The organism is Bartonella sp. ML70XJBT (genome assembly GCF_028618425.1).
Lineage (GTDB): Bacteria > Pseudomonadota > Alphaproteobacteria > Rhizobiales > Rhizobiaceae > Bartonella.
Window position 1 is genome coordinate 1 of record NZ_JAQISX010000002.1, and the last position, 57,671, is coordinate 57,671.

Consider the following 57,671-nt stretch of genomic DNA (forward strand, 5'->3'; position numbering starts at 1 on the left):
AATCAAAACCTATCAAATAAATCAAAACGTTTGCTAGCTTTATCAATCCAATCAAAAGCAAATGTGTATTAAGTGAAATGTCTATAACAAAACCCGTTTTTACATTTATGCGCGTTGGTTTTTAAAAGTAGCATTTCATAAGACAAATAAACAAACGCTTTTATAGAATGTAAGACTTTTAAGATTTTCTCTGCTGTGAAATCTAGATCTTTGTTTTTTCGTAAATGAAACAATGAAACGTTCTTAAGAAGAAATGATAACTAAGTTATAACTGTTATAAAAAAGGTTTTAAACGTTTCTTATAATCATCTCATTTTATGTTTCAAACGTTTATACATTCATTTAAAGAGGTTTTTATAAGCGTATTTTTACTTTTCTTTAAAACCTAATTTCTTTAAAAATTAGCCGGCTCAAATTTGAGCTGGTTATCTTTAAAATAGAGCATTCTTTAAACAGCATTATTTTACTAAAAATTTAGTAAAACCCTATGCGTCTAGATTTTACAATGGTTTTGAATTTTGCTTGCTTATCTTAAAGAGCTGCCCCCAAATTTGGGGGGCACTAAAATTACTCAATCCAAATTTGGATTGCCCCCATTTGGCTTCATATTTTTAAACGATAACTTTTAAAACGTTTGTTGCTCGCTTGCTTGCATATAACATAAAAAGGCTTTTGATTATCATAAGATATAACGTTTTGAATTTCATATCTGTTGTGATGATAGTATCTATAATTTCCTGCCTATCGTTTACTAACTTTTTAATAAGCGCTTTAAAAACGATATTGAAATCCTTTATGCACCTTTAATGAATTAAAACCTATAAGCTTATAAAAGTTTCAAACGATTACCCTCTTATAGGTAATAAAATATTGCTATAGCATTTTTAGATTTTACGCTTCTCAATTTTGAGAATTGTAATTTTATGTTTTTATCATGCGATTACCAATCCAATTGTTAAAACAAGCTGTGATCTTTAAAGATATGTTATCGATAATTTCAAATGACTAAATTTTAAACAATGCGATTTTTGAGTGATAAAAACGTATCATAAAATTTATGAACTGTTATAAATGATAGCTGCTTTTCATTTCATTTGAATACACAGATGCGTTATAATATTCACATCATGATTTGCTTTTTATGCTCTATTCATACGTGCCAATCTTTTATAGAAAATGGTCAAATGAATCATACATAAAAGTGTGGATTCTTAAGTGGATTCATATAAAATAATTGAACGCAACATATTGACTTTATTATGTTTTTTATGTATACTGTCGTTTCCTCGTTGTAGTGCACATCTTGTTTCCCTATGACAATGACGGGTTAAATATTGATGCGCACAGCCGTGGTAGCATGACAGCAGGCAAAAAGGGGATGCTTGATTTTGAAAAACGTGGTATTCACGGCATAGCAGGTAACACGAGTATCAACCTTTTTGCTCCTGCTTATAATGCTCAATCGATGGCGAATACGCTTGATTATTTAAGTGATGGCAAGCAAACCTCTGTTGGCTTGGAAAACCACGCAGATGACTTTGTTGGTATTGTGTTTGGCAAAAATCCCGCTACTTTTGATAAGATCCCTTCTGGCAGCGGTCCCTGGAACGAGGCATGGAGAATATTTACGACTTATCCTACTGTTCATGCTTGTTATGGTCATGGAAGTGATGTGTGTATTTCGTTCTATGGTTCATCTCACCGTATACAAATTGATTCAATTAAACCAAGGAGCAAGAAATGAAGTACATCTTAAAATTATTAAGTGTGATAGTCTTGTTTATTATAGCTGGGTGTAATTTTTTTAAGCCTTCTCCAGGGTATATGTACGTCCGGAGCAGATTTTACTGAAGTAGGAAAAGCCCTTTTAGAATGTGGCATGCCAACTCCTTATGATGAGGATTCAGAAAATAGAAAGGTAAGCATTAATGCAAAAGCAACAATTTATGCTTGCATGGTTCAATCAGGTTTTCGCTATAAATTTGCTATAAACATGAGGAACTTTCGAGAGCAGGAGGATGATGTTATCCTTTTAAAGAAGAAAACCTTCCGATTTGTCGTCCTGACGCTATCATTCCACAGGAAGTGTCAAGAGGCGCTTAAACAGCCCGTTTTGTAAAAAGCATCTAGAACAATATGAATGCTATCCTTAAATTTTACTGTTGATGGAAACAATCTCCACAGCCATGTGTTCTCATACTCATGTAGGGTTGTTTCCTCTAATCACTTTAATGCTGTTTATCCATGAGGTATACAAATGTAGGACAACATTTATAAAAATATCTATTTCAATTGTAATCAAAATATTGAAAATAATATTTAAATATAACGTTATAGGATATGATTTTAGTAGTAATTTTGCTGTATTTTTGATACAATGCCATTTAGAATAATCATTGGAAAAGATAAGCGATAATAAAAAGTGATAATGTACGTCATTATTTTGAAAATGAAAAAACAGCATGTGAAATAATTTAGAGATTGTTTTTGTATATTAAATTTATTCAAGGATAGGAAAGTGAAGCAAATTTTAAAATTATTAAGCGGGATAGCCTTATTTGTTATGGCTGGGTGTTACCCAGAACAGCCTTCTCAAACGGCTGTAGATACATGGGGAAAGGCTGGTGCAGATCAACTTGAGATCAAAAAAGCTCTGTTGGAGTGCGGAATGCAGCATCTGGATGGTCGTCTTGATACAGAAGTAAGTACCGATGAGAAATTCAATACAGAGGAGTCTGTGAATGCATGCATGATACAAGCAGGTTTTCAGGATAAATTGGGAAGGGTTAAGTGGTGTGAAAAATATGAAAATCTTCCCATTTGTCAGTCTAATGCTGTTATTCCTCAGCGAAGTGTAGAGAGGCGTTTGAATAGTCCTCATTGTGAAGAGAACAAAGAACAACCCGAATGTCAGCCTTAAGTTGAGGTTGCTGTAATCAATAATCCTCATATTTTTTTATTCTCGCAGGAGGGAGTGCGGTTGCTTTTTCAATGTATGGTCTATATGCTCTTCAGAGTTGTCCTGCGTACGAGAAAAATATTGGCAGACTTATCAGCCTTTTTATTGTAAATATTAAAGGAGGGGGAATTGAAAAAAATATTAAAATTATTAAGTGCTGTAGTTTTATTAAACTCTGCTGGATGTGTTAACAAACCTCCCTCATCGACGCTAGAATTATGGGAAAAGCCCAGGCGTCAATAAGTCTATGGTCCAACAAGCGCTATCAAAATGTGGCTGGAAACCAATCTATGCTTCTTCTGAAAATATGGATTCACGTGCAAGTGAGTTTGCAGCAATTTATGAGTGCATGACTAAAGCAGGTTATCGCTACAAATTGCAAGATTCAAAAGGAATCTATTTTTCACCAGCGCCACGAAGTGATTCATTTTTAGTCAATTTAATGATAGCAGGGTATCAGCAGGTTATGGATAATGATACTTTTGGTGTAACTAATTCGACAAAGCAAGAGCGAGACTTGATGTTACGACTTGAGAATGATAAAAAGAAACAGCAAATAAAAAAGCTTTGAAAAAGTGAAATATTTATCTTTAAAGCAATAATTGAATAAAAATATTATAGGGGAAAAGGGGAGAAATACAGTTCTTTTTCACCTCCAATTCATCAAATCTGAGATTTGCAATAGTGTTATTATCAGATGATAATATTGGGGAACATTTAGAAATTTATTTGATATAAAAAATGGTAAAAAATAGCTTTGTTAATACAGCTACTTTAACGATAATGACCAGATTGCTTTCATAAAGCTAATTTTGATGTTTTTCAACTTTAGGAGAACAAATGTTTTACTGCATTTTAGTTCTTAGCTGGTGATCTAAAATGTTATGCAAGTGATTTTGATGTAAATAGCTTTTTATTTTATGATCTTTTTTAAATCATATCTTCTAAAGTGTTTTATTAATTCATTCAACTCATTGGTAATACGGCATTAAGAAAACCTTTGTTTGTTAATTTAATTTTTTTGCTAGATATCTGCAATTTTAATGTAGAAATTGTGTACATTCGCTTGCATTTCAGGGAAAGTTTTCTTGGTTTTTTGTTGTGGTTGAAGAAATCATGCGATTATAAATTTTACTGTATCTCATTGTGTGATATTTTTATTTTTAGAAATAAGATAAATTGAATATTATATTTCTTTAAAATTCGTATTTCTTTGCGTTTTTTTTGAGATCAATTTCCTGGTGCTTTGTATTTTAGCTTTCAGCATTTGTGGTATGGGTCTTTAAAAAGACTTTCATCTTCAATGATATTTTTAATTTTTTTGTTCTTTCTTTACATAAAATACAAAACATACTATTAGACTCTGTCTTTTGTCAGAAAGACAATAAAATAACTTTTCTTATTTTATTCTTATTGTATTTAATTTTTACAGTTTATTTTTTGCCAGCATTTTTTGTTTTTGTTGAAAAAAGAAAGTTTTGAAAAGCAATGATAATCAAAGTATCTAATAATCGCTTGTATTCGTGTGTTTTTACGACAGTTATTTTTTCTTTTTTTTTAAATATAAATATTGAGGCACATTCTCGTCCATTTATATCACTGTTATGTGACGAAAACAAATTACCTTATGAATGCAGTGATGGTGTAAAGCATACAATTAGTGATAAAATATATAAGTTTACGGCAGCTGTTAAACAAAAAAATGCGGAGGGAAGCTCTTTCGCTTTTCCTGCCGCTATAGGAGTACAGGAGCCAAATACAGTTATTCAGGCAATGCGTATAGAGATTGAAGGTACTGCAGGTATAGAAGATATTTATGGTGCTGTTGTATCAAGAGGAGGAAAAATTGTCTTGAGCGATTCAGCTTTTAAAAATGTGTCAGTAGGTCTTAAAGCTGATCATGGAATAATTGAAGTTAATCGTGGAATAATTGAAGCTTCTCAGGTCGCTGCTTATGCAGAGAAAGTAGGGGCATCTGTTACGTTAATGAATACAAAAATTAAAGTGGAAGGTCAGGGTATTGGTCAAGAGAGCGCTCTTTTCATTAGTACTAATGCAGGTATTCAGATGAAAGGTGGATTTATTGATGTAAATGATGCCGCTGCGCTTTATGTCGAGAGAGGTGGGCGTGCAACTTTAGATAGTGTTACCATTACTTCAAAACGTCAAAAAACAAAACATAGAGAAAATACAAATGAAAGAGTTACGTATACAGCTTTGAATGTAAAACAGCAGGGTTCTGTTTATTTAAAAAATACGAATATTGTTTCTACGAATATGCATGTTTTAACAGTTGGACAAGATTTTAACACACAATCTGCTGTCGGTGGGGAAGAAAATATTTTAATTTCGCGGATTAATATTGAAGATTCAACTATTGAGGCAATAGGGAACAATCATGGTATGCATTTTGAAATGGGAGGGGAGAATCATGCGTATGAACAGGGACTCGTTTTTTTGAAAAAGACGGTTTTTGAAACTCCAGCTGGAACAGCGATTTATAATAATAATAGTCGGAGTTATATTGCTGTAACAGAAGATACTAAAATTTCTGGTGATTTATTATTAACAGTTGAAAAAGGAGGGACTGTCGCGATTTTAGCTGATTCTTCTTCATTGATGGGAAGCACTCGTGTTACCGATGATTCTATTGCTGAGCTTTATTTAACAAGAGGATCAAAATGGTTTTTGACAAGAAGAAGAGAGATAGATTCGCAAGTTTCAAACCTTACCAGTTCATTTATTTCATTTGTAAAACTTTCGGATAGTTTCATCGCTTTTGAAACACCAATGTTTCACGAATATCAGACACTTCATATTGGGAAGGGAGAGAAAGAAGTTTATAGTGCGCAAGATAGTGCGGATATTTATCTTAATACCTATCTCAGGCGTGATGGGTTGCTTGATAATAAAAAGACTGATCGCCTTTTAATACATGGTGATGTTTCTGGAAAAACGACAGTTTATGTGCAATTTATTGCAGAAAATCAGGGGGAAATAGCGACCGGTGAAAATGTTCATAGTGTTTCACTTATTCAGGTTTCTGGAAAAGCAGCTGAAGATTCTTTTCAGTTAAATCGTGCTTATATCGCATTAGAGGGGTTGCCTTATCAATATTATCTTAATGGCTATGGTCCAGCTTCTTCTTTTGGACAAGCACAAGCTTCTCAAAGATTGGTTGAAGGAAAGGGTGACTTTTGGGATTTTCGCCTTGAAAGTAAATATATTCAGCCTGCTTTAGGGATGTCTGTTATCCCTCATTCTGAGTTAAAGATCAGAGAAGTGGTTCCACAAGTTCCAACCTATCTTCTGTTACAAAATGCTTTGTTTCATGTGGGGATGATGGGTATTAGTAATCAACAAAAGCAGTTGCAAGCTATGCGGTCTATTTCTGGTAAGTTATTAAAAGTTAAAGATAATTTTTCTTTATCTGTTCATGCTTATGGGGGGAGTTATCGTTATGTCTCAGATTTGTCTCTCATTGAATATGGGTACGATGGAAATGTTGATTATAACGCTATAGAAACAGATATTTTACTCAAAACAATAGAGAGGGCATATAGTACGATATCTTTTGGGATTATGGGGGCTTATGGAAAGCTTTCCTTACAACCTCGTAACGTGGAACAAAGTCAAAAGAGTCCGTTTAATAAATGGACATTTACGGCATACGGTAGTATGAAACACAATACGGGTTTTTATGGAGATGGTCTTTTATCTTATGGTTTGTTTAAGGGTGATGTACTTACTCATTCATGGGGTAAGACGGCGACATTAAAAGCAAATTCTCTGAGCGTTTCGTTGTCTGCTGGTAAAGTGTTTATGATAGGACAGGAAGGTCTTTTTTTTGATCCGCAGATTCAGCTTGTTTATCAATATCTTCAATTTGATAAGTTTTGTGATATTGATGGGATTGATGTTGAGATGAAAAAAGCAGATCAATGGTTGATGCGTATTGGAGGGTATTTAAGTAAAACATTTACGGCATATGAAAAAGATCGTATTATTTCTTTAAATGGCAATATTCATCTTACCCATCGTTTTGGTGAAAAACAATTTGTTCATCTAAAAGATGTTTTCCAGTTAGGGGCTTTTGGTTCTTCTTTAGAAACAGGTTTGGGGATTAATGCACAATTTTCTTCTAAAGTTACACTTTACAGTGATTTTAGCTATCAGCATAAGCTAACCAAGGCTGGTTTTTCTGGCGTTCGTTTTTCTGGTGGATTGCGTTATCATTTTTAATAAATCTTTTTTCAAAATAATCCATGTATTTTGATAAATATAAAAGGATCACTTTGATTTTATTTTTTTATCTGTTTGTGCTTTTTTTGGGTTACAAATATATGAGATCATTCGTCATCGGCTTTTTAAATAGCAGCACTGTTATCCTATTATGCTGTAAAACACCGTTGTTTGAGGAGGTGAATATCAAGTATAACATGAAGGAGGATATTGATTTTTAATTGGGAGCTTTTGCCGTTAAGCAAAGAAGGGTCATGCGTAAAATACACAACTTCATATTTCCACTTCGCTTTATAGACTGTAAGAAGCATTTTAAAAACATGTGAGTGTGTGTGTAAATACCTCTTTTAAAGATGGAGAGTGTGCAAAGTTATGGATCAATTATCACTATAAAATTCAACATCTTCTTTAAGGAGAAGGCTTTTGCAAAATTTTAGGAAAGTGCATTGTGATTTTGCCTGTATTGATAAGATTCATATCAACATTAAGAGTAAGTAGAAATATCTCTATCCAGGTTATTTAAATATCGGTTTTCCATATGATGTTTAAGGTGTCATCAAGCCATTTGTGGTAATCGCGTGCTTCTTGATCTGAGGCATGAACAGAGAAAATAAAACCAGGATATCCCCCAAATGCTGGTGGAGGTAGTGAAAAATGATCGGTTTCAAAGAAAATTATAGTTCTAGCGGTTTGAGGATGTTGTGCAACCTTATTTAGACCTGAAAATCCACAAAAGCGCCCATGACCACAAAGAGGAATAATATAATTTGCAGCAACTTTTTTAGCTGGGAATATATCGGGAAGGTTTGGATTTGGTTCAGCTAAAGCGGCATTCATACAGAGTTTTGCAAATGAAATTCCTGTACCTTGCTCTACAATAAAATGGGAGACACCAGATCCACCTATACGAGCACCGATCTCAATGATATAAGGCAAGTTATTGACATCTAGGCGTAGCTCTACATGGGCTGCCCCCATATTTATACCAAGAGCTTTTACTCCAGAGCATGCAACTTCACATAAAGCAAGAATTAGAGGTTCTTCTATATCACGGCGTTGACGATAAATTGTTTCTTCAAACCATGGTCCTTCAGGTTGTCCTTTGTCACCAACGGCTAGAACATGTACACCTGCTGTATCAACAAAGCATTCTACGACGAACTCTTTTCCTGGCAAATACTGTTCTACTACTAAGCCTAAAGGCTTCTTTGTATCGTTAAAACGTGCCATGTCTTTATGCTGAACATTCCATACTGCTTTGACGAGATCAGGAAGTTCGGCGGAATTTTTAGCTAACATTATGCCTGTACTAGCCCATCCAGAGACGGGTTTAATGACTAGCGGATACTCCAAGGAATGTGCTTGTGAAAGGTCTTCTGGATTATCTATATAAAAAAATTTTGGTGTTCTAAGCCCTGCTTTAGCAAAAGCTTGACGCATAAGATATTTGTTGCGGGTTAATGCTGCTACTTCTGGTTCAATACTTGGAGTATTGATTTTTTTTGCAGCCAAAGCTGTCCATAGGATGGCTTCTTCGCGAAGGGTTATGACCCCAGAAATATTGCGTTCTTTTACTTCGGCTGAAAAAGTGTCTAGAGCTGCTTCTGGATTATCAAAAACAGGAAGTTGCCAAGTTGAAGTAACTGCTGTAGGTCGTTGAGTAGGAGCACTTTCAGCGGTATCATAGATCATTACCAATTCGATATTAGCTGCTTTTGCAGCTTCAAATATAAATGGTAGTTTTGCATTGCGCTGGCAAACTAATGCGAGTTTTTTCACTTTGTTTCCTCATTAAATTTGGAATTTTGGGAACGGTGTTTTCGTTGCCATCCAGATACCTTTGATGCATCTATGAATAAGAGTGTCATCCCTATAACAGCCATCATCATAGCAATTATTTTGATAATATTGAAAGAAGTGCTCGAGCCTATTATCCATTCACATGTAACCACTGCAAAAGGAGATAATACGCCGATAGTGTTGGCGTATAATACGCCTCCCTCGGCTAAAACTTTTTGATACAATACGTAAACTGGTGCCGAACAAACAGTTCCTAAAATCAATATCTTAAATATATCTTCTAACTGAAGATATAAGAGTGGGGCAGGATCAAAAATGAATAATGGCATAAACGATGCTGCAGAAATTGTTGTGATCCAAGCCAGTGAGGTGAGCAAAGGTAAATTTTTAAGGTAACGTTTAGACAATAAGCCATAAGTAGAGTAAGAAAGCGCTGCTGTTAAAGCAAGAGTTATTCCTGTTAAACTGTAATATGCACCCTCTATACTGTTTATATTGAATGTTATAGCCGCTACACTGACAATGATCATGCCGATAAACTTGAACCACGAAAACATAAGGCTATTCGTCAGTGTACCCAATATATAGGTAATCCCTGGAATGGTTGCTAAAACCATGGTTAAATCACTGGCTTTGAGTGATTTTAATGCACCAAAGCTGCATACAAAATATAACGAGAATCCTAATACAGATAGAATAAAAAAAGAAGGTATCATGGAAAGCAATGATAGAGATCTGAAAACAGTTTTTTCACGAAAGACTGCAATCAACCATAAAGCGGTGGCAGTTGCACACAACCTCAGTCCAACCGCATGCATTACTGGTATATTGCTCACCAAATTCTTAGATAATAACCAACTTATGGAAAACAATGCGAGAATGGCAAAGGTAAATAAGAATAACCGTCCTTTTAAGAAATTCAACGATTTAATCCCCCAATAACGCGCTGTGCATAGTTTGATGTTGAAAAATTAAATCGTAACTGTGAGGTTTCCGGTTTTCCAAGATTATTTTGGATATAATTCTTAGCTCCTACCAAATAAGCGTCATCATCAAATGCTTCAAGCGCTTCTATATCTTCGATCATCAATGTTATTACTTCTTCAAGACGTTTCAAATCAAATTGAAGATAACCTTCATTGGTTTCAATCAATGCTTTGTTACGCATGAATATTTCAAAAAGCAAGATACCTGTACCAGCATCGAAAGTCATATGTTGATCAGAATCTTTTGGATAACGAAATATGCGTTCTAATAGGACAAACTCTGTTATTTCTTTCCAAAATTTTGGATGCTTTTGTAGCATAATATGCACTGTAATTAAATCAACTTTAGTTTCTTCTAGAAGGCCTGTGAACCAATTTAATTTTATATATAGATTCTTATCCAATGGACGCGGGCCGATATGATGTGCATAGTCATGATAATAGCCCCACAAACAGCGAATATCGTAAATGTCTTCTTTAGATAAGTTACGGCTATGTAATTGACCAAACAGGAATTTACTATCTTGACCGAGTAAACGTTCAGCTTCCACAATTGTCTGCTTATTGTAAATATCAAAGAATTTGCTGAAAAAAAACAAAGCAAATGCTTGCTTATCAATTTTCTTAGCAGTCGCTACAGATTCTGGGAATAAAACAATGCAATTGCCTTCTAAAAAACCCTTTGATGCTATTCCCATTTTTATACATTGAAAAGGTGATACATAATTATTTGTATATTTTGAGGCGTCTGCAAGATAGGCCGTTTCATGACGATATCCTGTAACTAATTCCAGCCGGAATCCTTCTGGAGCGGAGCCATTAGTTGCACGCATTGGAGCCAAGAAAAACAAAGGAGCATCTGGTAATGGTGCTTTAAAAGCAGCTAAAGTGTTATCAAATTTAGGAGGGATAGTTAAACCACTAAGCATCCACTGATGAAGATCATCAGAAGTGGTAGCTAAAAGTTCTGAAGATAATCCGTCAATAATATCTACATGGTGGTTCAGCAGAGTGATCAATTCATTGATCATATTAATATCTGCTGAAGTTGGTTTCTTAATGCTACCATCTAGTTTTTGGCGTATACGGAATTTGTCAACCAAGTTAACAATGGAAAGAAGTGCTTCAGATTGTTTCATGATTAGCTGACTTTAGCGAGTGGAGCAAAAAGGCCATTGGCACTTGTCAAAAATTTTCCACAATATTTAGCTTATAGCGGTTTGCCGCAACTGATGTTGTGATACAAGCATCTGCTTTTTCAGCTTTACAAAGAACGGCCGCATCAGCATTGCTGTTGGCAAATATTTTGTCGTATTGATTCGCTACCAAAGATTGAGGGGCAGGATGAGTAGCTACGGTTTTAATTTTATCAGAGTTATTGCGTTTAGCTAAAACCATAGAGTGGGTAGGCATAATAAAACTGTCAAATAATTGCATATCATCTAAACGCGTAAATATGAGTGTATGCAAATTGGGGTAAGCAGCACAGCTCAGGAGATATCCATCTTTTTTCTGAGAAAGTTCATTGAATGCCTCTTCAAGTGTTGCGTATAAGATAATACGGGATCTTAAGTCAGTGGATAAAATATTTTGATTGTGCTTATCAAGCCACCATTTTGCTGCAGCTGCACAGTTAGTATCTGCAGGGCCAAGTGTATATATAAAAATATTATTTTCAGATTGCACGATCTCTATTCTTTTAATTATGCGAATAAATTTAAACTAGTGCAATATGTAGAGTATATCAAGCACAATAAACTAATTAATTTAGTATTTTATAAAATATATGTATATGTGAAAGAAAATTTACGATACAATTTAGTCTTGTTATTATCCTATCATGCCATAAAACATGGTCGTTTAGGGTAGACATTGAACAGAAAAAATTCTACGCAGGGGGGTATTTATTGGATATGTTAGAGAATGATTAAAATGGTTAAGCGAAGGCGGATGATAGTAAACCGTACTGCTCTATCATTTTGGGGATGAGCAGCGTTTTTGAACTGTTCATATCAATAATGCTATTGTGGGTGGATAATGAGCATAGTGATAAAGCGTGAACATTTTTGCCATAAAATTCAATATATTTAGCTTTTTAATTAAGATAAATACTTTTAAAAATTGTTTTATAGTTGTGATTGTATTGAATATATGAAAGGCAATCATTATTGTCTTGTGTGTTCAATAAAGGATATATTTTAAAATCAGTTTGGATTAGTAAGATTTTTTTCTTGTAAGATAGAGAAAGAGATAAATTTAAATCTTAAATCAGATATATAGAGCTTTGAAAATAAGTCATTTTTTTGAAATGTCAGAGGTAAAACAATATGCGTGAAATTTTGAATCATTTTGATAGACCTTCGAATAAAAATAGTTCTGTCCAGAAGAGTCAAAATCTTTCATGCCAACCACATCCTAAACGATTTTATAGAGAAGTAAAGATTGCTTGTGAGGAGGGAGGATTTGCGATCTTATTAGATGAACGTCCCGTTAAAACGCCCGCAAAGCGTCATTTTCTTGTGCCAACGCAAGCGTTTGCTGAATTCATTGCTCAGGAATTTGAGAGCCAAAAGAACGTTGTTAATCCAGCAATAATGCCGATGACGCGTCTTGTTAACACTGTTATTGATGGTATCGCTGATGATATGCAGGCTGTTTTTGAAGATTTATTGCATTTTGTTGCTTGTGATATGATTTTTTATCGTGCACAAACCCCTAAAGAGTTGGTACAACGGCAATGTAAACAATGGGATCCTTTATTGGATTGGGCAGAAGAAAAACTAGGAGCACGCTTTTATTTGACAGAAGGGCTGATGCATGTGGAACAATCACCTGAAGCACTTCAAGCTGTGAGCCATTATTTACGTAGCGTTGAGTCTCCTTATATGCTTGCTGCACTCCATGTGATGACAACTTTAACGGGATCTGCTCTTATTGCTCTTGCGGTCGCTGTGGGAAAAATTGATGCGGATCATGCTTGGTCTATTGCTCATTTAGATGAAGATTGGATGATAGAACAGTGGGGAATGGATAAAGAGACAATGGTACGCCGTGCTCATAAAAAAATTGAATTTAATGCAGCTGTTACAATCGTTACAACTTGTTTATAAGGTTAAAGCCTTTATTTATTATTCTCTTCGATCATTGTATTTTTGTAATTTTTAGAGGATTGATTTTTACTTTTTCAAGTCCAGGAAACACTTCATCGATTATATTTACGATTGCTTCGTCATTACCTCGGATAAAATACCATTGGTTATTATGAAGTAGGGCAATAATTTCAGTTTGAATAGAACATTTTTTTCCAGCATTTGTTGTGGTTACAAGCTCTACGGGGATAACAAAATAAGGAATGCCATTATCAAGTTTACCTTCACGTTTTTGTTTTTGATCAATGTGGATACTTTCAATCTTATAATTTTCTGCCAACTGTTCGATTTGGCCTTTCATGATTTGTTGAAATTGCGATTGACTAAGATTTTTTTTAGCTGTTAAGCTGTTAATAATTTTGGGGGGAATAGCGTTTAAAATGGCATCTGCATCGGCATTTTTAAGTGCTTTACTATAAGCAGATGTTGCTTTTTCAAGTTCAAGGGTTATGAGTTTTTGGTTTCTAATTGTATGCGCTAGAGTTGTTGATGGGATAAGGACAATGCATAAAAGAATAGAAATGAGAAAACAAATTCGCGGCATTAGAAACCTTGTTAATTAATTTGAAGAGATTCAAAATGATTATAAAGGAAAAGTAGATAAGCAAAAAGTCTTTTGCACTCTTGCACAAGACGGATATCCACAAAAATGGAGGCTTTCGCCTCCATTTTAAAAATCAAGATAATGCGTATTTATTGTTTAAACAGAATAGTACATATCAAATTCAACAGGATGAGGCGTTGTTTCGTAACGTAAGACTTCTTGCATCTTTACTTGAATAAAGGAATCAATCTGATCATCATCAAAAACATCGCCAGCTTTAAGGAAGCTACGATCTTTGTCGAGCGCTTCAAGTGCTTCACGCAGACTTCCTGAAACGGTAGGGATTTCTTTGAGTTCTTTTAAGGGAAGATCATAAAGATCTTTATCCATAGCATGTCCAGGGTGAATTTTGTTTTTTATGCCATCAAGACCAGCCATTAAGAGGGCTGCAAATGCTAAATAGGGATTTGCTGTTGGGTCTGGAAAACGAACTTCTACGCGTTTTGAATTTGGCGAAGAACTCATTGGAATACGGCAAGATGCAGAACGATTACGTGCCGAATAGGCAAGAAGGACAGGAGCTTCATAACCAGGAACCAAACGCTTATAGGAGTTTGTGGATGGATTGGTAAAAGCATTAATTGCTTTTGCATGCTTAATAACACCACCGATAAAAAATAAACAGGTTTCTGAGAGTCCGGCATATTCATTTCCCGCAAAGATGGGTTTTCCATCTTTCCAAATGGACATATGGACATGCATTCCTGAGCCATTATCACCAAAAATGGGCTTTGGCATAAAAGTTGCTGTTTTTCCATAACTGTTTGCTATTTGATGCACAACATATTTAAAAATTTGCATCTTATCAGCCTCGCGAACAAGCGTATCAAAACGAATCCCCAATTCATGTTGACCCGCTGCGACTTCATGATGGTGTTTTTCAACCTGCACGCCCATATCTTTGAGTGCTGTGAGCATTTCAGAACGCATATCTTGGCAGGAATCAACCGGTGGAACAGGAAGATAGCCTCCCTTCATTCGTGGACGATGTCCTAGATTGCCTGTTTCATATTCTGTATCATCATTGGAAGGAAGTTCACTTGAATCGAGTTTAAATCCTGTGTTGTAAGGATCCGTTTTATAGCGCACATCATCAAAGATAAAAAACTCTGCTTCTGGTCCTATATTGATTGTATCTCCAATACCTAAAGATTTCATATAAACCTCAGCCCTTTTGGCGATAGAACGAGGATCTCTACGATAAAACTCACCAGAGACAGGGTCAAGGATATCACAAAATATGACCAAAGTGGATTGAGCAAAAAAAGGATCAATATGTGCTGTTTTGGGATCAGGCATTAAAACCATATCAGATTCATTAATTGTTTTCCAACCAGCAATTGAAGAACCATCAAACATAACACCATCACTAAAGGTATCTTCGCTGATCTCTGCGATATCCATTGTAATGTGATGCAATTTTCCTCGTGGATCAGTAAAACGTAAATCAACAAAACGGATTTCGTTGTCTGCAATCTGTTTGATAATATTTGATGCGGTTGTCATATTCAATTTCCTTAATATGGCGTTGAGGGTGATAAAAGGCGAATTTTTCGTTGTTTATTAAAGAGCATCGATCCCAGTTTCGTCAGTGCCTATACGAATGGCATCATCAATGGAAAAAACAAATATCTTTCCATCTCCTATATGTTTTGTTTGCGCTGCTTTGCGTATTGCATCAACAGTTTGTTCCAGTTTTTCATCGGATACAACAATCTCAATCTTTACTTTAGGTAGAAAGTCAACAACATATTTCGTACCACGATAAAGTTCTGTATGTTCTCTTTGATGGCCAAAACCTTTCGCTTCTGTTACTGTAATACCGTGTAGTCCAATTTTTTGAAGCGCTTCTTTTACTTCATCAAGTTTGAAAGGTTTTATAATGGCTTCAATTTTTTTCATGCTGAAATTATCTCCAACGTTATTTTGTCTTTTTAGACCGCATCACATTATATTGACAACTCTAAGATGTCCAACAGATACTTTGTACACAAAAACTCGAAAATAATTATAGTCTATGCTCTAGGAGGAGAGTTTCTTGTACAATGAAGTGAAATATTGTTTTTTTGGAAAAAATTACAATTCTTTGTACAGAATTTAAATAATATAATAAGAGTGTTATGTTTCTTTTTTATTTAGTAACGCTTTGATTTATAAGGATAATTAAATATTTCTCATATCGAATAAGAAACTCTAATAGCATGAGATTTTTTCACTTTAGATCTTTTTATTCTCAAGCAATTAAAACAATATTTTTGTATATTATTTAAGTGTATATCATAAGCCATACGAGTGCGTGGATAAAAACGGTTAAGAGGGAAATAAAATACCTATAATGGATAGCATATTAAATGCAAGGGCTTCTGAATAGCAATGGGAAGCTGTAAGTATTGGTTAAATATCATGATAGCGGCGATTTGTTCCGCCAATAAGTATAAATATGCTGCTGTATAATAATCGATGTATCAAAATAGTATTTACAGGGGATGTCGTGAAATGGGCTTTAAAGCATTGTAGAAATATCTCTTTAAAAACAAGTGTCTGGAATTGGCAACGCCAATTATTCCGTTTGGGACATTCTGTCCCTTCGTGAGGAATGAATCCCGTTAAGGAACGCGATAAATAAAAGTGTGAAGCAATGTGCAGCCTTTCTGATAAGATCTTGCTGTAGATGCTTTTGAAAATCGTCAAGATCAAGATGAATTAAAAGCAGATGGAAAAGAGGAAAGATACGCAATTATGCGCACGTTCTCCTATTAGGCAATACGAAAGATAAAATAGCTTATAAAGCGCGAAAAATCGTTTCAGCCCTTGTTTTAAACATACCGCAGCACTGGAATGAGATTTAATTTACAGGCAACAATAAAAACACCGTCTTTGTTCGTATACTGTATCTTACAAGGTAAGTCCTTTAAGACTAAACCTTTTTAAGAGTTGGAATTGTAGAGAGATTGGCGCTGTAAAACATCTTTTAGAAATTTTCCCGTATAAGAAGCGGGAACCTTAATAATGTCTTCAGGACGCCCAATAGCAACGATTTCACCCCCACGATCTCCACCTTCTGGTCCTAAATCAATAATCCAGTCGGCTGTTTTGATAACATCAAGGTTATGTTCAATGACGATGACAGTGTTGCCTTGCTCGACCAGTTCATGAAGCACTTCAAGAAGTTTAGAAATATCATGAAAATGTAAACCTGTTGTCGGTTCATCCAAAATATAAAGTGTACGTCCCGTTGTTTTGCGTGAAAGCTCTTTTGCAAGTTTTACACGTTGTGCTTCCCCACCAGAAAGTGTGGTCGCTTGCTGTCCCACTTTTATGTAACCCAATCCTACTTTCATGAGGGTTTCCATTTTATTATGAATAGCGGGAACAGCCTGGAAAAATTCCTCAGCCTTTTCGATTGTCATATCTAAAATATCGGCGATAGATTGCCCTTTGAATTTTATTTCTAGTGTTTCTCTATTATAACGTTTTCCTTTACAGACATCACAAGTTACATAGACATCCGGTAAAAAGTGCATTTCAATTTTGATGACTCCATCACCTTGACAAGCTTCACAGCGTCCTCCTTTAACATTAAATGAAAAACGCCCTGCTTTATAACCACGAGCTTTTGATTCTGGGAGTTCGGCAAACCAGTCACGAATCGGTGTAAAAGCGCCTGTATAGGTTGCGGGATTAGAGCGTGGGGTGCGTCCAATAGGGGACTGGTTGATATCAATGACTTTATCAAGAAATTCTAATCCTTCAATTTTATCATAGCAGGCAGGGCTATGATGACTACCCATGATCTGATGTGATGCTGCTTTGAAAAGCGTTTCAATAAGAAATGTTGATTTTCCTCCTCCAGAAACACCGGTTATGCATGTGAAAGTTCCAAGAGGGATATTTGCACTGATATTCTTAAGGTTATTGCCTTTGGCGCCAATGACTTTAAGGGTTTTCAATTTTGATATTTTGCGTCGCTCTGTCGGCAGTCTAACAGCCATTTTCCCTGAAAGATATTGGCCTGTGAGAGAGGTTGGATTCTCTATAACTTCTTGTGGTGTCCCTTGCGCTATGATTTTACCACCATGAACCCCTGCCGCAGGGCCTATATCAACAACATGGTCTGCTGCGCGAATGGCATCTTCATCATGTTCAACAACAATAACTGTATTACCAAGATCGCGTAAATGGCATAGCATTTCCAAAAGACGTTCATTATCGCGTTGGTGTAAACCGATGGATGGTTCATCTAAAATATAAAGAACGCCTGTAAGACCAGAACCAATCTGGGAGGCTAATCGAATGCGTTGGCTTTCTCCCCCTGAAAGAGTTCCTGAATTTCGAGATAAGGTAAGATATTCCAATCCTACATGATTTAAAAAAGCTAAGCGTTCGCGAATTTCTTTTAAAATACGTACTGCGATATTACGTTGTTTTTCCGTGAGATGTTGATGGAGGTTGGCAAACCAATCATCTGCTTTTAGAATAGAAAGATCTGATATTTGCCCAATATGCATCCCATGGATTTTCACAGCAAGTGCCTCTGGTTTTAAACGATAACCGTGACAAGCTGGACAAGGAGAAGAAGACATATAACGCTCAATTTCTTCACGAGACCAAGCAGAATCAGTTTCCTTCCAGCGTCTTTCCATATTGGGGATGATTCCTTCAAAAGGTTGAGTCATTTTATGCAAACCAGAGTTATTTTTGTAGATAAAAGAAATTTCATTTCTTTTTGTACCGTAGAGAATAGCTTGTTGTGCTTCATTAGAGAGTTCACACCACTGATTTGTGAGTTTGAAATCGTAAGCTTTTCCTAATGCTTCTAAGGTTTGGCTATAATAAAATGAATCTGATTTAGCCCAAGGAGCAATGGCTCCGCCTTTTAAGGTAAGATTTTTATTTGGTACAATTTTTTGAGGATCCATTGCCTTTTTGATTCCCAGTCCATCGCAGAGAGGACAGGCTCCAAAAGGATTATTGAATGAAAAGAGTCGTGGTTCAATTTCAGGGATAGAAAAACCTGATACAGGGCAGGAAAATTTTTCTGAAAAAAGAAGCCGTTTGTGTGTGTCGTTTTTTGATTTATAAGCAGCTTCTTTTGTCGTTTCTTTTTGTGCTAAGGGTTGGTCCGCCATTTCAGCAATGACAAGTCCATTTGCTAGCTGTAAACAGGTTTCTATACTATCAGCCAAGCGAGAGGTGATATCATTTTGTACAACAATGCGGTCTACCACAACATCGATGTCATGTTTATATTTTTTATCAAGAGGTGGAATATCAGAGATTTCATAGAATTCTCCATCAACTTTAGCGCGCTGAAATCCTTTTCTTAAAAGTTCCCTTAGCTCTTTTTTATACTCTCCCTTTCGACCTCGCACCAAGGGGGCCATAATAAAAATTCGTGTTCCTTCTGGTAAGGACATAATTTGATCAACCATTTGGGTTACTGTCTGGCTTTCAATAGGAAGTCCTGTAGCAGGGGAATGGGGAATACCAATACGAGCAAAGAGGAGACGCATATAGTCGTAGATTTCAGTGACGGTACCAACTGTTGAGCGTGGGTTGCGGCTGGTGGTTTTTTGTTCAATGGAGATAGCTGGAGAAAGGCCATCTATGCGATCGACGTCTGGTTTTTGCATGACTTCGAGAAATTGGCGTGCATAAGCCGAAAGGCTTTCGACATAGCGGCGTTGTCCTTCAGCGTAAATTGTATCAAAAGCTAAAGATGATTTTCCTGATCCAGAAAGTCCTGTTACAACAATGAGTTTATCACGAGGCAGATCAAGATCAATATTTTTAAGGTTATGCTCACGTGCACCGCGAATGGAGATATATTTTTGATGAGTCATCTTTTATCCTTGGCATATGTGACAGAAATTAAGCCTCTGAAATGGCATAAAACTGTTTTTTTAGAATTAAAACGTGCTTAACTGCCTTAACGCAAAAAGAAAGTATAAGTTTTATGAAAAGAAAACACAAATGAGCAGCTTTTTATTCTCTATTGATGGAATAAACTATGCGTTGTTATCATATTTTGTTATAATTACATTGGATCCAATGTTGGGAAAGGGTAGCAATATCCATATTGAAGGTCAATTGCAAACGTGTAAATTGAAGGTCAAGATGGTTATAACTGTTCTATAACAGTGTTTTACGAATTAAAATTTTGGAGTTTATGCGATGGCAGGTAGCCTTAATAAAGTTATTTTGATTGGTAATCTCGGGTCAGATCCCGAAATCCGCCGTTTGAATTCTGGAGATCAAGTGGCAAATTTGCGTATTGCTACTTCGGAAAGTTGGCGTGATCGGAATACAAATGAACGAAAAGAACGCACCGAGTGGCATAATATTGTTATTTTTAATGAGAATCTTATCAAAATTGCAGAGCAATATTTAAAAAAAGGCAGTAAAATTTATATCGAGGGGCAGTTACAGACACGGAAATGGCAAGATCAAAATGGAAATGATCGTTATACAACAGAGGTTGTTTTGCAAAAATACCGTGGGGAATTACAAATGCTTGATGGGCGTGGGGGAGCTGGTGGGGAGCAAGGTGCCGGTCAAGGAGGCAGTTACAGTGGGGGTTTTACAGATATTAACGCAAATCAGAAAAATACTTTTGGTCAAACTGATAGCAAAGTGGGAGAAAGTTTTTCTCATAAATTAGATGACGATGTACCTTTCTAAGAGTCTTTACAAGACAGTATTACACGTTCTTTATGGTTTGTTTGTTTCAGATTTTTGAAGTTTAGCGAAGTGGAAGCTGTTTATTGTTATTGATAATTTTTATTAGGAATTAATAACATCTTGAAAAATATTGTTAAATTTCTCCTTTGTTATGGGAGAGAGATTAGCATTTTGGTGTATTTTTCGATATAAACAAAGTAAAATGATTCTTTTTTGAAAGTTTTGAAATTGTGACTGATCTTACTCCACAACCAGAACGTGATGTGCTGACTGGTATTGAACCAATCAGCATAATTGATGAAATGCAACGCTCTTATCTCGATTATGCGATGAGTGTCATTGTTTCACGTGCACTCCCTGATGTCCGTGATGGTCTTAAACCTGTTCATCGACGTATCCTTCATGCTATGAATGAGATGGGGCTTGTTTTTAATAAGCCGTATCGTAAGTCTGCTGGTGTTGTTGGGGAGGTTATGGGAAAATTCCATCCCCATGGTGACGCTTCTATTTATGATGCTTTGGTGCGTATGGCACAGGACTTCTCCTTGAGAAATCCGTTGATCGATGGTCAGGGGAATTTTGGTTCTGTTGATGGTGATCCACCAGCGGCAATGCGCTATACTGAGTGTCGTTTAGAAAAAGTCTCAGAAGCGCTTTTAGCTGATATTGATAAAGATACGGTTGATTTTCAGGATAATTATGATGGGCGTGAATGTGAACCGGTTGTTTTACCAGCGCGCTTCCCTAATCTTTTGGTTAACGGGTCAGGGGGCATTGCTGTGGGAATGGCAACCAATATTCCACCCCATAATCTTGGCGAAGTTGTTGATGGTTGTATCGCCCTAATTGATAATCCCAATATCACACTTGATCAAATAATTGAAATTATTCCTGGTCCAGATTTCCCTACAGGGGGAATTATCCTCGGGCATTCTGGTGTCCGTTCAGCTTATGAAACAGGGCGTGGCTCGATTATTATGCGTGCTAAAGTTGATATTGAAGAAATTCGCAGTGGTCGACAGGCAATTATTGTGAGTGAAATTCCTTATCAAGTTAACAAAGCAACAATGATTGAAAAAATGGCCGAATTGGTGCGCGATAAACGCATTGAAGGAATTTCTGATTTGCGTGACGAATCTGATCGTGATGGATATCGTGTTGTTATTGAGTTGAAGAAAGATGTTGTTGCGGAAATTGTTTTAAACCAATTATATCGTTATACGCCGCTGCAAACTTCTTTTGGTTGTAATATGGTTGCGTTGAATGGGGGAAAACCTGAACAAATGACGTTGCTTGATATGCTTCGTGCATTTGTTTCTTTCCGTGAAGAGGTTGTTAGTCGGCGAACAAAATATCTTTTGCGTAAAGCCCGTGAGCGGGCCCATGTTTTGGTTGGTCTTGCCCTTGCTGTTGCCAATATTGATGAAATCATAGCGCTTATTCGCAAAGCACCTGATCCACAAACAGCACGTACACAATTAATGGAGCGACGCTGGCCTGCTGCGGATGTAGCACCTTTGATTAAACTTATTGATGATCCTCGTCATATTATTCATGAGGATAGTACTTATAATCTTTCTGAAGAGCAGGCGCGTGCTATTTTAGAATTGCGTTTGCAACGGTTGACTGCCCTTGGGCGTGATGAAATTGCTGATGAATTGAATAAAATTGGCGTGGATATTGCTGATTATCTTGATATTTTGGCATCGCGTGTACGCATTATGGGTATTGTTAAAGATGAGTTGAGTGCTCTTCGTGAGGAATTTGCAACGCCGCGACGTACTGTCTTTGGTTTTGGCAGTGCTGAGATGGAGAGTGAAGATCTGATCGCACCAGAAGATATGGTAGTAACGGTTAGCCATAGTGGTTATATTAAGCGCGTCCCTCTTAATACCTATCGTGCACAGCGTCGTGGCGGTAAGGGACGTTCTGGTATGTCGACGAAAGATGAGGATTTTGTAACGCGTTTATTTGTCGCTAATACACATACTCCAGTTCTTTTCTTTTCATCACGTGGGATTGTTTATAAGGAAAAAGTTTGGCGACTACCACTGGGGACACCACAATCGCGTGGGCGGGCTTTGATCAATATGCTTCCCTTACAACAAGGTGAGCGTATTACAACCATTATGCCTTTGCCTGAAGATGAAGAAAGCTGGAGTGCGCTGGATATCATGTTTGCGACAACACGTGGGACTGTGCGCCGTAATAAGTTATCAGATTTTATTCAAGTTAATCGTAATGGTAAAATTGCCATGAAACTTGATGAAGAAGATGAAATTCTTTCTGTTGAAACCTGTACAGAACATGATGATGTGGTTCTCACAACAGCGAATGGGCAATGTATTCGTTTTCCAGTTGTGGATGTTCGTGTCTTTGCGGGGCGTAATTCTGTAGGGGTTCGTGGTATCAATTTGGCTAAAGGCGATAAAGTTATTTCGATGACAATTTTAGAGCATGTTGAAGCGACGTCCATTGAGCGTTCTACATATATTAAACGTGTGATAAATGAACGCCGTGCTGCTGGTTCAGATGCTGATATTGAAGATATTGTCATTCTTGATGAGGAAGATGGGGGTACTGAGACAGAGTTAACAGAGGAGCGCTACACAGAACTCCATGCACGCGAACAGATGCTGTTAACCGTGAGTGAGTTTGGTTATGGTAAACGCTCTTCTTCTTATGAGTTCCGGATTTCGGGACGTGGTGGAAAAGGAATTCGTGCAACAGATCCATCTAAAACTGCTGAAATTGGTAAATTAGTAGCGGCTTTTCCGGTGAAGGCGCAAGATCAAATTATGTTGGTATCAGATGGGGGACAGCTAATTCGCGTCCCTGTTGAGGGAATTCGTATGGCAGGGCGCTCAACTAAGGGGGTGACAATTTTTAATACAGCTGAAGGTGAAAGAGTCGTATCGGTTGAGCGTATTTCTGAACCTGAAGATGAAACGCGCTCATTAGAGGATGAAAGTGAGAAGCATTCTGATACAGTTGATATGAGCGAAGAAAAGTAATTTTGAAGAGGGTGGAGTACAATCTATGAAAATTGCTTTTTATGCAGGTTCTTTTGATCCTCTTACAAACGGTCATCTTGATATTTTGAAAGGGTGTTTTGTGTTAGCTGATAAGGTGGTCGTTGCTATAGGATTACAGGCGAACAAAAAAACACTTTTTAGTTTTGAAGAGCGCGTTGGTTTTATTACGCAGGTAGGGAAAGATTTGTTTGGTACAGATTCTGATCGGTTGCAGGTTCTTTCATTTGATAACCTTCTCATTGAAAAGGCGCGTGAAGTTGGTGCTTCATTTCTCATTCGTGGGTTGCGTGATGGTACTGATCTTGATTATGAAATGCAAATGGCAGGGATGAATGCTGTTATGGCCCCTGAATTGCAAACTGTTTTTTTGCCGGCAAGCGTTTCTGGACGTGCGATAACATCTACATTGGTCCGTCAAGTTGCCTCTATGGGAGGGGATGTGACACCATTTGTTCCGCTCAATATTGCACAAGCTTTACGTTTGAAATTCCAGTCTTTATAAGGGTGAATAATTGTGTCTCGTAGATTCTTTGCCGTTTTGATATGTGTATTTTGTTTTTTTTCATTGCGCGCTGTTGCTGATAATTTTAGCTCAGCAAACCCAGCAAATGATGCAAGCCTGCTTGTTTTATCTCTCAAAGACGGTGATGTTTTTATTCGTCTGCGTCCTGATTTGGCGCCAAAACATGTTGAGCAAATCAAAAAACTAGCAGAAGAGGGAGCTTATAATAATGTTGTGTTTCATCGCGTTATTCCTGGCTTTATGGCACAAACTGGTGATGTAAAGTTTGGAAAAAAAGGCAGTAAAAGTTTTGATCTGAAACGCGTTGGTATGGGAGGTTCAAGTTATCCCAATATACCGGCTGAATTTTCAAAGCAGTCGTTTAAGCGCGGTACTGTTGGGATGGCTCGTTCACAAGATCAAAATTCTGCTAATTCTCAATTCTTCATTTGTTTTGATGATGCTCCTTTTTTAAATGGTCAATATACGATTGTTGGAGAAGTCATACAGGGGATGGATATTGTTGATAAAATTAAAAAAGGGACTGCAAGTAATAATGGATCTGTAACAAATCCTGATGTTATTCATGCTGCTACTTTACAAATTGAAAGATAAATCAAAGGAGTTTTCATATGGTTGAGAATAAAAATCCAGAGAATATCTTAATTCTTGACACGACGAAAGGCAGAGTTGTTATTGAACTTTTTGCTGATTTAGCGCCTGGCCATGTTACACGTATTAAAGAACTTGTTCGTGAAGGTGCTTATGATAATGTTATTTTCCATCGCGTTATTGATGGTTTTATGGCGCAGACTGGTGATGTGCAGTTTGGAAAGAAGGATGGTGAAAAATTTAATTTATCACGTGCGGGGATGGGTGGTTCAGAAAAACCAGATTTAGCCGCAGAGTTTTCAAATCTTTTTCATAAGCGTGGTACAGTTTCTATGGCGCGGAGTCAGAATCCAAATTCCGCTAATTCGCAGTTTTTTATTTGTTTTGCAGATGCTCCGTGGCTTGACCATCAATATTCCATATGGGGGAAAGTCGTTGAGGGTATGGAAAATGTTGATAAAATTAAGCGCGGTGAACCTGTTGTCGATGATCCTGATACAATTACCAAAGCTGTTATTGCTGCTGATGCAGAATAGTATAAATCATATGCGTTTCAATTATAAACTGTCTGAAAGAAAATACTCTTTTCTGATCAATAAGGGTATGTGAATTTTTTTTGTAGTATCATGCTTTTCTTTCGCATTTTTAAGCTAAGAACTCTCCATTATTTCTTTCAATCTGATCTACAAGAATTGGCGCCAAGGATTTGTACAAAAAGCTGTCAGGATAAAAAATGCAAAGCCAGTTGTTTTAGGGGGGGGCAAAGTGTTTTATAAAAAAACAACACTCCTCTTCGATCAATTGCTGGTCTCCTAATGGTTTTGCTCCTGTTCTGAAAAAAGAACGTGCTTTTGTTGCTGTTTGTATAGAAACATTTAATCCTAATGCAGCAGCATGTTTGAAATATATATTGTGATGGATAAGAGCTTGGCTGTTTCAGTGTTCATATACAAGGTGAAAGTATGGAGCGTATTGTGTATATCCTTATTGGCGTAATCTCTAAAATAGGAAGATGACCTAATTTGGAAAGAGCATAAAGACGTAAAAGCAAACACAAAAATTAATCTTACCATTTCCTTTTTAATTCAGATTTACTTTTTCAAAATCATTTAAGGCAGTATCTTTTAAATGATAAAGATTATGCATGGCCTTACGCTTTCGTTTTTTATGGAGAAATGCTTTAAACTGTTACACTTGTGTTGCATATTTACGCGTTTGTTTTAAAAAAACATCTCTTAGCACATCCAAGTTCATTTCTTGAATGGTCTCACGGTAAAGCCCCTATGAATCATATAAAATTCATTAAGCTACACCATTTTTATGCTTAATAGTTTAATAAAAGAGCAAACTGGCGCCATTAGACCACAGTGCTAGTCTCTAAGGTTGAGACAGCTTTTGGCACTTGAGAGTCTCACAAGAAGTATTTTTTAGTCTTTTCTTGTACAGTTTCATTCCACATAGCCTAGTCGTTTATAACGTATAAGTAAATGATTTTGGGTAATTCAATATGGTATAGGTTTGAAATAAGAGAAACTTACGCTATTTGGGCCTTTCATTACAATATGTAAAAAGTAAATTATCTTTATAAATTAATATGTTGTATAATATGTAAAAAATTATCTTTCAAAGTAAAAATATCGAAAGTAAATGTGATTAAAATTTTTTCTATTCTTATAAAAACATCGCTTATGAAAGTACGTAAAGATGAGATTATTGAGATAGTAATTTCATAGTTCTATTAAGGTTTGGTACGTTAAGTATCGATATTTATTATTTTTCTGGAGCTAGATTATTTCTTTATTATGGTGGTTTCTTGATAGTAAATATTCTTTTATCTCGTTTATCTTTTTATACTGGTTTAAGCGAATCAAAAATTAATTCATAAAAATTTATGGCAATGCTCGTAAGGGATATATTTTTTCTTTCTATAGAAGTATGTATTGATGAAATCAAATCAAGAAAATAAGAGTGATGATAAAGACATTTCATTATAGAAAAATTGCTCAAGATGGATGTGCTCGTCGAGGCGAAATTATTACTGGACGTGGGTGTGTTCGCACACCTGCTTTTATGCCTGTGGGGACGGCAGGAACCATTAAGGCTATGTATATGGATCAAGTACGTGATCTTGGGGCGGATATTATTTTGGGGAATACTTATCATTTAATGTTGCGTCCAGGAGCTGAACGTGTTGCCCGTTTAGGGGGATTACATAAATTTTCACGCTGGAATGGACCTATTTTAACCGATTCTGGTGGTTTTCAGGTTATGTCATTGGCGGGCATCCGTAAAATTAACGAACAAGGTGTGATTTTTCGCTCTTATGTTAATGGAGCCTACTATGAAATGAGTCCAGAGCGTTCTATCGAAATTCAAGGACTTCTTGATGCGGATATTCAGATGCAGTTGGATCAATGTATTGCTTTACCCGCAAGTGAAAAAGAGATGGAAGAAGCTATGGAACTTTCATTGCGGTGGGCACAACGTTGTAAAACAGCTTTTGGGAAACAGCCAGATAAAGCATTGTTTGGGATTGTTCAGGGGGGTGATAATATGGAACTGCGTGAACGTTCTGCTCAAGCATTAAAAGAAATGGATTTAAAAGGGTACGCGATTGGAGGTCTTGCTGTTGGTGAGCCGCAGAATGTTATGACAGCAGTGTTGGATACGACTTGTCCGATTTTGCCAGAGGATAAACCGCGCTATCTTATGGGAGTAGGGACACCTGATGATATTTTACAAAGTGTTGCGCGTGGTATTGATATGTTTGATTGTGTTATGCCAACACGTGCAGGACGTCATGGTTTAGCTTTTACACGCTTTGGTAGAATTAATTTACGGAATGCGCGTTATGCAGAAGATCCCCATCCTCTTGATCCACAGTCACTTTGTCCAGCAGCAAATGATTATAGTTGCGCTTATTTACATCATTTGATCAAATCTGGTGAATCTCTTGGTGGTATGTTGTTGACCTGGAATAATCTTTTTTATTACCAACAATTGATGCAAGAAATTCGTGATGCCATTGAAGAGGGCTGTTATGCTCATTTTTGCGCTGAAACGCGTGCTCTATGGGCACAAGGACGCTAAAACATTCATCTCAATATAGTGTTTTATTTTTTACTTACAAATTTTACTCAAAAAATAAAATTAGAAATACCTTCCCAAAAAATAAAATTGCACTATCTTAAAATGTAAAGGTACTATTTTACGGGGCATATATTCTTTTTGTAATTATCATGCAAAACAGAAACTGTTACTCCGGTACGCGCTACCTGATCCGGAGAAAAACAGTTTACTTCTGTTTCTGATGAGTGTTTAAAACAACAATGTTAATGAGGCGTTAGCGAACTCTTAAAGAAGTATGAAAATTGTATTTTTATGAGTTCTTTTGTATTCTTTTATTGATTAAGGTAAAGAATGTGTTACATGCAAAATAACAGATAAATTCTTAGAAAATTAAAATAATAATAAAGTAATATTATAATATTTAAAAGTTATAAAAATACATTTTATGTTTTTACTATTTTTATACGTTAATAAAAAATATTATTTACAATATAATCATAATTTTATAAAAGATTAATAAATATCTTTAAACAAAAATTATCATATTTATTTTGTATTATATTTATATAAAAAATCATAATATATTATATGGATATTTCAAATTTACAGATAGTGAATTAGATCAAAAAAGATCTTATGCTATTTATCTATGAGATGAGATAGGGATAAATATCTCGAGAATAGGATTATTTAATCAATGGAGAAATCAAGCACGATTATTATGAGAATTTTTAAAAGATTCTATAATAACCCATAAGATAGCATATGTGTTGAAATTATAGCTTATCAATTTGGAGGGGGATTTAGTTTATAAAAACGAAGAAATAATAAATTAGGCAGAGGCTTTTATATTTGTATCAAGATAATGATGATATATTGCTCATCTGTTTGGAATGTATTCTTCGATAAATTTTAGAATTGTTTATAGCGTGTGGTACATCGTTCTAAATAAAGATTTAGGGTAAAATTGAAACTGCTGAAAAAAGGAGACATAGTTTATTATCTTGGGTTTATTATCTGGCTGGTCTCATAAAAATAGTTGAGTATATCTATAATTGTTAGGTTTTTAGAAGATCTTTCATTAAAGAATCTTACTAAAAATTTCATAAAATACTTATACACTAAAATGTTTCTAAAACTTTGTTGGGGACGATTTAGCATGCATGTAACAATATTTTGAATTTTTAGTTTTACGTATTACAGATATCTACAGTAAAAAATCTTATCCAGAAGTGATGATATGATCGATTCTCATAAACAAAATATTCTTGCGTTGGAAATTGATTCGAAAGTACGTCATTTAGCAATTTTAGCTCTTGCAGTAGGGAGTTTTTCTATTGGGACTGCAGAGTTTGTTGCAATGGGGCTTCTTCCAGAGATGGCACGAAGTTCATATGTTGATATTCCTACTGCGGGTCAATATATTTCTGCTTATGCATTAGGTGTTGTGATTGGAGCTCCTCTTTTGGCTGTTGCAACTGCTCAATTTTCACGTAAAACTGTTTTGATAGGGTTGATGTTTTTTTATGCCTTAGCAAATATTGCGAGTGCTTTTTTTTCTGATTTTAGCATGTTAGTCGTATTACGCTTTCTCAGTGGTCTTCCCCATGGAATCTATTTCGGACTTGCGGCTATGGTTGCCTCTTCAATGGTGAAAATGAATGAACGTTCTAAAGCTGTTGGGTCTGTTATGCTTGGCTTAACTATTGCAACCGTTTTAGGAGCACCAAGTGCAACTTGGATTGGTCAACTTATTGGTTGGCAGATTGCTTTCATCCTTGTGGGTATGATTGCTTTATTATGTTGTTTTCTTATTTGGAATTTTTTGCCTTGCGATTTAAGGTGTAAAAGAACGAGCCCTTTACGCGAAATGGGTGCATTAAAGCAAAAGCAGGTGTGGCTTCTTTTAACAATGGTTTCGGTGGGGGCGTCAGGATTATTTTCTGTTTTTACTTATATTAAATCAACATTAATGCATATTTCTGGTTTTTCACTTGAGTGGATACCCTTTATCATGCCCTTAGTTGGATTGGGGATGGTGGTAGGAAATCTCTTGGGGCCTAAACTGGCTGCTAAAATAGGCATTTCGCCGATGATATTTTTTTCTATGCTTTGGAGCGTATTTGTTTTTTTTCTTTTTATCTTTTTATCTTATGCTCCGTTAACAGCTGCAATAGGATGCTTTCTGGTTGGGACTTCTTTTGCGGCTATGCCTTCTATACAAACAAAAATTATGGATGTTGCACTACAGGGAAAGATTTTGGCAGGAGCATTAATGCAGTCTGCTTTTAATATTGCCAACGCTCTTGGTGCAGAAGCTGGAGCATTGGTTTTAAAATTGGGCTATACTTATGAATATACAGCCATTTTAGGAAGTATTCTAACTTTTTGCGGATTAATGGTTTTTTGCATCTCATGGTTTATGGAGAAGCGTTCTTAATATTTTTTTGAGTAAAGAAGAAATTTTTATATTTATTTTTAGTTATTATTAGAATGTCCTGTTGGATTTTTAAATATGCAGTAGGAAATGCGCAGCGCTAATGGGATAGCAAAACAAAATAAAAGCCCCATGAGCACGATAAGAAGTGTTTTTGCTGCTAAGATCATTCCTATTGTTCCTCCAGGATTAAAGAGGCCTGCAAGATTAGTGATGACTCCTGCTAGAGTTGCACTTAAGGCCGCTGAAAATAGTTGCACAAAGGTAAGGGATTCACTTGCACGCAGAGCATCTTCATCATTTGCACATTGTAATATCCTTGTGAGTAAATGTGGCCACGCTATACCTGCACTGATCCCAATAGAAAATAGTGCTAAGCAAATAATAAAAATATATTCAACTGCGGAAACTTCTGTTGGAATAAGCCATAAAAGAATGGTGATTCCTAACAGTTTTAATAAGGGGGAGTATACAATGATGTTGCGAATTTTTCTTGCGGAGATACCAGCACTTGAAAGGGCTCCACATGTCCACCCTAGGCTCATGAGTGCTGCTATATAACCAGCAATAAGTGGAGCTTGTCCATGAAGCTCTTGAAGAAAAAGTGGAAAATAAAGTTCTATACTATAGACGACTGTTGTCATAACGAGGATCAATGCGTAAACAGGAAAAATTTCAGAAGAAAAAGAAAAGGATTTATGCGGCAACATAGGGTGAAGATTAGATGATTCGATTCTTGCTAGAACAAAGAGAAGACTAAGTCCGATAACGAGCCCGCAGATTTTTGCCATTGTTGACTCCATAGCCCCTCCAACCGAAATGATAAAAATCAATAAGGTGAGTATGAAAAGCTGGAGAAGAGGGAAAGGGGATGTTGGAATATCACTTTCATTCTTTTTTGGTAAAAATTTGAAGGCGATGAGTGAGAAGAATATAGCAAATACACCAATGATCCAAAAGGATGCTCGCCATAGGCCATAATATATAGAAAGCCCTCCGATCGCTGGTCCTAATAAGGTTGATATTCCCCACATTCCAGAAATAACACTTAATGCGTGTGACCATAAAGATGGATTAAAAAAAATACGCACCATGGAATAGGATAGGGATAACAAAGAACCACTTCCAAATCCTTGAATAAAGCGTCCTATTAAAAATAATGGCATAGATGAAGAAATGCTGCACAGGAAAGTCCCTAGGGTAAAGATAACTCCAGAGATAACATAAGCGTTACGGGGACCTAGTTTTCCTAATATTTTTGTTGCAAGGGAAGTTCCTATGAGAGAAGCTGTAATGAAGACAGTAGCAACCCAAGAATAATATATTTCATTGCCAATATGATTCATAAGGAAGGGTAAAATAGTAATAACGATATAAACGTTGGTGGCGTGCAGCACAACTCCGCCTGTAAACGTTAAAAAGCAAAGACCATTTTTACTCAATAGAAGCGTAGACCAGCTTTGTTTTTTCACTGTTTTTGCTATTTAATAAAAGTTTATTTTCTTTTTATTTATAAGGCAGTTCTTTAAATTCACCAAGAAAAATTCAAAGCTCTATTTAGAGCTTTGAATTTTAATTAAATTATTGCTTAATTGTCGATTGCTTTTTTGAGATTTTCATCAATTTTGTCGAGAAAACCTGTTGTAGAAAGCCATTTTTGTTTAGGTCCAATCAAAAGCGCGAGATCTTTCGTCATAAAACCTTCTTCAACGGTTTTAATACAAACTTCTTCCAATGTTGTGGCAAAGTTTTTTAATTTATCATTGTTATCCAGTTTGGCCCGATGCGCTAGTCCACGAGTCCATGCAAAAATAGATGCAATAGAATTTGTTGATGTTTCTTCATTCTTTTGATATTGACGGTAGTGGCGTGTTACGGTGCCGTGTGCGGCCTCTGCTTCAACAATTTTACCGTCCGGTGTCATGAGAACGGAAGTCATAAGACCAAGAGAACCAAAACCTTGGGCAACAATATCAGACTGAACATCACCATCATAGTTTTTACATGCCCAGACATAGCCGCCTGACCATTTAAGTGCCGAAGCTACCATATCATCAATGAGACGGTGTTCGTAATACAATTTATGGTTTTCAAATTCATTTTTAAATTCCGTATCAAATATTTCTTGAAAGATATCTTTAAAACGACCATCGTAAGTTTTTAGGATGGTATTTTTTGTTGAAAGATAAACCGGAACATTCCGCTGTAGTCCATAATTAAAAGCTGCACGGGCAAAATCACGAATTGACTCATCAAGGTTATACATCGCCATGGCAACCCCTGCACTTGGGGCATCAAAAACATCATGCTCAATAACTTGATTATCATCACCAACAAATTTAATACTTAGTTTCCCTTTGCCTGGAAATTTAAAATCTGTTGCTTTATATTGATCACCAAAAGCGTGACGTCCGATAATAATTGGCTTTGTCCAGTTAGGAACAAGGCGAGGGACATTTTTACAGATAATGGGTTCACGAAAAATAACGCCTCCTAAAATATTGCGGATAGTGCCATTGGGTGATTTCCACATTTTTTTTAAGTTAAATTCTTTAACACGTGCTTCATCAGGTGTGATGGTTGCACATTTTATACCAACCCCATATTTTTTGATAGCATTGGCAGAATCAATCGTTACCTGATCATTGGTTGCATCACGGTTTTCGACGGAAAGATCATAATATTTGAGATCAATGTCGAGATAGGGATGGATTAATTTATCTTTGATATATTTCCAGATGATACGGGTCATTTCATCCCCATCGAGTTCAACAACGGGATTTTCTACTTTGATCTTTGCCATTAGAAGTCCTTTTTCTTTTAAGTGATATTACCTTATAGCACTTTCAGGTTTATAATGAAAAGTAAAAACAAGGGGAAAGGGGCATGTAAATGTGTGTGGGGGGGGAATGTATGGTCAATAGAGTATAAAACTTTATTGAAGAGTTTAATTTTTGAAAAGAAGTGATGTATTTGCAAATCTGTCATCATTGTGAAACTGATAAAAAATCTAATTTAATTAATAAATTAATGAGGTTTTTTGGGAAATAGGGATATGTATTTTTATCATCAAATTTCCTATTTAACGTTTTGATAAGTTGATTGTATTCTCAATGAGGGTTTCTTGAGTTTTTTTTCGTGAGTAAGCATTTATTTTTATATCGCCATTTGATCTAAAATGACGGACTGTTTGTTTATAAAAATTTAATGTGATATAAAAAGCCCTGTAATGAAGGATGATTCATCTAAAATGCTTTCTTGGTGATCAATTTCAGTTTTGAAAGTTGAAAGAAATGTATAAAGAGCGTGGTTGGTTTTTATTTAAAAATTAATAGCATACGTATGAATACTGTTTATAAAATCACCTTATCACTAGAGAAATCCTCTAACTTATATTTTATTAATTTTTTAATTGATACTAAGGACTACACTAGACTGCTTTCTCTGAGAAAAAACAATAAATGAATCATTAGTTGACTTTTACACCTTTTCTAAGAAAAGACTTCTTTAAAAGCCTATTCCTTGATTTTTATTTATGATCCCTGATATTTAAAACATAAGTAAAATCAATATCTTACACAAAATAAAAGAAAAATTGGTACGCCCAAGGGGAATCGAACCCCTGTTTCCGCCGTGAAAGGGCGATGTCCTAACCGCTAGACGATGGGCGCAAACCAATGATGAGGCTTATAGAGAGGATCTTTTTACTTCGCAAGCCCTCTGTATCATTTTTTTTGAAAAAAATGTGTTTTATTGAATAATTTTTAAATGACTTTTGTTTAGATCATTTTATTTTCTAAGTTTTTTAATAGAAAAAATATAGAGTTATCATGATGGATAAAAAATTTTGCTGCGAACATCATATTTAGTGAATGATATTTGTTGTTTATTTTCAGTTTGATGCCTAGATAAAAATGATCATAACAGCATTTTAAAGATATTTATTTTTTACATATTTTATTCATCTTTGTCTCATGCTTGTACATGTGAATATCCTTTAACTTACTTGAGAGAGCTTTTATACAGAAGGCTGCTTATTTAAGCTTATCATAAAGCAAAGCTTATATAATTTATGAAGGAGAAAGAAAATATTTATGAGTAAGTTAACAAAGAGTGCGAATCATACAAAAGTTTTTTCAAAGCATAAGCTGTAGATTTCTTTCAATTTCACAAGAAGAAAATATGTATGATAAAAATAAAAAATATTGAGGAAATTTTTAGAAATATTTTAAAAATTATTTTTCTCAACTATACCTTTACATGGATGTGAAAAATTTAAAGGATTTTTATTTGTTCTCTCACATCTTTAGCAAGTTCTTTATTTGAAAATGAATCAGCGCAGGTAAAGGATTTATGGAGTTTTTTGTCATTGCAATTTGTTCGTTTTTCAAAAGATTGGCAATAAGTTAAGGTAAAATATTCAAACTTTGCAAATTTATTCTCCATATTTATAATTTTTCAGAATTATGCTGTACACACATGAGTTTTTGTTTTTTACATTTAATGTAATGTTCTATTTTTATACAGAAGAATGTTAAGCTCTTTACATTAAGAACGACAATTCAAGCTATATAATGGTAGGAAGGAATGCGTTATTATTTAATAATCCACTTTATATTTTGTCCATTCTCTTTACGTATCCTATGAAAGAATGTTTTTTGTTTAATACTTGTTGATTTGGAACAGATATGTTTGTATTTGTTACCAAATATTCGATATTCTTTTGCGTATTATTGATTACTTTGTGAGAGATTTTTTCTATCCCTTGTTGATAGAGATTAGTTTTTATGAGAAGGCTTTTACTTTTTAAAAACAAAGCAATTTTTTTTACGGTAATTTGCATTTATCAATTTTGTAGATTTTCATTTTGAATTAGATCTTTTATAGAGGTTTTAAAATTTTAAAAGAAAATAAATATTTGTATTTTTAGGAATTTTGATTGAACAAGCGGGGATAATGCTATTAGAAAAAAGTATGGAGGGAGCAGGGGATTTCTTTTGTCCTGATGGATATCAATATTCTTTTTGTTGCCAGTAAACGATTTTTCAAGATGGATAGGGATCAATGGTTAGATAATGGCAGAAGCTTTAAAAGTTGGTATTGCGGGACTTGGTACGGTTGGTACCTCAGTTGTTCGAGCTCTATGTGAAAAAGCGAATAGTTTGGCTTGTCAGTGTGGGCGATCCATCAAAGTCGTTGCTGTTAGTGCGCGCGATAAAGGCCGTGATCGTGGAATTGATCTCAGTAATATGAGATGGTTTGATTCACCTGTGGAGATGGCTGCTTTTGACGAGATTGATGTTTTTGTCGAGTTAATTGGTGGTGAATTGGATATTGTATATACTGCTGTTAAGAGTGCACTTGAGGCAGGACATCATGTTGTAACAGCCAATAAAGCTCTTCTCGCTCGATATGGGGTAGAGCTAGCTATAATTGCAGAACAAAAAGGCGTTTTTCTTCATTTTGAAGCAGCTGTCGCAGGGGGAATCCCTGTCATTAAAGCGATGAGAGAATCGCTTGTCAGTAATCATATATCGCGGATTTATGGTATTCTCAATGGAACCTGTAATTATATATTAACACGCATGTTTACAGAAGGCCTTTCATTCAAAGATTGTTTAGCAGATGCACAAAGATTGGGGTATGCTGAAGCAGATCCAACTTTTGATATTGAGGGAAATGATACCGCTCATAAATTAGCTTTGTTAACAAGCTTGGCATTTGGAACAGCTGTTTCGTTGGATGATGTTTATGTTGAAGGAATTCATAATATTTCGCAAATTGATATTCGGGCGGCTGATGAATTGGGATATCGAATTAAGCTTTTAGGGGTTGCTTTAAAAACGGATTCTGGAATAGAGCAACGCGTTCACCCAACAATGGTCCCAATATCCTCAATGATTGCACAGATCAATGGTGTAACCAATGCTCTTTCTATTCAAAGTGATTTATTAGGTGAATTATTGTTTTCTGGTCCTGGCGCTGGAGGAATGGCAACAGCATCAGCTGTTATTGGTGATTTGGCTGATATAGCAAAAGCACGTTCTGGTTTTCACTATGCACCTGTTTTAAGACGTCCAGCTTTAAAGCTTTCTCCTCATAAAAAAGCACGCATTTCACATCATGCAGGGGGCTATTTTATACGTTTAAATGTTCATGATCGTGCTGGTGTTTTTGCCGCGGTTGCAAGGCATATGGCTGATAATCATATTTCGCTAGAGTCGATTGTTCAAAGACCTTTTATAGAAAATCAGATTGAAAAAACGATTATTTTAATCACGCATGAAACAACAGAAGTGAATGTACGACAGGCACTTGCAGAAATTGAAAAAGATGGACATCTTGTTGCAAAATCTCAATTCATTCGTATTGAACGTATGGCAGAGAATTGATAACTTATCTTGATAAGACAAGTTGGAATATTTTTATCTCTTGTGGAAAGTTTTCATCTTTGTCAAAAGCTTTATTTTTAGAGCTTAATTAAGAACTCATATTTTTTCTGGTATTTATTCGGTAGGATTTTTTCATATGCCCACAACTCAGAAGATTTTAAATGGACTTGATCGTATTTTGACACTTGAATTGGTACGTGTCACTGAACGTGCTGCTGTTGCTGCTGCGCGCTGGCGCGGACGTGGCGATGAAAAGGCAGCCGATCAAGCTGCTGTAGATGCAATGCGGCAGGAACTTAATCGATTGCCTATTGAGGGTACAGTGGTGATTGGCGAAGGTGAGCGGGATGAAGCGCCCATGCTTTATATTGGAGAAAAAGTAGGTCTTCAAAATGGACTGGCGATCGATATTGCACTTGATCCATTGGAAGGAACAACACTTTGTGCTAAAAATCTTGCCAATTCTTTGGCAGTGATTGCTATTGCTGAAAAAGGTAACCTCCTTTATGCTCCTGATGTTTATATGAACAAAATTGCTATTGGTCCTGGTTATCCAAAGGGATTGGTGGATATAGATGCTTGTCCTACCGATAATATTCATGCTCTTGCAAAGGCTAAAGGTGTGGCTGTTAATCAGATTACTGTTTGTATTATGGATAGGCCTCGTCATGAAAAACTGATTGAGCAAGTGCGAAAGACAGGGGCATCGATTCGCTTGATTGGTGATGGAGATGTTGCTGCTGTTATTGATACAACTGATCCAGAAGAAACAGGTATTGATATTTATATGGGAATTGGTGGTGCTCCAGAGGGTGTTTTAGCGTCTGCTGCTTTACGCTGCATTGGAGGACAGATGCAAGGTCGTTTGTTGCTTGATACAGAAGAGAAAATTGCTCGTGCAGCCAAAATGGGGATTAGTGATCCCAATAAGGTTTATACAATGGAAGAAATGGCAAAGGGTGACGTTTTGTTCTCAGCGACAGGGGTGACAGATGGTAACATGCTGTCTGGTGTTAAATTCACGCCTCGCTACATTCAAACGGAAACTCTTGTAATGCGTTCTCATACGGGGACAGTTCGCAATATTAAAGCAAAGCATAGAGATCATTCGAAATTTGATTAATGTTTTCCTTTTTGTCATCCCTAAAAAATAGAGAGATTACTTTTAGCACGAACACTTCCATGAAGGCCGATATATCTTCATGGAAGCCTTTATAGATATGAGAATATCGTCTTATTATGAGAGCTGGACAGAATAAACCCAGCCATTTTTATCTTCTATATTTCCTTTTTGAAGACCAACCAATTGTGCTTGAAGTTGCTTTGTGACTTCTCCAACTGTTTCATTTCCAATAATAAATTCTCCTCCTTTATATCTAAAACGGCCGATTGATGTGACAACGGCAGCTGTACCACAAGCAAAAACTTCTTTAAGTTGTCCACTCTTTACATCTTCTTGAAGCGATGCAAAAGAATAAGGACGCTCTTCTATCGTTAATCCCATTTGTTTAGCCAACTGTAAAATTGAATGACGTGTTATTCCCGGAAGGATTGTTCCATTAAGGGGAGGGGTTACGAGTGTATTATTGTCCATAATAAAGCAGACATTCATACCGCCAAGTTCTTCAATCCATGTATGTTCAACCATATCAAGGAAGAGCACTTGGCTACAATTGTTTTCAATCGCACTTTTTTGTGCAAGTAAGCTGGCTGCATAGTTTCCACCACATTTAGCAGCACCTGTTCCTCCTGGACCTGCACGACTATACTCTGTTTCAATCCAGACGCTGACAGACTTTTCCTCTCCTTTGAAATAGGATTCAACTGGAGAGGCTATGATACAAAAAAGATATTCTTGAGAAGGGCGAACGCCCAAAAAGTTTTCATTACCAAACATAAATGGACGAATGTAGAGGCTTACGTTAGGATGATCAGAAACCCACTTTTGATCAATTTTTACTAATTGATGAACGGCATCCAGAAAAATATCTTTTGGTAATTCTGGCATCGCTAACCGGTGTGCTGACTCTATAAATCTTTGTGCATTAGCATCAGGACGGAAGAGCAAGATGCGTCCATCTTTTGCACGATATGCTTTTAAACCCTCAAAAATTTCCTGTCCATAATGCAAAACGGTACTTGCAGGGTTAATTTCTAAAGCTTTGTATTGAGAAATAACGGCGTTATGCCAGCCTTTGTCTTCTGTCCACTGAATAGTGCACATATGGTCTGTAAAGAATTGACCAAAACCGGGACTTTTTAAAATTTCTTCACGTTTTTTTTCTGATAGAGGTGATGGGTTCTTTTCTATTGTAAAGGGAAGTGATGATATGGGAGATTTCATAAGAAAAACCTTTTGAGACTGTTTTATTTTTTATTTAATAAAAATAACGAGATATTTCGCTCATGACTCTATTATTAGCAAATCCTTTGTGTCAATGTTTTATTGTAGAACGCAAAGGGTTTTATTATAGCGTTCAAAGGTTATGGTAGATATTTTAATTCTATTCTCGGTTCTCTTTCCTCACTTTAATAAAGGTATCTGGAACCTTTATCTTTCTTTATCGTTTTCTCAAAATAAGTATCTGAATGATTTCATATATGCATATTTTCTAAAAATTTTAAGGTTAAGGGGATTGAGAAAAGGAATCCACTATGATTGATAAAAATTATCACACATATGAAGAACGTATGGCTGAAGAAAGAAAAGATCATGAACAGCGTGTTTCAATCGCTAAGGGTATTTTTGCTATTCTTCTTGCTCTGGTTATTATTTGGTTTGTTTTTGGTTTTTTAGGATCTTTTTTTGCAAGACCTCCTGAACATAGTTCACATTATAATACTCCACAAACAAGTCAGAGCATAACAACGCCTCAAAAAGATTTAAATTCAACCCCTCCTGTACCTTATACCTATAAGAGTACGCAGTGATTTTTTTTGAAACATAATCTTTTAAATAAGGCGAAAATTGATGCAGATTAAAGAATAAAGTTGAGGTAAATACATAAGCCAAAAAGATGGAGATGATTTTAATTTCTGAAGTTTCTGATAAATCATTGAAATAAATCATGTAACGGTTTTAACAACCGTTACATGATTGGTTTAGCGTGTTACGAAGCAATTTCCACCAGAATTTTTAATGGTTTCACAAAGGATTATGGCTTCATCACGGTTCTGCGTTTGAATACGGACACGGTAATAGGTTCCTTTTCCTGGTATAAAAGCCGACTGAATATTTAAAGGACGAGACCCGATAATGAATCCAAATTTGGATTTCATATTTTTCAAAGAATCTCTAGCTAACTCATGCGTTGGTTGAGAGGAAAGTTGTACATAATAACTCTCTGAATTTTGTGGTAAAACTCTATTTTCTGATGTGGGGCGAGTGGCGGTGTGCGTTTCGACTTCTGCATTTCTCTCTGCATGGGAAGGAATTGGGATAAATTTTTCTTCAATATTCTCATCAGAAGTATTTTCAGCGATTATTTTATCAATATTATTTTTGAGATCATAATCACTTTCTTGGTCTTTTTTATCGGAATTATGCGACAAAACAGCGGATGACTCTTGAAGATCGTCAGGAATTTGATCAATGGATTGAGTAGCTTGAGCAGCAGTTTTACTCTCTGTTTGATGTACAGGAGCCAGTGTAATTGTACCATCTTGATTGACAATAACGGTTTTTACTTCTTGCGTTGGAATAGTATGATGGATAGCTTCAGTGACTGCATCCTCAACATCAGATTTAGTCGAAGAAGATGATGAAACATTTGGAGACTCTTCTGGATTTAATCCCTCTAAGTTATCAGGTTGCTCAGAGCTATCGATAAGAAATTGTTGTGTATTTTCTTGTTTGTCATTCTGCCCAGTTGTTTGTTTATAGACATCTAAATTATGGGCAACATCATTTTTCGTTTCAGTTGTTTCTGGTTTGAATTTAAAAGGTGTATTATCAGCGTGGATAATGACCCTTTCTTCATTTTTCTGTGATGACATGAAAAAATAATAATAACCAGTAAACCCAATGGCTACTAAAATAAGAAGAAAAATACCTTTGATGAAAACTTTACTGAAAATAGAACTTTTAAGGAGAGGAGGTGCTGAGGGAGATGTAGGGATTCCATCTGAGCCTGCGTATAGTGAATTCTCACTCAAAGAGGGAGAATTATATTCGATATTGGCATCAGAAAAATAGTCGGCATTTTGTTCTTTAGAATTTATATAAACCCCTTCTTTTGAATTTTGCATAGTTTGATGAAAAACTTCGTTGAAAGTTTCATTTTTCTGTTGTTTTTGAGAAAAATTATCTGTTGGAACATGTCCTACATTGAGTACATCTGCAAATTCTTCTTCCAAACCACCTGTTGGTACATCATATTCTGGGGCTTCATACGGGACTTTTGGAACCATAATAGGACCAGTTTTTTCTACGATTTCTTCCGAAAATTTATAAGTATCAACATTGGGTGGGGGTGTATCTCTGTGTGTATAGTTATGGGCAAAAAAGCTCTCTGTTTGTTTTGTATTAAAAGGTTTTGATGAGGAAAAAAACTCGTCTAAATTATTTTGGTTATATGAAATTTCTCTGTTTGGGTTAGAGACATTCTCAGGCTTATTGATGTATTGGGTTTGAGCTTCATTATATGTTGGAACTTTTTCACTGTAAGCTTCTTGTTGTGAAGGATTTTCTTCAAAAAAATGGGGATAATTGGTTGTATGATCTTCTTGTGAAGATCCCTCTAAATAAGATTGTCTGTCAACGTGTGTTGAATCCAAAGGGGAGGAGAAGCCACTTGCTGTCTGATTTTTTGCTGTGTTTTGTCTTTCTGACACAAGGTTAGAAGATGAAAAAGACTTATTTGCTTCCGGAGAAGAGGAAACATCCGTATAATTTTTTTTGGGCAAATTTTCTTGATCCTCTGAAATGTTATAGGGATGGTTTCTGGAAGGATCATAGAAGTTTTGATTATCATCATAAGTTTTTTGTACATTCGAAGTCTCAGGCTGTTGTGAGGTCGTTTGTGAAAAACGATTGGTTCTTTCAACAGTTTCTGTCTCATCTCTCTTATTTTCGCGTCTTTCAGATTCATTAAAAAAGAAATTTTCTGATTCTGATTGTGAGATAAAATTTCTTTTTTCAAAAAAAGAATGAGCAGTTGGTGCTGTTTTTTTCTGTTGAGACAATTGATTCTTTTGGTGATTCTTTTGGATTGGTAATGGAGAAAGCGCGTCTAAAATTTGTTCTTCATCATGACTGGTCGGTGAAGAATATTTTTCTTCAGATAAATTATTTTGTTTTGTATGGTTGAAAGAATCAGTTTGTGCAATATCTGAGGCTCTTGCGTCGCTGGTTGCATGCAAGTTCCATTGCTTTTTTTGATCATCAAACGGTAAGTCGTGTGTTAAATTATTTTCAAGTTCTTCTTCTAGGAAAGACAAATCAAAATCATCATCAGGGGATGATGTTTTGGAATGAGATGTCGAGCGATCTGTCTGTAAAGAAGAGTGCTCATTTTGGTTTCCGCTTTGTTTGGTCGGATTAAAAATGCGCGTAAGTCTTTCTAAAGGATCATGGTGTTCATGATCGTGTTTTGTTTCGTGCGGATTTTTGCGATCGTTATCGCTCATAGCTTTTCTCACATAATGATTTACACTCACGTGCAATCAATGGTTAATTTTGATTTGTTATATTAAAATTATAAATTTTCCCCCTCTCATGCAAGGATACATGAAAAAGTTTACCAATAAAGTATCTATTGTATGTATTTATAGAACTTTTTCAACGCATTTCTATTGGGGCCTCGACTCCTATGATGCTAAGTCCTGATGATAAAATATTGATAACAGCTTGTATCAAGCCCAATCTTGCAAAGGATAACTCTTTATCATTAGGCTGAATAAAGCGTAAATTGAGATTTTCGCTCCCTTTATTCCAATGTGTGTGAAAGCAGGAGGCAAGATCATAAAGATAAAACGCTAATCGATGGGGTTCTTTATGAATGACCGCTTGTTCAATGATACGCGGATATTCAGAAAGTTTGCGTATTAATAATATTTCATTGTCATCTGTTAGTCGATGAAGATGGGGGATCAATATGTCCTCTGAAAAACTCTCAATATGAAGCACTTCTTGTGCTTGACGAAAGACTGAGTGACAACGTGCACTTGCATATTGTACGTAAAAGATAGGGTTATCTTTTGATTGTTCTGTTACTTTTGCAAAATCAAAATCAAGAGGAGCTTCGCATTTGCGGTATAACATCATAAAACGCACTGGATCACGACCAACTTCCTCAACGACATCTCTTAGAGTGACAAATGATCCTGCTCTTTTTGACATGCGCACAGGTTGACCATTGCGAAAGAGTTTTACCAATTGACATAAGAAAACACTTAGTATGGCTTCATCCCCAGAAATTGCTTTTGCCATGGCTTCTAGTCGCTTTACATAGCCAGCATGGTCTGCACCTAAAATATAAATCATTTCATCAAAATGACGATTAAATTTATCCCGAAAATAAGCAACATCAGCAGCAAAATAAGTGTAAGAACCATCGGATTTAATCAAAACACGGTCTTGATCATCACCAACATTTGTTGAACGAAACAAAGTTTGTTCGCTTGGTTCCCAATCTTCTATATTTTGTCCTTTGGGAGGGGGGAGTTTTCCTTTATAGATATAACCATTTAAAGTGAGGTCGTTAATGGTGTTACGAATAGCGCGGGCATTATCTGCGTAAAGTATTCGCTCAGAAAAAAAGATATCATGATAAATATTAAGAGCCGCCAAATCCTCGCGAATCATGGACATCATTGCCTGAATTGCCCGTTCTTTCACAAGAGATAAGGCTTTATCTTTATCCATGATGAGGAGTTGATCACCAAACTCTTGAGCCAAAGATTGACCTAATGGTATCAAGTACTCTCCAGGATAGAGACCCTCTGGAATTTCATTAATTTTTTGTCCAAGAGCTTCACGATAGCGCAACAGTACGGAGTGAGCGAGGACTTCGATTTGTTGACCAGCATCATTGATATAATATTCTTTCGTGATGTTATAGCCCGTAAATTGTAGCAAATTAGAGAGAACATCCCCAACAACAGCGCCGCGACAATGTCCTACATGCATAGGGCCCGTCGGATTTGCTGAGACATATTCAACATTGACACGTTTTCCTTGTCCTATAGGGATGCGACCATAAGAAAGACCTAATTCAAGCATGGATTTTACAGCATCTTGCCAAAATAATTTTGTAAGCTTGATGTTGATAAAACCAGGACCGGCAACATCAATATTCTCGATAGAGGAATCATTTTTAAGCAGTTCTATGATTTTATCGGCAAGAGCGCGGGGCCCCATCCCAATAGATTTTGCAAGCACCATAGCAGCATTGGTTGATAAATGACCATGGGAGGGATCACGTGGGGGATCAACGGTGATTTTTGTTAAATCTAGATCTTCTCTACTTTTTTCTTTTATATCAGATAATTCAATTGATTTTTTAATTTTTTTTTCGAAGTTTTTAAAGATGTTCATATTGAGCTTCCATAATGATGCTAAAAGCCATTAAACGAAATGATCTGTATGGTCAAATAAACGGTGATATTCACGTAAAGCATAATGATCAGTCATCCCTGAAAGAAAGTCAGCAATCAGACGTGCTAACTCTTGATTTTTTAAGTGCACTGTTTTTTTGCACCAACTTTCAGGCATTGTATTTGGATTTTCATAATAACAATTGAATAATTTTTGTACAATGCATTTTGCTGTATTGCGACGACTAAGAACTTGTTCGTGATAATAAAGATTTTTAAAAAGAAAGTTTTTTAGTTCTTTTTCGTAAACGGTCATTGATGGTGAAAAGGTAACAATAGTTTGTTTTGCTTGGTAAATATCGTTTATACTGGTTGGTTTGATGCGTGCTAAGTTTTTATGTGATTGTTTGATAACATCTTCGACCATGGTTGTGATTTGTCTTCGTACAAGTGTGTAACTGCGTCGTGCTTGGTCGAGATGGGGATGCTCATCGGTTATATCTTTTAAGATGGCTGCTGTTAGTGAAACTTGTTCAAATTGATCGAGGGTTAAAAATTGCGATCGTAAACCATCATCAATATCATGGGCATTGTATGCGATATCATCTGCAATCGCAGCACATTGCGCTTCTAGTCCTGCAAAACAATCGAGTGCAAGATCTTGCTTTGCATTGTATTGTAAAATGTCGGTGGGAACTTCTTTATTCTTCGCGTGAGGACCTAAAAGAGGCCCGTTATGCTTTACAAGTCCTTCGAGGGTTTCCCATGTAAGGTTAAGTCCATCAAAATTTGCATAGCGCTGTTCTAGTTTTGTAACAATACGTAAGGCTTGTGCATTATGGTCGAAGCCGCCATAATGAGCCATGGCTTCATTGAGAGCTTCTTCTCCTGCATGGCCAAAGGGTGTGTGCCCAAAATCATGTACAAGAGCAATGGCTTCGGCAAGATCTTCATCAAGATACAGAGCCCGAGCAAGGGTTCGTGCAATTTGGGAAACCTCTATGGAATGGGTAAGGCGGGTACGATAATGATCGCTTTCATCTGCAATAAAAACTTGCGTTTTATGTTTAAGACGTCGAAATGCATTAGAATGGATAATACGATCTCTATCTCGTTGAAAGGGTGAACGTGTAGAGCTCATCATTTCATGGAATAATCGTCCACGGCTTGTTTGCGGGTGAGCACTGTAGAGCGCTCGAGATTGGTAATTGAAGTTGATCGTGCCTATATCCATTGCAAGCTGTCCATTATCATCTTAAAATTGAGAGTGGTTTATGATGAATAAATTTTCTCTTTAATAGTGTGAGATACTCTTTCTTGGTGGTTTAATGCAAGGATATATAAAATGAATGTGAAAATTTCAGATGCTGCTGCTCAGCAAATTGTACAGATACTTTTGCGTGAACCCGATAAAATAGCCTTACGTATTTCTGTTGAAGGAGGGGGGTGTTCTGGTTTTTCTTATAAATATGATTTGGTTTCTGAAATGGGTAAAGATGACCTCGTTTTCAAAAAAGATGGGGCAATTGTACTTATTGATTCACTATCGATTCCCTTCATGGAAGGAGCTGAGATTGACTTTGTTGATGATCTTATGGGGCAGTCTTTTCAGATTCATAATCCCAATGCTGTATCATCATGTGGTTGTGGTGTAAGTTTTTCAATTTGAGAGTGGGGACTTTGTTATATTGTTTCTTGAAAAAAATATCATGTTGGTCAACAATGTAAAAATGGCTAATCTTATAAAAACAGTGCACCGATGTGTGCGGTTATGCGTGGTGCTTACTTTATTGATCTGGAGCCACTATGCTTTTTGTGAAGAAGGAGTAGATCAGCAGCAGGGACCATCACGGAGTTTCATTCTAAAGCCCCAAGAGCAGGAAAAAGAGAGTTTAGCATCTCAAGCACAACTCATTTTGAATGCTCGATTAACAAATAGCCGTCAAGATATTGAAAAAGGGCTTGTGTGGCGGGTTTATGCCCCTATTTTAGGGATTGATAATAAATTACCATTAGTGGCAAGCTATAAGGGGGGAAGTGCGCGTTTTGATCTCGAATCAGGAAGCTACCTTGTTCATGTTTCATTTGGTCATATGAGTGCTGTGCGCTATATTCGTCTAGAAAATGGGCAGAGTCTTGTGAAAAGTTTTTATCTTGAGGCAGGTGGACTTATTTTAAATGCGACACTGCTCAATGGTGAAATCAATAGAAAGGAATTACGTTTCACGATCTATGAGGATGAAAAAGAAAATGATGATACGGGGATAATTTTATCAAACGTTAAACCTCAATCTGTTGTGCGTTTAAAAGCTGGCCGCTACCATGTTGCTTCTCATTATGGCTCCATTAATGCGACGGTGCGTTCGGATATTCAAGTAGAGGCTGGTAAAATAACGGAAGTTACTCTTGAACATCAGGCCGCTCAAATTGTATTAAAACTGGTACGACAAGAAGGAGGAGAAGCGCTTGCAGATACAAGTTGGTCTCTTGCTAATGATTCTGGTGATATTGTTTATGAAACAGTTGGGGCTTATGTTTCACTCGTATTAGCCGAGGGAGAGTATATTGCCATTGCTAAAAATAAAGATAAAATTTATCAAAAGGTTTTTTCTGTCGTTTCTGGTCATGATGAAGATATAAGCGTGGTGGCGAATGAACAAAATATGCAACGAATTGATGAAGATATAGATTGATCGTTGTTCATAGAACTAAACCGTGATGAAAGATGGGGTGTGCGTTTTGATTGAAATTTCAACAGTTGGTGTATTTTTTGCGGGGGCTCTCTCTTTTTTGTCGCCATGTGTTTTGCCATTAGTTCCTCCTTACTTATGCTATATGGCCGGGATTGGTATTGATGATTTTCGGTCAGAAAAACGTGATGAGAAAGTCTTTATACGGTGGGCTTTATTGTCTTCTGTTATCGCTTTTGTTCTTGGGTTTACCACTGTTTTTGTTGCTTTAGGTGCTAGTGCAAGTACAATTGGTAAATTCATTGGTTATTATCGTGATTGGTTTGCACTTGCTGCTGGGGTAATCATTATTATTTTTGGTTTAAATTTTTTAGGGCTTTTCAAAATTTCGTTTTTATTTCGTGAAGCGCGTTTTCAGACTCATAAAACACCTGCTGGTCCTTTAGGAGCTTATGTTATTGGGTTAGCTTTTGCCTTTGGTTGGACACCGTGTATTGGCCCCATTTTAGGGACTATTATAACGCTTGCTGGAACAAAAGAAACTGTTGGTGAGGGCGCTATTCTATTAGCAGTTTATGCATTAGGTCTTGCTGTTCCTTTTGTATTGGCTGCTTTATTTTCCAGTCGTTTTATGCGGTTTTTAGCAGCTTTTCGTATTCATTTAGGGAAAGTTGAAAAAATTATTGGTGTTTTTCTTATTCTTACTGGAATTTTGTTTTTAACAGGCTCTATGCAGGACCTTTCGTTTTGGCTTTTAGAACATTACCCTTCATTGAGTTATGTTGAAGATATTCGTTTCTACGATATTATGAACTTTTTTGGATTTTCTCGTTAGTTTTATGTGTTTTTATGGTTAGAAGTTGTCTTTCTATTGTTCTTGCTGCAGGTGAGGGAACGCGTATGAAGTCGTCTCTCCCTAAGGTGCTTCATAAAATTGCTGGATTGCCTCTTATATGCCATGTTCTAAAACAAATAGAATTGGCAGGATCTTCACAATTGGCTGTCATTGTGGGATTTGGTGCTCAAGAGGTTGTACATATTGTTCAGTCATTTGTAAAAGATGTGATGATTTTTGAGCAAAAAGAGCGTTTAGGAACGGCGCATGCTGTTTTATCAGCTCGTTTAGCTTTGCAAAAGGGAGTGGATGATATTCTCATTGTTTTTGGGGATACGCCTCTCATTCAGCAAGATTCTTTGCGTCAAATGCGTGCACAGCTTGCTGATGGAGCAGATGTTGTTTTTGCAGGTTTTCATACTCAAGATCCAACAGGTTATGGGCGCCTTCTCGAGAAAAATGGTCAATTGATCGCAATTGTTGAAGAAAAAGATGCGAGCAATGAAGAAAAAAAGATTTCTTTTTGCAATGGGGGAATACTCGCTATACGTGGAAAACATGCACTTCCTCTTTTAGAGAAGGTTGATAATAACAATATGAAAAAGGAATATTACTTAACCGATATTGCTTCTCTTGCTTCCCGCGAAGGATTAGATGTACGTGTTGTTGAAGTTCCTTTTGAAAATATTGTAGGAATTAACAACGGTTTTGAGCTTTCTGAGGCTGATTCTTTGTGGCAAAAACGTAAAGCGCGTGATTTAATGTTATCAGGTGTTATACTCTTAAAACCAGAAACAGTCTATTTTTCTTATGATACAGAAATTGAACCGGGGGTGGTTATAGAACCAAATGTTTATTTTGGATTGGGCGTGAAAGTACAATCTGGTGCTGTGATTCATGCATTTAGTTATCTCGAAGGTGCTGTGGTGGGTCAAGATGCACAGATTGGTCCCTATGCACGTTTGCGTCCTAGAACAGAGTTGGCTAAATCCGTAAAGATTGGAAATTTTTGTGAAATCAAACAAGCTAAGGTAGGAGAATTTTCTAAAATTAATCATTTAAGTTATATTGGTGATGCCGAAATTGGTGAACATACTAATATTGGGGCCGGTACGATTACATGCAATTATGACGGATTTAACAAATATAAAACTACGATTGGTGATCATGCTTTTGTTGGGTCTAATACGGCGCTTGTTTCTCCATTGGTGATAGGGGATGGTTCTTATGTTGCTTCAGGAAGTGTTATTACTGAAAATATTTCTATGAACAGTATGGCTTTTGGGCGTGCACGACAGGTTATAAAAGAAGGCTATGCAACAAAATTTCGGGCGCGTTTGTTAGAGAACAACTTGTCAAAAAACAAACAGAAAAAGTGACCATTTTCAGTTTATTTCTTTGTTTTGTACGATCTAACGATGGAGAGGAGCATTATTCTTAAAGATTGCCGTACTCCATGTTTAAATTATTTTATTATTTATCGTTTAAATAAAGGCTGTTAGATTGTTTTATGAGATTTAAATCCTTAAGATATATGGGTTGGAGCTTTTGAATGTGTGGAATTATTGGAATTCTTGGAAAGAGCTGTGTTGCATCTTCTTTGCTTGAGGGGTTAAAACGTCTTGAATACAGAGGGTATGATTCATCTGGGGTGGCAACAGTTTATAATGGGCATCTTTATCGTGTCCGTGCTGAGGGTAAGCTTGTTCATTTAGAAGAAAAATTAAAAAAAACACCCCTGAAGGGAAATTTAGGGATTGGGCATACCCGTTGGGCAACACATGGCGTTGCTGTTGAACGCAATGCACATCCCCATATAACCGAAAAGCTTGCGGTTGTGCATAATGGTATTATTGAAAATTTTGTAGAATTGCAAAAAGAACTCATCGAAGATGGTTATATCTTTGAAACAGAGACGGATACGGAAGTTATTGCACATTTAATAACGCGTGCATTAAAAAGTGGTCTTTCTCCGCAAGAAGCTATGTGTACCAGTTGGAAAAGGCTGCAGGGGGCTTTTGCACTTGCTCTTATTTTCGAAGGTGAAGATAACCTTATGATTGCGGCTCGGTCTGGTCCACCGTTGGCAATTGGTTATGGAAAAGATGAATTTTTTGTGGGATCAGATGCTATTTCTTTGGCTCCATTCGTTGATCATATTAGCTATTTGGAAGATGGAGATTGGGCTGTTCTCACACGAGAAGGCGTCACAATTTATGATGGAGACAATCAACCGGTAAAACGTTCTATGACAACATTACTTGAAGGGGCTTTATTGATTTCTAAGGGTAATCATCGTCATTTTATGCACAAGGAAATGTTTGAACAACCTGAAGTGATTTCTCATAATTTGGCGCATTATCTTGATCTTGGAAATTATACCGTTCGATCTTTTGAAAATTTGATTGATTGGAAAAATATTCATCAACTGCTTTTTGCGAGTTGTGGAACGGCTTATTATTCAACTTTAGTTGCACGCTATTGGTTTGAAAAATACGCCGCTTTAAGTGTTGACAATGATGTTGCTTCGGAGTTTCGTTATCGTGAGCCTCCTATAACCTCTGATGCGTTATCGCTGTTTGTTTCTCAATCTGGTGAAACAGCAGATACATTAGCTTCTTTACGTTATTGTCGTGAGCGGGGTGTAAAAACGGCAACAATTGTGAATGTTGAGCAATCCACAATGGCAAGAGAGGCTGATTTTATTTTCCCAACACTAGCCGGACCAGAAATTGGTGTTGCTTCAACAAAAGCTTTTACCTGTCAATTGGCAACACTTGCTTCACTCGCACTTAGCGCCGCTAAACAACGTGGCTCTCTCACGGTTCAAATGGAACAGAAACTGGTTCAACAATTGGCAGAAGTTCCTCGTATTTTAAATGAGGTCTTAAAATTAGAAGGAAAAATTGAAGCTCTTTGTCGTGATTTGGTGAATGCAAAAAGTGTTCTTTATCTGGGACGTGGAACTTCTTATCCGATTGCATTGGAGGGAGCCCTTAAACTGAAAGAGCTTTCTTATATTCATGCTGAAGGTTATGCGGCGGGAGAGTTGAAGCATGGACCAATTGCACTGGTGGATGAGACAATCCCCGTTATTGTTGTAGCTCCTTATGATCGCTGGTTTGAAAAAACTTTGTCTAATATGCAAGAAGTAGGAGCGCGCAATGGTCGTATTATTTTGATAACCGATAAAAAAGGAGCAGAATCAGCTTCTCTTAAGACTTTATCAACGATTACTTTGCCCGTTGTTCCAGAATTTATTGCTCCTATTATTTATGCGCTCCCCATTCAGTTAATCGCTTATCATACGGCTGTTTTATTAGGAACAGATGTTGATCAACCGCGTAATTTAGCAAAATCAGTCACCGTTGAATAAAAATAGATTGTATATTTCTGAACTTTAAGAAAATAATCATGTGTAATAAATTGATTTATAATGATAATTTCTTCTTCCATTTTTCTCAGTTGAAAGAAAATACCAAAGATAGGATTTTTCATTCCAAATCCTTAATGAAAGAATAAAAAATATTTTCTTAAACGATCAAAAAATGGATTAGATGTATGAAGACAAAGATCAAAAGAACATATTATGCTTCTCCTCCTTTAATACAAGAGTCATCCAGATTGTGAGAGAAGATGCTGCTGTTGGTTTGTGATTCTTTCATGAAGCATAAATGGGTGTAGGGAGTGTGTTAGATCATTTATGAATGATCCTAAGAAAGAGTAGCCTATTTACATAGGTGTTTTTTTATTTTTTACAAAGGTCTTTTCTATCATTATCCTGCTCGTAAGAGGCGTGTAGCGTTGTTGTGTCCGAAAAGATAAAGGAGTAACCGTAAAGCTTGTCCTTGCTCAGAAGAAAGATGAGGATCACGTTGTAAAAATAAGCGTGCGTCCTTTCTTGCTATTGACAAAAGATCACTGTGAACAGCAAGATTTGCTATATGAAATTCAGGAACTCCAGATTGTTTTGTTCCTAAAAGTTCTCCTTCGCCTCGCAAGCGCCAATCTTCTTCGGCAATTTCAAAACCATCTTCTGTATTGCGGATAATATTCAGGCGTTTTGCCGCTGTTTTGGTGAGTGGATCTTTATAGAGCAAAATACAGGAAGATTTTTTATCGCCTCGTCCTACACGTCCACGCAATTGGTGCAATTGTGAAAGGCCAAAATGTTCTGCATGTTCGATGATAATAATCGAAGCGTCTGGAATATCCACGCCTACTTCAATGACGGTCGTTGCAACTAAAATACGTGTATTTCCGCATTTAAAAGATGCCATAGCTGCTTCTTTTTCTGCTGTAGACATTTTACCATGGATCATCCCAACACGTGCTCCAAAGCGCTCATGAAGAAACGCAAAACGATTTTCAATTGAAGTGAGATCAAGAGCTGTCGATTCCTCCACTAAAGGACAAATCCAATAGAGTTTTTCTTCTTTTTCGAGTGCAATTGCGATTCGTTCTATAAGTTCATGCATACGTTTTAAAGAAAGCATTGCTGTTGTAATGGGTTGTCGTCCCATTGGTTTTTCTGTAATTTTGGATACATCCATGTCACCAAAAGCTGTTAAGACAAGTGTGCGGGGAATGGGCGTGGCGGTCATGACCAGCATATCCGGTTTATTGCCTTTTTCTGTAAGGGCAATACGTTGATGCACACCAAAACGGTGTTGTTCATCGATAATGGTTAAGGCGAGATTGTTATAAGTAACGCTGTCTTGTATAAGAGCATGGGTTCCAATGACAATAGAAACTTGACCTGACAAAATATCATTCAAAATATTTGTCCGCAATTTTCCTTTTTCTCGTCCTGTTAAAAGTGTTGTTTGTAAGCCTATCTTTTCGGCAAGAGGGGCAATGGTGGCAAAATGTTGCCGAGCAAGCACTTCTGTGGGGGCCATTAAAGCTGATTGCCCTGAATTTTCAGCAATTTGTGCCATTGCCATCAGTGCCACGACTGTTTTTCCTGCGCCTACATCGCCTTGAAGTAATCTTAGCATCGGTTCTGGTGAAGAAAGATCATTGGCAATGTCTTCCACTGCTTTTATCTGTCCCTTTGTGAGCTGAAAGGGGAGAACATTAAGCAATTTTTTCGTATAAATTTCCGTTGATGGTCGAGGAATTCCAACAAGAGATTTGGTTTTCAAACGCACAAGACCTAGCGCCAATTGGCAAGCGAGGAGTTCATCATAGGCAAGACGTTTACGTGCTGTACTTTCTAGAGCTAGATCATCGGGATTAATAGGGGCATGGATACGGCGTAAAGCAACAGAAAAGGAAGAAAAATTTTGCTGTTTTTTAACATTTTCATCTATCCATTCTGGAAGAAGAGGAATAAAATCGAGAGCGTTTTGTATAGCACGTCTTAACGTCTTTGGGGCGAGTCCGGCGGTAGAGGAGTAAACAGGTTCAATGAGAGGAATCTGATTTGATTGTTCGCTCGGGATTATATGGTCGGGATGGGCCATTGAAAGTTGCCCATTAAACCATTCAACTTTTCCTGATACAATGACTTTTTTTCCTTCAGAGAGTTGTTTTTTGAGCCAAAGAGGCTGAGCATGAAAAAAGACTAAATTTATTTTTCCTGTTTGATCATGGGCAATAACACGATAGGGAATTCGATTATGACCACGGGGTGGAGGCTGGTGTTGATCAATGACAATTTCTAGCGTAACAGTCTCTCCTTCTTTTGCATGAGCAATGCTGGGACGCATTCTGCGGTCTATAACAGAATGGGGCATCAATTGAAGAAGATCAATAAGGGTTGCTTCACGTTGTGTTGGATTAATATTTAAAAGTTTTGTCAGTAAGCCATAGACTTTAGGTGTAATACCAGAAAGGGTTCGAATAGAATTAAAAAGAGGGGTAAGAAGACTTGGAGGCATGAGGAAATTTAACCTGCTCTTTTTGTTTTTTCTAGACCTTTAGAAGAGCTTTTTTGGGGATAAATTCATAAAGAGAAAATTGTTTTATTAACTTTATTGAGTGTTAGGAAGAAAAATGAATATTTAATGAGAAATACAATAAAAGAATACTAAAATTAAAGGGCTTATATGGGTATATTTTTCTTCTTTTTATTTTAGGCTTTTATTTGCTGTGAATAGAGGTCTTTTCTTGATGGAACTCTCTTATAAAGATCTGTAAAATTGGGATATTTTCCTATGTGGGATGATAAATTTATAGCTTTAACGTTATGTTAGTGTAAAATTTTTTCTTTAAGGGATGCTGTTTTGCATTTAGTTTGTAATAGGAAATTGTGAGAGTGATCAAAGATAAAAATAAACTGCAAAAAGACAAAAATTCTCTTCCTCGCTTTATTCATTTAAGAGTGCATTCAGCTTATTCTTTGCTTGAAGGGGCTTTAAAAATCCCGCAAATTATTCAACAGGCGATTTCAGATCATGCTCCAGCGGTTGCTATTAGTGATACCAATAATTTATTTGGGGCTTTGGAATTTTCGCAGTATTGTCTTTCTCATGGGATTCAACCTATTATTGGTTGTCAGCTTACCATTGATTTTTGTGATGAAAATAATCATTCACGTTTGGTTAAAGGACAGAATGCTTTTGATTTTTGTTCGATCGTTCTGTTGGCTGCTAGTAAAACCGGTTATGCTCATTTGGTTCGTCTTGTAAGCCGTGCTTATCTTGATAAATGTGATACTGATCCTCCTCATATTAAAGCTGATTGGTTGGCGGCACACAGTGAAGGCATAATCGCTTTAACGGGCGGTAAGGGAGGACCTATTAATCTTTCCTTGGCAGAAGAAAAAAAAGAACGCGCTATTGAGCGCTTAATTTATTTGAAAAAAACTTTTTCTGACCGTCTTTATGTGGAATTACAACGGCATGGCTCTTATGACAAAGGGGTAGAAGCAGATCTTATTGAATTAGCCTATGCACATGAAGTTCCTCTTGTTGCAACGAATGAAGCTTTTTTTCTGAATAGGGAAGGGTATGAAGCCCATGATGCGTTAATGGCTGTTTCAGAAGGACAAATCGTCTCTAATCCAGATCGCAAACGGGTAACCCCAGATCATTATTTGAAATCACAAGATGAAATGGTTGCACTGTTTTCTGATCTTCCAGAAGCTTTAGAAAATAGTGTTGAAATTGCATTGCGTTGTCATATTGCCACGCCTCTTCGAAAACCGATATTGCCTCGTTTTATAGAACAATCTGCTAGTTCAGAAATTACTTTAGAAACAGAAGATAGTGAGTTATTAAATCAAGCTAAAAGTGGTTTGAAGATGCGACTTGAAACAATTGGATTGGCTGAAGGGTATACGATCGCAGATTATGAACAGCGGCTTGATTATGAGGTCTCAGTTATTACGCGTATGCAATTTTCTGGATATTTTCTTATCGTTTCAGATTTCATAAAATGGGCGAAGATTCATGATATTCCTGTTGGTCCAGGGCGGGGTTCTGGTGCTGGTTCACTTGTTGCTTATGCATTGACGATTACCGATGTTGATCCATTGCGTTTTTCTCTTCTCTTTGAACGTTTTCTCAATCCAGATCGTATTTCGATGCCAGATTTTGATATCGATTTTTGTCAAGAGCGGCGTGAAGAAGTTATTCAATATGTTCAAAAAAAATATGGACGTGATCAAGTTGCTCAAATTATTACCTTTGGTAAGTTGCAAGCCCGTGCAGTTTTACGTGATGTAGGGCGTGTTTTAGAAGTTCCTTATCGTCAGGTAGACTATCTTACAAAATTAATTCCTGCAACGCCAGGAAGTCAGGTAGAATTAGCGGATGCGATTAAGGATGAACCTAAATTTGAAGAGGAAAAGAAAAAAGATCCGCTCATTGGACGCGCATTAGATATAGCACTTCAGTTGGAGGGACTTTATCGTCACGCTTCCACTCATGCTGCAGGAATTGTTATTGGAGATCGTCCGCTTTGGGAGCTTGTCCCAATGTATCGTGATCCTCGTTCTGATATGCCTGTTACACAATTTAACATGAAATATGTTGAACAGGCAGGGCTGGTAAAGTTTGATTTTCTTGGGTTAAAAACGCTTACTGTTTTAAAAATGGCCGTTGACTTTGTTGCTAGACAAGAGATCAAAATAGATTTGTCAAATATCCCTCTGAATGATGAAGAAACCTATGCTATGATGGCGCGGGGTGAAACGGTTGGTGTGTTTCAGGTGGAAAGTTCTGGCATGCGCAAAGCGCTGATTGGAATGAAGCCAGATTGTATTGAAGATATTATTGCGCTGGTTGCGCTTTATCGTCCTGGTCCAATGGAGAATATTCCAACCTATAATGCACGCAAACACGGGGAAGAGAAAATTGCTTCTATTCATCCTAAAATAGATCATCTGATTAAAGAAACACAAGGTGTTATAGTTTATCAAGAACAGGTGATGCAGATTGCTCAGGTGCTGGCTGGTTATTCGCTTGGAGAAGCTGATTTATTACGTCGTGCTATGGGAAAAAAAAATCATGCAGAAATGCAAAAACAGCGTACACGTTTTGTCAATGGAGCCGTTGCTGGTGGAGTTGATAAAGAGCAAGCTGATATTATCTTTGATCTTTTAGCAAAATTTGCTGATTATGGATTTAATAAATCGCATGCTGCTGCTTATGCAATTGTTTCTTATCAAACAGCTTATATGAAAGCCAATTATCCCGTTGAGTTTTTAGCTGCTTCAATGACGCATGATATGATGAATACCGATAAGCTCAATGATTTTCGGCGTGAGGCATTAAGGCTGGGTATTGAAGTTATTGCACCTTCTATACAAACATCTCATCGTATTTTTGAGGTTGCTGATAATTGTATTTATTATTCTCTTGCTGCCATTAAAGGGGTGGGAGAAACAGTTGTCGATCATATCGTCACTTGTCGTGGAAATAAGATTTTTAAGGATCTGGAAGATTTTTGTGCACGTGTTGATCTTCGTATTGTTAATAAGCGTGCAATGGAAAGTTTAGTTTGTGCTGGTGCTTTTGATTGCTTTAATATTGCACGTGAGGTTTTATTAGCCAATCTTGGAACACTTCATGCGCGGGCACTTCGTATTCTCGATGATAATTCTAGTGGGCAGTTTGATATATTTGGAATGGAAGGCGGATTAAAAGAACCATTAATTTTATCCCAAACGACTCCTTGGTCGTTAGCTGAGAAACTTTATAGAGAATTTCAAGCAATAGGCTTTTACTTTTCTGCTCATCCATTGGATGAATATCAAGCTATTCTCACCAAAAAACGTGTTCAGACTTGGAGTAATTTTGCCAATGCTGTTAAAGGAGGGGCAACGGCTGCACGGCTTGCTGGAACCGTTGTAGCAAAAAGTATACGTAAAACAAAGTCTGGTAAAAAAATGGGAATTATTCATTTTTCTGATACAAGTGGACAATATGAGGCTATTCTCTTTTCTGAAGTACTTTCGGATTATGAGGAGATGCTAGAACCTGGAAAGTCTTTTATTATTACGGTGAGCGCAGAAAATCGCTCTGAAGGGATTAGTTTGCGAATTGAGACAATTCAGTCTTTGGAAAAGGAAGCATTACAGCAGCATAAAATGATGCGTCTTTTTATAAAAACAGTTGATATGCTTCCACAAATTGAACAAAATTTAAAGCTTGGGGGACATGGAGAGGTTGGGCTTATTTTAATTCAAGAAGATGGATTGCGAGAAGTGGAAATTGCACTTCCAAAGCGATATAAGGTCAATTCACATGTTGCAAATGCTATGAAATTAATTCAGGGTATTGTCGATGTGGAATTGAGTTAAAATGAGATTAAAGATAGAGGCTATTGGGGGAATTTTTTTGCTTTTGGAAAAGTTGAAAGTTGAGCTTTAAAAATCAGATAGGTGATTTCGAAAGATCTTGCTTTTATTTGGGTAAATTATGATGGACTTTTAGTGTCATAAAGTCAAAAAGTCTCTTTCTTTGGTAATATTCAAAGTATTGAAAGAATTTTATAAATTTTTATCATTACTTTTTATGGAATTCATCGCATCATACATATAAAGCCAATGGAGGCTTGACATAATGCTCTCAGGTGTACGAATTTTCATCATGAGATTACGGGCTATTGCTATGGGGCCGATTGCATGATAAGATAATCTATTGAAATCTCCACGTTTTTTGACTGCTGTGATGCGGGGGATACGTGTTGCT

General features: G+C 36.5%; 36 protein-coding genes, 1 tRNA gene and 2 pseudogenes (1 of these 39 running past the window's edge). 22 read left to right on the plus strand and 17 right to left on the minus strand.

All coding sequences use genetic code 11. From position 1 onward, the window contains the following. Nucleotides 1–1,303: 1,303 nt before the first annotated feature. The 5 genes and pseudogenes from PVV65_RS00890 to PVV65_RS00910 all read left to right on the plus strand — a co-directional run bounded on the left by PVV65_RS00890 (nt 1,304) and on the right by PVV65_RS00910 (nt 7,201). Nucleotides 1,304–1,744 (plus strand): hypothetical protein, encoded by a 441-nt coding sequence (locus PVV65_RS00890; RefSeq protein WP_275065128.1) that lies wholly within the window; start codon nt 1,304–1,306, stop codon nt 1,742–1,744. Continuing rightward, nucleotides 1,741–2,153, plus strand: a pseudogene (locus tag PVV65_RS00895) (hypothetical protein). The gene PVV65_RS00890 and the pseudogene PVV65_RS00895 overlap by 4 nt, the downstream one beginning before the upstream one ends. 365 nt (nt 2,154–2,518) lie before the next feature. Next, on the plus strand, nt 2,519–2,920 hold the full coding sequence (locus PVV65_RS00900; protein WP_273754294.1) for a hypothetical protein: 402 nt from the start codon (nt 2,519–2,521) through the stop codon (nt 2,918–2,920). A 168-nt stretch (nt 2,921–3,088) separates the two neighbouring features. Continuing rightward, nucleotides 3,089–3,530 (plus strand): annotated as a pseudogene (locus PVV65_RS00905) (hypothetical protein). A gap of 917 nt (nt 3,531–4,447) precedes the next feature. After that, entirely contained in the window at nt 4,448–7,201 is a 2,754-nt protein-coding gene (locus PVV65_RS00910) for an autotransporter outer membrane beta-barrel domain-containing protein (protein WP_273788864.1), read from the plus strand. A 519-nt stretch (nt 7,202–7,720) separates the two neighbouring features. On the opposite strand, the gene PVV65_RS00915 is transcribed toward PVV65_RS00910, so the two are convergent. From PVV65_RS00915 to PVV65_RS00930, 4 genes are all read right to left on the minus strand, one after another. Beyond that, the gene (locus PVV65_RS00915; RefSeq protein ID WP_273788865.1) at nt 7,721–8,980 is read right to left on the minus strand and encodes an ATP-grasp domain-containing protein; all 1,260 of its coding nucleotides are present in this window, start codon (nt 8,978–8,980) and stop codon (nt 7,721–7,723) included. Beyond that, nucleotides 8,977–9,837 carry a DMT family transporter gene (locus PVV65_RS00920; protein ID WP_273788980.1) on the minus strand — a complete coding sequence of 287 codons (861 nt, stop codon included), beginning with the start codon at nt 9,835–9,837 and terminating at the stop codon, nt 8,977–8,979. Before PVV65_RS00920 ends, PVV65_RS00915 begins: the two co-directional genes overlap by 4 nt. Nucleotides 9,838–9,920: 83 nt before the next feature. Next, on the minus strand, nt 9,921–11,126 hold the full coding sequence (locus PVV65_RS00925; protein ID WP_273788866.1) for a DUF6421 family protein: 1,206 nt from the start codon (nt 11,124–11,126) through the stop codon (nt 9,921–9,923). Between the two features lie 46 nt (nt 11,127–11,172). Next, on the minus strand, nt 11,173–11,673 hold the full coding sequence (locus PVV65_RS00930; RefSeq protein ID WP_273788867.1) for a prephenate dehydratase domain-containing protein: 501 nt from the start codon (nt 11,671–11,673) through the stop codon (nt 11,173–11,175). Between the two features lie 641 nt (nt 11,674–12,314). Between PVV65_RS00930 and PVV65_RS00935 the strand changes: the two genes are divergently transcribed. After that, nucleotides 12,315–13,097 (plus strand): ATP12 family chaperone protein, encoded by a 783-nt coding sequence (locus PVV65_RS00935; RefSeq protein WP_273788868.1) that lies wholly within the window; start codon nt 12,315–12,317, stop codon nt 13,095–13,097. Nucleotides 13,098–13,128: 31 nt separating this feature from the next. On the opposite strand, the gene PVV65_RS00940 is transcribed toward PVV65_RS00935, so the two are convergent. The 4 genes from PVV65_RS00940 to uvrA all read right to left on the minus strand — a co-directional run bounded on the left by PVV65_RS00940 (nt 13,129) and on the right by uvrA (nt 19,583). Beyond that, entirely contained in the window at nt 13,129–13,680 is a 552-nt protein-coding gene (locus PVV65_RS00940) for a hypothetical protein (protein ID WP_273788869.1), read from the minus strand. Between the two features lie 156 nt (nt 13,681–13,836). Continuing rightward, entirely contained in the window at nt 13,837–15,246 is a 1,410-nt protein-coding gene (gene glnA, locus PVV65_RS00945) for a type I glutamate--ammonia ligase (protein WP_273754283.1), read from the minus strand. Between the two features lie 57 nt (nt 15,247–15,303). Next, entirely contained in the window at nt 15,304–15,642 is a 339-nt protein-coding gene (locus tag PVV65_RS00950) for a P-II family nitrogen regulator (RefSeq protein WP_273754282.1), read from the minus strand. 1,025 nt (nt 15,643–16,667) lie between these two features. Further along, on the minus strand, nt 16,668–19,583 hold the full coding sequence (gene uvrA, locus PVV65_RS00955; protein WP_273788870.1) for an excinuclease ABC subunit UvrA: 2,916 nt from the start codon (nt 19,581–19,583) through the stop codon (nt 16,668–16,670). A 331-nt stretch (nt 19,584–19,914) separates the two neighbouring features. Here uvrA and ssb point away from each other — a divergent pair, with 331 nt between their 5' ends. The 7 genes from ssb to PVV65_RS00990 all read left to right on the plus strand — a co-directional run bounded on the left by ssb (nt 19,915) and on the right by PVV65_RS00990 (nt 30,079). Next, the gene (gene ssb, locus PVV65_RS00960; protein ID WP_273788871.1) at nt 19,915–20,421 is read left to right on the plus strand and encodes a single-stranded DNA-binding protein; all 507 of its coding nucleotides are present in this window, start codon (nt 19,915–19,917) and stop codon (nt 20,419–20,421) included. Between the two features lie 230 nt (nt 20,422–20,651). Continuing rightward, nucleotides 20,652–23,435, plus strand: coding sequence for a DNA gyrase subunit A (gene gyrA / locus PVV65_RS00965; protein WP_273788872.1), 2,784 nt, complete (start codon nt 20,652–20,654; stop codon nt 23,433–23,435). Between the two features lie 25 nt (nt 23,436–23,460). Next, the gene (coaD, locus tag PVV65_RS00970) at nt 23,461–23,958 is read left to right on the plus strand and encodes a pantetheine-phosphate adenylyltransferase (protein WP_273788873.1); all 498 of its coding nucleotides are present in this window, start codon (nt 23,461–23,463) and stop codon (nt 23,956–23,958) included. A 12-nt stretch (nt 23,959–23,970) separates the two neighbouring features. Further along, nucleotides 23,971–24,573: a peptidylprolyl isomerase gene (locus tag PVV65_RS00975; protein WP_273754276.1), complete on the plus strand. Its 603-nt coding sequence runs from the start codon at nt 23,971–23,973 to the stop codon at nt 24,571–24,573. A 17-nt stretch (nt 24,574–24,590) separates the two neighbouring features. Beyond that, a complete protein-coding gene (locus PVV65_RS00980; protein ID WP_273788874.1) occupies nt 24,591–25,106 on the plus strand; it encodes a peptidylprolyl isomerase in 516 nt (171 codons plus the stop codon). A gap of 1,435 nt (nt 25,107–26,541) precedes the next feature. Further along, a complete protein-coding gene (gene tgt / locus PVV65_RS00985) occupies nt 26,542–27,660 on the plus strand; it encodes a tRNA guanosine(34) transglycosylase Tgt (RefSeq protein ID WP_273788981.1) in 1,119 nt (372 codons plus the stop codon). A gap of 1,219 nt (nt 27,661–28,879) precedes the next feature. Continuing rightward, nucleotides 28,880–30,079 carry an MFS transporter gene (locus PVV65_RS00990; RefSeq protein ID WP_273788875.1) on the plus strand — a complete coding sequence of 400 codons (1,200 nt, stop codon included), beginning with the start codon at nt 28,880–28,882 and terminating at the stop codon, nt 30,077–30,079. Nucleotides 30,080–30,117: 38 nt separating this feature from the next. Here the strand turns inward: PVV65_RS00990 and PVV65_RS00995 are convergent, their stop codons facing one another. The 3 genes from PVV65_RS00995 to PVV65_RS01005 all read right to left on the minus strand — a co-directional run bounded on the left by PVV65_RS00995 (nt 30,118) and on the right by PVV65_RS01005 (nt 33,747). Further along, nucleotides 30,118–31,548 carry an MFS transporter gene (locus PVV65_RS00995; protein WP_273788876.1) on the minus strand — a complete coding sequence of 477 codons (1,431 nt, stop codon included), beginning with the start codon at nt 31,546–31,548 and terminating at the stop codon, nt 30,118–30,120. Between the two features lie 116 nt (nt 31,549–31,664). Next, nucleotides 31,665–32,879: an NADP-dependent isocitrate dehydrogenase gene (locus PVV65_RS01000; RefSeq protein ID WP_273788877.1), complete on the minus strand. Its 1,215-nt coding sequence runs from the start codon at nt 32,877–32,879 to the stop codon at nt 31,665–31,667. Nucleotides 32,880–33,672: 793 nt separating this feature from the next. Then, nucleotides 33,673–33,747: transfer RNA gene (locus PVV65_RS01005), tRNA-Glu, on the minus strand. A gap of 1,404 nt (nt 33,748–35,151) precedes the next feature. On the opposite strand from PVV65_RS01005, the gene PVV65_RS01010 reads away from it, so the two are divergent. Together PVV65_RS01010 and glpX are read left to right on the plus strand one after the other, a co-directional pair. Next, entirely contained in the window at nt 35,152–36,468 is a 1,317-nt protein-coding gene (locus PVV65_RS01010; RefSeq protein WP_273788878.1) for a homoserine dehydrogenase, read from the plus strand. Between the two features lie 136 nt (nt 36,469–36,604). After that, the gene (glpX, locus tag PVV65_RS01015; RefSeq protein ID WP_273788879.1) at nt 36,605–37,591 is read left to right on the plus strand and encodes a class II fructose-bisphosphatase; all 987 of its coding nucleotides are present in this window, start codon (nt 36,605–36,607) and stop codon (nt 37,589–37,591) included. A 114-nt stretch (nt 37,592–37,705) separates the two neighbouring features. Here the strand turns inward: glpX and PVV65_RS01020 are convergent, their stop codons facing one another. Beyond that, on the minus strand, nt 37,706–38,812 hold the full coding sequence (locus PVV65_RS01020; protein ID WP_273754267.1) for a branched-chain amino acid aminotransferase: 1,107 nt from the start codon (nt 38,810–38,812) through the stop codon (nt 37,706–37,708). Between the two features lie 311 nt (nt 38,813–39,123). On the opposite strand from PVV65_RS01020, the gene PVV65_RS01025 reads away from it, so the two are divergent. Further along, complete coding sequence (locus tag PVV65_RS01025) at nt 39,124–39,399, plus strand: hypothetical protein (RefSeq protein WP_273754266.1); 276 nt, start codon at nt 39,124–39,126, stop codon at nt 39,397–39,399. A gap of 171 nt (nt 39,400–39,570) precedes the next feature. Here PVV65_RS01025 and PVV65_RS01030 read toward each other — a convergent pair whose 3' ends face one another. The 3 genes from PVV65_RS01030 to PVV65_RS01040 all read right to left on the minus strand — a co-directional run bounded on the left by PVV65_RS01030 (nt 39,571) and on the right by PVV65_RS01040 (nt 45,238). Further along, the gene (locus PVV65_RS01030) at nt 39,571–42,096 is read right to left on the minus strand and encodes an SPOR domain-containing protein (RefSeq protein WP_273788880.1); all 2,526 of its coding nucleotides are present in this window, start codon (nt 42,094–42,096) and stop codon (nt 39,571–39,573) included. 151 nt (nt 42,097–42,247) lie between these two features. Next, nucleotides 42,248–44,005, minus strand: a complete 1,758-nt coding sequence (argS, locus tag PVV65_RS01035) for an arginine--tRNA ligase (RefSeq protein WP_273788881.1) — start codon at nt 44,003–44,005, stop codon at nt 42,248–42,250. A 30-nt stretch (nt 44,006–44,035) separates the two neighbouring features. Beyond that, nucleotides 44,036–45,238 (minus strand): deoxyguanosinetriphosphate triphosphohydrolase, encoded by a 1,203-nt coding sequence (locus tag PVV65_RS01040; RefSeq protein WP_273754260.1) that lies wholly within the window; start codon nt 45,236–45,238, stop codon nt 44,036–44,038. A gap of 111 nt (nt 45,239–45,349) precedes the next feature. Between PVV65_RS01040 and PVV65_RS01045 the strand changes: the two genes are divergently transcribed. From PVV65_RS01045 to glmS, 5 genes are all read left to right on the plus strand, one after another. Continuing rightward, nucleotides 45,350–45,673, plus strand: coding sequence for an iron-sulfur cluster assembly accessory protein (locus PVV65_RS01045; protein WP_273754259.1), 324 nt, complete (start codon nt 45,350–45,352; stop codon nt 45,671–45,673). 40 nt (nt 45,674–45,713) lie between these two features. Further along, a complete protein-coding gene (locus PVV65_RS01050) occupies nt 45,714–46,697 on the plus strand; it encodes a carboxypeptidase regulatory-like domain-containing protein (RefSeq protein ID WP_273754350.1) in 984 nt (327 codons plus the stop codon). Nucleotides 46,698–46,722: 25 nt separating this feature from the next. Next, nucleotides 46,723–47,529 carry a cytochrome c biogenesis CcdA family protein gene (locus PVV65_RS01055; protein WP_273788982.1) on the plus strand — a complete coding sequence of 269 codons (807 nt, stop codon included), beginning with the start codon at nt 46,723–46,725 and terminating at the stop codon, nt 47,527–47,529. 14 nt (nt 47,530–47,543) lie between these two features. After that, nucleotides 47,544–48,908 (plus strand): bifunctional UDP-N-acetylglucosamine diphosphorylase/glucosamine-1-phosphate N-acetyltransferase GlmU, encoded by a 1,365-nt coding sequence (gene glmU, locus PVV65_RS01060; RefSeq protein WP_273788882.1) that lies wholly within the window; start codon nt 47,544–47,546, stop codon nt 48,906–48,908. A 173-nt stretch (nt 48,909–49,081) separates the two neighbouring features. Continuing rightward, nucleotides 49,082–50,905 (plus strand): glutamine--fructose-6-phosphate transaminase (isomerizing), encoded by a 1,824-nt coding sequence (glmS, locus tag PVV65_RS01065; protein WP_273754256.1) that lies wholly within the window; start codon nt 49,082–49,084, stop codon nt 50,903–50,905. 400 nt (nt 50,906–51,305) lie between these two features. Here glmS and recG read toward each other — a convergent pair whose 3' ends face one another. Further along, on the minus strand, nt 51,306–53,414 hold the full coding sequence (gene recG / locus PVV65_RS01070) for an ATP-dependent DNA helicase RecG (RefSeq protein ID WP_273788883.1): 2,109 nt from the start codon (nt 53,412–53,414) through the stop codon (nt 51,306–51,308). 377 nt (nt 53,415–53,791) lie between these two features. Here recG and dnaE point away from each other — a divergent pair, with 377 nt between their 5' ends. Next, the gene (dnaE, locus tag PVV65_RS01075) at nt 53,792–57,280 is read left to right on the plus strand and encodes a DNA polymerase III subunit alpha (protein ID WP_273788884.1); all 3,489 of its coding nucleotides are present in this window, start codon (nt 53,792–53,794) and stop codon (nt 57,278–57,280) included. 189 nt (nt 57,281–57,469) lie between these two features. Here dnaE and PVV65_RS01080 read toward each other — a convergent pair whose 3' ends face one another. Beyond that, nucleotides 57,470–57,671: the 3' portion of an FAD-binding protein gene (locus PVV65_RS01080; RefSeq protein ID WP_273788885.1), read on the minus strand. 1,046 nt of this gene lie beyond the right edge of the window; only the last 202 of its 1,248 coding nucleotides appear in the window; the start codon falls outside the window, past its right edge — the gene reads right to left on this strand; the stop codon is at nt 57,470–57,472.

Bases quoted from the DNA above. Each gene is read 5' to 3' on its own strand.
- PVV65_RS00925 (WP_273788866.1), bottom strand. From the start codon at position 11,126: ATGAAACAATCTGAAGCACTTCTTTCCATTGTTAACTTGGTTGACAAA.
- PVV65_RS00940 (WP_273788869.1), bottom strand. From the start codon at position 13,680: ATGCCGCGAATTTGTTTTCTCATTTCTATTCTTTTATGCATTGTCCTT.
- PVV65_RS00990 (WP_273788875.1), top strand. From the start codon at position 28,880: ATGATCGATTCTCATAAACAAAATATTCTTGCGTTGGAAATTGATTCG.
- glnA (WP_273754283.1), bottom strand. From the start codon at position 15,246: ATGACAACCGCATCAAATATTATCAAACAGATTGCAGACAACGAAATC.
- PVV65_RS01010 (WP_273788878.1), top strand. From the start codon at position 35,152: ATGGCAGAAGCTTTAAAAGTTGGTATTGCGGGACTTGGTACGGTTGGT.
- glmU (WP_273788882.1), top strand. From the start codon at position 47,544: ATGGTTAGAAGTTGTCTTTCTATTGTTCTTGCTGCAGGTGAGGGAACG.
- PVV65_RS01050 (WP_273754350.1), top strand. From the start codon at position 45,714: ATGTTGGTCAACAATGTAAAAATGGCTAATCTTATAAAAACAGTGCAC.
- argS (WP_273788881.1), bottom strand. From the start codon at position 44,005: ATGAACATCTTTAAAAACTTCGAAAAAAAAATTAAAAAATCAATTGAA.
- PVV65_RS01025 (WP_273754266.1), top strand. From the start codon at position 39,124: ATGATTGATAAAAATTATCACACATATGAAGAACGTATGGCTGAAGAA.
- PVV65_RS00910 (WP_273788864.1), top strand. From the start codon at position 4,448: ATGATAATCAAAGTATCTAATAATCGCTTGTATTCGTGTGTTTTTACG.
- PVV65_RS01045 (WP_273754259.1), top strand. From the start codon at position 45,350: ATGAATGTGAAAATTTCAGATGCTGCTGCTCAGCAAATTGTACAGATA.
- PVV65_RS01030 (WP_273788880.1), bottom strand. From the start codon at position 42,096: ATGAGCGATAACGATCGCAAAAATCCGCACGAAACAAAACACGATCAT.
- PVV65_RS01000 (WP_273788877.1), bottom strand. From the start codon at position 32,879: ATGGCAAAGATCAAAGTAGAAAATCCCGTTGTTGAACTCGATGGGGAT.
- PVV65_RS00950 (WP_273754282.1), bottom strand. From the start codon at position 15,642: ATGAAAAAAATTGAAGCCATTATAAAACCTTTCAAACTTGATGAAGTA.
- coaD (WP_273788873.1), top strand. From the start codon at position 23,461: ATGAAAATTGCTTTTTATGCAGGTTCTTTTGATCCTCTTACAAACGGT.
- recG (WP_273788883.1), bottom strand. From the start codon at position 53,414: ATGCCTCCAAGTCTTCTTACCCCTCTTTTTAATTCTATTCGAACCCTT.
- PVV65_RS01040 (WP_273754260.1), bottom strand. From the start codon at position 45,238: ATGGATATAGGCACGATCAACTTCAATTACCAATCTCGAGCGCTCTAC.
- glpX (WP_273788879.1), top strand. From the start codon at position 36,605: ATGCCCACAACTCAGAAGATTTTAAATGGACTTGATCGTATTTTGACA.
- PVV65_RS01055 (WP_273788982.1), top strand. From the start codon at position 46,723: ATGAAAGATGGGGTGTGCGTTTTGATTGAAATTTCAACAGTTGGTGTA.
- glmS (WP_273754256.1), top strand. From the start codon at position 49,082: ATGTGTGGAATTATTGGAATTCTTGGAAAGAGCTGTGTTGCATCTTCT.
- PVV65_RS00935 (WP_273788868.1), top strand. From the start codon at position 12,315: ATGCGTGAAATTTTGAATCATTTTGATAGACCTTCGAATAAAAATAGT.
- tgt (WP_273788981.1), top strand. From the start codon at position 26,542: ATGATAAAGACATTTCATTATAGAAAAATTGCTCAAGATGGATGTGCT.
- ssb (WP_273788871.1), top strand. From the start codon at position 19,915: ATGGCAGGTAGCCTTAATAAAGTTATTTTGATTGGTAATCTCGGGTCA.
- uvrA (WP_273788870.1), bottom strand. From the start codon at position 19,583: ATGACTCATCAAAAATATATCTCCATTCGCGGTGCACGTGAGCATAAC.
- PVV65_RS01020 (WP_273754267.1), bottom strand. From the start codon at position 38,812: ATGAAATCTCCCATATCATCACTTCCCTTTACAATAGAAAAGAACCCA.
- PVV65_RS00980 (WP_273788874.1), top strand. From the start codon at position 24,591: ATGGTTGAGAATAAAAATCCAGAGAATATCTTAATTCTTGACACGACG.